Origin of the sequence: Pseudorhodobacter sp. MZDSW-24AT (assembly GCF_002794355.1) — a bacterium.
Classification (GTDB): domain Bacteria; phylum Pseudomonadota; class Alphaproteobacteria; order Rhodobacterales; family Rhodobacteraceae; genus Pseudotabrizicola.
Window position 1 is genome coordinate 1 of sequence record NZ_PGOI01000014.1, and the last position, 49,385, is coordinate 49,385.

The following is a 49,385-nucleotide window of genomic DNA, read 5'->3' on the forward strand; positions in this document are numbered from 1 at the left end:
GGGACGGGCGGCGGCGGGGCTGGCGGCAGCGCCGGGGGTGGCACGGGAGGCAGCGGCACGGGGGGCAGCGCCGGGGGTGGCACGGGGGGCACGCCCCCCGGAGGCAGCACGGGCGGAGGCAGCACAGGGGGCGGCCCCACCCCGCCGCCCGCCGTCACATTGCCCGCACAGCCTTTCGAACCCGCGCGCCTTGCAGATTGGTCCACCGATCCCGCATGGGCCGATGGCAGCACCGCCGCGCGCAGCCTTTCCGGCACCCCCGGCGATGACACGCTCATCGGCGCTTCAGGGTCGGATTTCCTGCAAGGCGGGCTGGGCGATGATCTGCTCTACACGGGCCTTGGCAATGACACCGTGTTTGCCGGACCGGGGAATGACACGCTTTTCGCTGCGGGTGGCACCAACGAACTCTGGGGCGGCCCCGGAAATGATGTGATCCGGGGCCGCGGCGGCAGCGATTACATCGGCGCCGGCACGGGCGACGATCTGGTGGATGGCGGCGGTGGGCAAGACACCATCTGGGGCGGCGCCGGGGCCGACACCCTGATGGGCGGCAGCCGCGCCGACAGGCTCGGGGGCGGCAGTGGTGCCGACAGGCTCTATGGCTTTGGCGCGGACGATCTCATCTTCGGCGGGCCCGACGCGGATACGGTGCATGGTGGCCTCGGCGCCGACACCATCTGGGGCGGCCCCGGACATGATCTGATCGCCGGCGGCGCGGGAAATGACACGCTCTCAGCCGGAGCAGGCACCGATCACCTCTGGGGCAATGCCGGGGCCGACACCTTCCTGTTCTACCGCAATTACGAACGCAGCTATCTGCGCGATTTCAACCCTGCCGAAGGCGACGAGATCGCGCTCACGCAATGGCTCTTCAACGGTGCGCCGCCCGGGGCAGATCAGATCGTGCAAAGCTATGGCCAGATCACCGCAGAAGGCGCGGTGCTCACCCTCACCGCCGCCAATGTCATCATCCACATTCCGGGATTTTATGATCTGAACCTTCTGGCCGATCACATCGCGGTCATCTGATCCGCCCGCGCAGCCACACCGCGGCCACAGGTTTCAGTTGGAAATCCCGCCGGTTTTTGCTTTCATCCGCGCCATGACCAAGATGCTGCGCCTTGCCTGCGGGTTCTGCCGGATCGGTCCCACCCTGCTCCGGCGGGGCAGCGGTCCGCAGACGGATGCGCGCCCATGCCCCTGATCCCTGCCCAGATCAGCGTCATTCTCCCCGCCTACAATGTCAGCGCCCATATCGCCGCCGCCATCCGCTCTCTGCAAGACCAAAGCTTTGCGCAGTTCGAGGCATGGGTGATCGACGATGGCTCAACCGACGACACCGCCGCGCAGGCACAGCGCGCCATGGGCACCGACGCGCGCTTTCACCTCATCCGGCAAGAAAACCGCGGCCTGTCCGGCGCGCGCAATCAGGGCCTTGATCGGGCACACGCCCCCTTTGTCGCCTTTCTCGATGGCGACGACCGCTATGATCCCGACTTCCTTCAGGCGCTGCACGACGACCTTTCTGCCAACGCGGCCGCGCCATGGGTCGCCTGCGGGGTCAGGTTCTGCACATCCGATGGCAGGCAGCACCCGCATTCCGCCATCCACGGCCAGACAGAGCTTCCTGCCGATGCTGCCGCCTGCGTCTACAGCCTTGGCGACTGGCGCGATGTCATCCGGCATTTCCCCTCGGCCTGGAACAAGCTCTATCGCCGGGCCTTCATCGGCGATCTGCGCTTTGATCCCGGCACCCTCTACGAAGACCACGGCTTTTTCCACCGCCTCGCCGCGCGGACGCCCGTCCTGCGCCACCTGCCCCGCCCGCTTTACCTTTACACGCTGGAACGCGACGGCCAGATCACCCGCAGTGACAGCGAGCGGGTGTTCGAGCAATTCACCGTGCTGGAACGCTCGGCACAGATCTTTGCCACCACAGACAAGACCGGCGCCCGCGCGGCGCTCGCGCAGCTCTCCACCCGTCTGGCCTGCGAACGCCTCGACGCCCTGCGCAGCCCCGACCGTGCCGCGCGCTTCCGCGCCGCCGCCGCCCAATTCTTCGCCCGGCATCAGATCACGCCCGATTGGCACTGGGACACCCATCTCGATCCGCTGCAAGCGCTCAGCCTGATCGCCGACCCGCCTCTGCTGATCCGGCCCTTTCCCGCCGATGCCGCCCCCCCCGGGCTGCGGCCCGATCCGCACAGCCCGCACGCGCCCCTGATCGGACTCTGCCCCCCCGATCACCCGCTTCCGCCCGAGGCGCTGTGCATCGACCTTCCCGCCAGCGCGCGGATCGACACCGCCACGCTCATACAGGCGGCCACCACGCTCCTGCGCGACAGGCTGGCGGCCGTGGTCTTGCCGCTGGCCACGGCGCAATCCCCCCAGCCGCCGCAAGCGCTCACGCCCGATCGCGCCCTTGACGCCAACCCCGCGCTTCACGCCCTCTTGTCGCGCGCGGCCTTCGCGGGCGACCCCACCTTGCGCGATCCGCAGCACCGCCTCACCGACCGCGCGTTGCGCCTCTGCGCGGCGGGCGTGCCGGTTGCATGGCTTGCGCCTCCCCTTGCCCCCGGCTTTGCCGCCAGCGCACCGCCGCCCCATGGCCCCCTGCCGCCCTCCATTGCCCGGGTCCTTCCCCCCGGCGGGGCCCGGCGGCTTGCCTTGCGCGCCGCCACCGCCCGCCCGCACCGCACCAAGGCCCATCGCCTCCTCTCTCTCCTGCATCTCGCGGCGCTCGGCCTGCGCCACGGCTGGATCGGCACCCCGGGCCGTGTCGACCCCGACACGCCCCCCCTCTTGCGCCGGATTTTTCGCCTCCCCCCGCCAGAGCCCACAGCACAGGATTGCAACAACGCGCGCCGCCCCGCATAACCGTCACAAGCGCGGCGTCGCACAAGGCTCCGAATGATCCCCTTCCGCACGGCACATGGCGCGTTGTTTCAGTGTCAGGTCGACCCGGCCTTGACCTTTTACGCAAATCTCAACTTCTGCCTCGCCCAGCCCGACCACATCGGCTTTCATCTCTCGCTGCGGCTCCCCGAAGGCGTGGTGGTCGCCAATCGCAAAGACGCAAGCGGCTGGCACCGTGAAGAGCACCTGCCGCTCCGCTTCCCCGACCGCCCCTTTGCGCTTGCCCTCGCCTTCACCGCCGCTGCCGTCACCGTCACCCTCGACGGCACCCCCTTCGGCCGCTTTCCCCGCCTCCCCCGCCCCGACCGGAAGGCCCGCTTCTTCCTGCGCCGCGGCTACCCCGATCTTGCCCGCATCGCCCATTGCAGCGTTGAAGGCGCCATCCCTTGGGAAAGCATCGAAACCCGCGACCACAGCTTCGACCGCCTCTGGCAATCCTTGCGCCCCGGCGCGCCCCCCACCCTCACCGACCGGATGGAACTGGCCGAGCGTCTGCCCGCGGGCCAGACCCAACCGCGCCACGCCGTGCTGCTGCCGGGGGCCGAGGCGCCGTTGCCCCTGCGGCCCGCCACCGATGCCCGCAACACGGCCCCCAACACCTTCGCCCTTCCCCAAGGCGTGGCCGCCGTGCTGATCCCGGGCCGCATCTGGCGCGGCACCGCACCCGACGCGCCCGCCCTCCTGCCGCTGATCGACACCGCCAGCGGGCACGCCCTCGCCCCCGTGCAGATCGACCGCACGGGCCTTGCCCAGCGCCTCACCCGCCTTGCCGCCTCCGGCAGTCTCGCGCATGACGATCTTGCCGCCCTGCAAGCGATCGAACATGTGCAGCACGCGGATCTCTGGCCCCGGTTGCCCTCTGCGGTGCAGTCCGCGCTCACCGCCGCCGCCGCGCGCCTGCACCTGCAATCCCAGCTTCCCGCGTCCCCGCTTCCGCCAGCGCCGACGCCCGCGCCACAGCCCTTTGCCGCCCTCACCGCCGATCTCGCGCGGATCTTAACCACCAACCCCGACCGCGCCGCCCTCGCACACTGGCTCTCTGTCCTGCCCCGCCCAGCAGACCCCGAAGCGCTGGCCCTCACCCTCTGCCCCAGCTTCTGCGCGGCAGATGCCTTTGATCTGCTTTACAGCGCCGCCGCTGCACGGGACCTGCCACCCCCGCGCGCCAGTGATGACGTGGGCTATCTTTCGCTGCGCCTGCCCTTTCATCTGCTCGACGGCTCCGCCGATCTGGTGGCCGATCATCTGCACCTTCTGGCCAAGCGCCACGGCGGCTGGCTCGCCAGCACCGCCATCGGCTGGATCGCCCGCAGCATCGCGCCACCCGGCGCATTGGCCCTGCCCGAGGCCAAGCGGCTTGCCATCCTGCACGGCTTTTGCGCCCTGCTGCGCGCGCAAGCCGCCGATCCTTGGGGCCGCACCCCCTGCCACGGGATGATGGAAGGCACCCTCGCCCTCATCGCCCACCTGCCACGCCTGCCCGCCGACAGCCGCAACACCCTCATCGCCAGCACGCTCATGGCCTATGGCCTGTCGCCGCGCTTCTGGTCCCGCCTGCCCAGCAGCGCAGGCGACGCCAGCCTCTCGGCCCTCGCCCCCGATCTTGCGACAGCCCGCGCGGCCTTTGCGGGGCTGAGCGATCCGCAAACCTGTGCCGCAAGCCTTGCCGAACTGGCCCGGCTGAACGTTCAAGGCACCGACTCCGCCGCGCTGTGTCTGCTCTCGCCCGACTCGCGGCGCGCGGCGGCCCCGTGGCACCCGGACATGGCCTTGCGCGATCTTTTCCACCCCGGCAACGGCACAGACCCCGATTTCGACGTGCCCGCCGCCATCGCGCGAAGCCTGCCCCGCTTTGGCCCCCGCCCTCGCGTCTCTCCCTTTCAGACGCTCGAGCGGAAGCTCGGGGCCGCTGCCTTTTCGCTGCTCACCACATGGCACAGCACCGCACCTGCGCAGCGGCACGCCGCACTGCAAGACTGTCTGACCGATGCGCTCGCGCTCTCTGGCCCGGCGGCAGGGCACCTCGGCTTGGCCGTGAGCCTTGGCCTCCTGCGCGCCCTGCACGCTGACACAGCGGCCCGCGCCCTGCTGCTCGCGCATCTGCACGCGCTGCGCGCCGGGGGAACTGCGTCCCCCGCCGACATCCTCGCCGCGCCCGCCTCGCGCCTTGCCTTGCAGGCGCTACCGCCGCAGCCCGCCGCCGCCGCCCGCGCGGCACTCGGCCTGCCTGATCTTGCCAGCCCCTCTCCGCCAGCGGATGACATCCCCAGCCCCGCCACCGCGCTTTTCAACACGGTTGTGGTGGTGATGTCCTGCCAGCCCCATCTTGCCACCCGAATTCCGGCCTTGCGCCAGACATGGCTCGCCGATCTCGACCGGATGGGCATTCCCCATCTCATCGTCGTGGGCCGCCGCTCCGCGCCCTCTGCCGCGCCTTTGCAAGACAGCGCCGGGGTGGTTTTCCTTGATGCACCCGATGATTACGAAGGCCTGCCGCAGAAAACCCTTGCCGCCATCGCCCATGTGCAGACGCACTTCCCCGGCCGCCGCCTGCTCAAGGTGGATGATGACTGTTTCCTGCACGCCGAGGAATATTTCCTCAGCCTCGCCTTCCTGCGCGCCGATTACCACGGTCGCCCCTTGGGCCGCGCTCGGGGGCAGATGGACCGCACATGGCACCGTGCCAAGTCGACCACGGCGCGCGGGCAGCATGATCTCGACAAATCGCCCGAGCCCTCCACCTATGCCGATGGGGGCTCCGGCTATCTGCTCAGCCCCGATGCGATGACCGCCCTGTCCCGCAGCGCCACCACCGCCGAAGGCCAGCGGCTGATTCAGGCCTCTTTCATGGAGGACAAGCTGGTGGGCGATCTGCTCGCGCTCTCCGGCATCCGCGTGACGGGAGATGATTACCGCGTGCATGTGCTGCGCCGCAGCCGCCCCGGCGGGCTTCTGGTGCCGAAATGGGAAGACGCCTGCCTTCCCTTCACCGGATCGGGGATCGCGCTTGCGCATCTCGACGGCCCGGATCTGCAACAGGCCGCCGCCCGCGCCGCGCGCGCCCGCCGCCCGACCGGGGCCAAGATCTGGCCCACGCTGGTTCCGGCCCGGCTCGGTGCGCAAAGCCATGCGCTGGATCTGCTTTCGCCCCCCGCCCGGCTTGATCTCGCCCGCAAGGCACCCGTGGCGGTGGTCGCCTGCCTGCGCAACGAAGCGGCGATGCTGCCGCATTTCCTCGCGCATTACCGCAGCTTGGGCGTTGAAAGCTTTCTGATCGCCGACAATGGCTCGGACGATGGCACGCTGGAACAGCTGGCCGATCAGCCCGATGTGGCGCTCTTCACCGTCGACACCGACTACAACCAGTCACATTACGGCGTGCTCTGGCAACAAGCGCTGATGGCCGCCTTCCGCCCCGACCGCTGGTCTTTGGTCGCCGATGCCGACGAGCTTCTGGTCTGGACCGCCGATGCGCGCGGGCATCTGCCCGACCTGCTGGCCGACCCTGCCTTTCACGGCTGCGATGCCGCCCGCATCTTCATGCTCGACATGTATCCCCAAGGCCCCCTCTCTGCGACCGACTTCGCCCGCGATCCGCCCTTCACCGCCGCCCCCTTCGTCGACCGCATGCCCTTTCTCACCACCGCCCTCGGGCGCGGACCCTTTTCCGACAGCCTCACCTACACCTCCGCCACCCGCCACCGGCTGCTGCCCGGCTCCCGCTCCGAACTCTTCGTGGCGCAGAAAATCGCCCTTCTGCGCTACCGCCCGTGGATGCGCCTCAGCGACGGGCTGCATTACGTGGGCGAAACCCGCCTCTCGCCCCGCAGCCTGCTCTTTGGCCATTTCAAATACACCGCCGCCTTCCGCGCCAAGGCCCAAGCCGAGGTCGCGCGCGGCCAGCACTTCAACAATTCCGAGGAATACCGCAAATACCTCGACCTTCTGGCCGAAGGCCGTGACCAGATCCACGAGCCCGCCGTCTCGGTCCACTGGACGCAAAGCCCCTTCGTGCAAAGCATCCTGACCACCGGCCAGCCGCCTCAGCCTCGGTAAAGCGCCAAAAGCCGGTCCAGATGCGGCCCCATCGTCTCGGGCACCACCGCATCGCGCCAATAGGCCTCGGCCCCCACCGCGCCCGACAGGATCGCCCCGATCCGCGCCGCGAAATCCGCCGCATCGCCTGCGCGGAACACAAACGCCGGGCTGCGCCCCAATTCCCGCGCCCCCCCCAGATCGCTGCACAACACCGGCACCCGCCGCGCGTGCAGCTCGATCGCCACCTGCGGCAGGTTGTCCTCCCACATCACCGGCACCAGCCCCAGCCCCACATCCGCCAGCAGCCCGTCCAGATCCGCATGCCCATAGCCATCCTGATGCCGAAAGCCCGCCAGCCGCGGGGCCAGCGCCGCCAGCCGCGCCATCACCGCCGCCTCGCCGCGCCGCGCCGCCACCAGAAGATGCAGCCGCCCCAGCACTGCATCGGGCAAGGCCTCCAGCGCCTCCAGCAGGAAGTAAAATCCCTTGTCCCGGCGCATATAGCCCAGATAGGCCAGCGCCAGCGTGCCATCCGCGCGCAAGATCGGCCCGCGCGCAGGGGCCGCCGCAAAACCCTCGGCAGCCACCGTGCCAATCGGCAGCGTCACCGCCCGATCCGCCCGCACCCCTTCGCGCAGCGCGATCTGCCGCACCCGCTCCGACACACACAGCACCACATCGCAATGCGCATTGATCCGCGCCACCATCGCCGCCCGCCGCGCCACAAAGCCCGCGCCTTCCGCCTGCACTCCGGGCGCGACCGCCCCCGCCTCCGTCCGCCGGCGCCGCAAACCCTTGCGCAGCCGCGCCAGCCGCCGCGCCACCCCAAAGGCCAGACGAAAGCTCTCGCGGTAGACCCGCCCCAGCGGCGACACCCCCGCCACTTTCAGCCTGTAGCCCAACCCATGCGCCGCCCGCACCTGCGCCGCAGGCCAGCGCTGCGGCAAGCAGGTCACACAGCGCCGCCCGGCCTCATCCTCGGTGCAGTTGCGCGCCTCGTCCTGCCAGAAATTCACCTGCGGGCAGAACGGGTAATAATTATGCAGGCTCAGCACAAAGCGGGTGCCGGGCAGCGCGGCCCGCAACGCCAGCACATCCACCGGCAGCCCTTCCAGATTGTTGAAATGCACCACATCATAAGGCCCGGTGCGGCGCAGGAAATCTTCGAACACCGCCTCGGTCGCCGGATGGCGCAGCTGCGCGGACTGCCCGAAAGACGCATGCCCCGGCGCCAGCACGCCCGAATTCACCAGATCAAACCGCCGCCCGCGATCGTCCATCGGGCCATGCCGCATCGGTTCCCAGCGCGGCGCGCGGCGCAGCGGATCGTAAGAGGTGCCACTGGCCAGAAACACCGCCTCCACCCCGTTGCGCCCCCGCAAAGCCTGCATCAGATTGCGCTGATACAGGGAAACCCCGCCGCCGCGCTGTTCCGGGTCCAGATAATCCACCCAGTTCACATACAGAATCTTCATGCGGGCAGCTCGTCCTGAAGCCAGTCCTCGCGCCCCAGATGCCGCATATAGGCCTCGATCGGCCCCGGATCGGCAAAACGGTCCAAAACCCGGTTCGCCCCCTGCTTCACCAAGGCCGAGGCCATGCAAGGATCAGGCTCCACCCCCAGAAAGCCGCAGATCTGCGCGGCAAAGCCGGGCTGGAACATCTCCCGATACTCCACCGTCATCTTGCGGTTCGGCAACCGCTCCAACCATTGCGCAAACAGAAAATCCATCGTCGCATAGTCATGCCAATGCTGGCTGATCTGCTGCGGCGTCGCCTCAATCTTCTTGCGCATGCCCAAAGACCGGCGGGTCTGCGCCCAATTCCGCGTCTGCATCGCCTTCAGATATGACGCCACCTGCGCAAGACGGTTGTAGCGATGCACGTAAACGATCGTCACGTCCGACAGTTCGGGCAACTGCGTCAACACCCGGATGTTGTGCCCCAGCATCAGCTTGAACCCAATCCGCTTGTGCGGCCCGCTGGCATGGCGCTGAAAGAACGCTTTCAGGAAATAGCGCGGCGCCCGGTCGCGTTCCCACAGCAGATCAGGGCTATAGTCCGCCGCGCCGGTCTCGATCACCGAATAAGGGTTGAAGACCTCGCCCGAACAGCTGATCTCGGGATGCGAATCCAGCAGGCTCATCAGATAGGTGGTTCCGCTGCGCGGCAGACCCACGATCACAAATCGCCTGTCCTCATCCTGCATCGGCCCGGTCATTCCATCCCGCCCTGCTTCCGCCCGAAACACGGGCGGATGCGAACAGTTTCACCATGATCTCCTTCAGGGCAAGGGGGTGCCGGAAATTTAACCCCCCCGTTGTCTGCCACAGCATGGCCCGCTAACGTGGGTCACGCAGGGCGGAGAACAGCAGATGGGCATTCTGATTGTCGGCGCAGGCTTCTCGGGTGCCGTCATCGCGCAAGAACTGGCGCAGGCCGGTCTGTCCAGCACCGTCATCGACAGCCGCAGCCATATCGCCGGGAATTGCCACACCGAACGCTGCCCCGAAACCGGCATCCTGCTGCACCGCTATGGCCCGCATATCTTCCACACCGATGATGCCGAGGTCTGGGCCTATCTCAACGCGCTTGGCCCCATCATGCCCTTTCGCAATCAGGTCAAGGCCACGGTGCGCGGCGCGGTCTATGCGATGCCGATCAACCTGCACACGATCAACCAGTTCTTCGGCCAGACGCTGCGCCCGGCCGAGGCGCGGGCCTTCATCGCGCGTCGCTGCCACCCCGCCCATACACCCGCCGTCAGCTTTGAAGATCAGGCGCTGCAAATGGTCGGCCCCGAGCTGTATGAGGCATTCTTCAAGGGCTACACCGAAAAGCAATGGGGCCTGTCACCCCGCGCCTTGCCCGCGTCCATCCTCAAGCGGCTGCCGATGCGCTTCAATTATGATGACAACTATTTCAGCCATCGCTTTCAGGGCATCCCGCAGGATGGCTATACCCCGCTGGTCGCGCGGCTGCTCGATCATCCACGGATCACCACCCATCTGAACACGCCCTATCGCCCCGACATGGCGGCCGCGCAGGATCACATCTTCTGGTCAGGCCCGCTGGACGGCTATTTCGGCTTCCGGCTCGGGCGGCTCGGCTACCGCACGCTTGATTTTGAACGCTTCACCGAGGATGGCGATTATCAGGGCTGCGCGGTGATGAACCACCCCGACGCCAAGGTGCCCTATACCCGCGTCACTGAACACAAGCATTTCGCACCTTGGGAAAGCCACGCGCAAACCGTGTGTTACCGCGAATATGCACGCGCGGCGGGCCCCGAGGATACGCCCTATTACCCCATCCGGCTCAGCGCGGAACAGGCGCTCTTGTCCGACTATCAAGCACTGGCCAAGGCCGAAGCCGGGGTCACCTTCGTGGGGCGGCTGGGCACCTATCGGTATCTCGATATGGATGTGACCATCCGCGAGGCCCTCGACACCGCCCGCCACTTCCTCGCCCAGCGTCGCTGACCCCACTCGGCCCAGTGCTCTGCGCCAAGTGCTCTGCGCCAAGCGCTCAGAACCTGTCGCGCAAGATCTGATGGCGCACCTGCGGCGCAAGAGCTTTGCCTCGTCGCGCGCGTGCCGCGCGTCTCCTCAGGCGCTTTTCACCCGAATGCACCGAGAGAAAGGATTAAAAAACTCTTAACGCTCACAGGTCATATCATTGATTTCAAACGATATTCCCATTCTGCCCACCGTGTTACACGGCCAAAAGCCCCCGGACCCGCTCCACAAAGTCCTCGCCCCTTTTTTCAAAGTTGGGGTATTGGTCAAAACTGGCCGCCGCCGGGGCCAGCAAGACCACTTCCCCCGGCTGCGCCTCCTCCGCCGCCCGCGCCACGGCCCGCTCCATCGTCTCGCAGATCTCATGCGGCGTCTGGCCCAACTGCAAGGCAAAGTCCCGCGCGGAATGGCCGATCAGATAGGCCTTCACGACGGGGCCCAGATGCGGCTGCAAGGCGGCGATCCCGCCATCCTTCCCCATCCCCCCCGCAATCCAGCGGATCGCAGGGAAGGCCTGCAAAGCCTTGGCCGCGCTGTCCACATTGGTGGCCTTCGAGTCGTTGATGAACCGGACCCCCTCCCGCTCACCCACCAGCTGGCTCCGGTGCGGCAGCCCGGCGAACGATTGGAACGCCCCCTCGATCAGCTTCGGCGCAATCCCCAGCGCCCGCACCGCAGCATAGGCCGCGCAGGCGTTCTGATGGTTGTGCGCCCCCGGCAATCCTGCCACGCCCCGCAGATCGATGCTGGCCACCTGCCGCCCTTTGCGCCACTCAGACAGGAACCCCTTGCGGGCAAAGACGCTCCACCCGAACTGATCCAGCTTTTGTCCCGAAGAAATCCGGATCACCCGGTCATCCTGTGGCCCCATGCTCAGTTGATTGGCCAGAAACTGCCCCTCGACCTCATCCACCCCGATCACGGCCCGGTCTGGCCCGCCTTCGGAAAAGAGCCGCCGCTTGGCCGCAAAATAGCCCCCCATCCCGTTGTGCCGATCCAGATGATCCGGCGACAGGTTCGTGAAAACCGCGACATCCGGGGTCAGCGCGCGGGCGAGGTCGGTCTGATAGCTGGAAAGTTCCAGCACCACCACCTCGCCATCCTGCGCAGGCTCGATCGACAAGACGCCCTTGCCGATATTGCCCGCCATCTGAACCGGCCGCCCCGCCACGTCGAGGATATGGCGGATCAGCGCCGTGGTCGTGGATTTTCCATTCGACCCTGTCACGCAGACCACGCGGGGCATGGTTTCGAAATTGTCCCAGTCAGCGGTCGCGAAGCTGCGGAAGAACAGGCCGATGTCATTGTCAACCGGCACCCCGGCCTGGAGGGCGCGGGCGATGAGCGGGTTGGGAACAGGATAGAGGTGAGGGATGCCGGGGCTGGTGATCAGGCAGGCCACGTCCTCGAAGGCACCGGCACGGCTGAGGTCGGTAAGGGTGAACCCTTCGGCTTCCGCCTTGGCGCGGGACTCGGGGCTGTCGTCCCACAAGAGCGGCGTGGCTCCCCCGGCGATCAGGGCGCGGGCGGTGGCGAGGCCTGACCGCCCCAAGCCCAGAACGGCGACCTTTGCGCCTGCGTAGCCCTTGACTGGAATCATCTGCCGCCCCCGTTTGCCTGACCCTTAGGGGATAGGGGATGGCGGGGGATCTTGGAAGAGGGCGGCGCGTCCGGCGGGTGAGAGGACGTAGCGCCCCTTGGCGGGGTGGTCGAACCAGCCGTAGTGATTGGCCAGAAGGATGCTGCCTGCCCGGGCGATGCCGGTGGCGCGCGCCAGTGTGGCGGGGCTTTGCGGATCGGGGGTTGCGGCCAGTGCCTCGGCCAGCCGGATCGCGTCCTGGCGGTAGGCGGTCATTCGTTTGATCCCGGTAGTGCCGCCGATATTGGGGTCGCCCTTGCGCTGGTGAAATTCCTTGAGAAGCCGCGCGGCCTTGGCGCTGTTCTTGCGGGGTTGGTAGGGGGCGGGGTCGAGGTGAGGCTCGACCTGACCGGCACGAACGGTCAGCAGGCCCAGACCGAGGCGGCGCAGGAGGGCCGTGAGGTCGCGGTAGCGATGGGTCCATTTGGGAGGCTGGGGGACGGCGAGGTAGACGTGGTCGAAGAGCCCCTGACGGGCCACGCCCTGAAGGATGAGGGAGAGGTTGAGGCTGGTTTTCAGCTCGACGATCAGAGGGGGGTCCTCGCCCCGGCAGGCCATCACATCGGCGGCCCCGACCTCGGCCTTGACGGTGTAGCCTTGGGCTTCGAGGAAGGCTTTGACGGGGGGGTAGAGGTCGGCTTCGCTCACAGGTTTCCCCCTGTGTTACACGGGATGGAATCAGATGATTTCAATGGCTTAGCCCTGCGAGATTCAGGATTTGTTAAGACTTCGCGGGCGCGTCTTCCCACAGATCGCGGCCGGGATGGGCGCGGGCGCGTTCGGTTGCCCAATGGCTGAGCCGATCCGGCACGGGCTGCGGCGGGCTGGAGGGATCGCCAAAGGCTTCGTAGCTGTAGAGCCGCAGCATTTGCAGGCGCAGGTGGCGCTGCAAGAGATCGCCGTCCAGATCGAGATCGGCCATCGCCTCGGTCAAGGCGCGCAAGACTCCGATGGGCGAAATCAGGCGCACCAAAAGCGGGATCGCCCAGACAAAGACGGGCGAGAAGGCAGGGGCATCCTCATCGGCTTCGCCGGGATAATGGTCGATGTGGCGGTAGAAGGCGGGCGAATGGCGGATGCGTTCTTCGGGCGGCGGCGCAGACAGATCGGGCGGAGGGGCGACATCCGCCTCGGGCGGGGGGTCCAGAGTTTCGAACCAAGCGCGGTTCTCTTCCTCGGTCTGCTCTGGCCGCTCTTCGGACGCGTCAGGATAGAGGTCTTCAATCTGATCCGCTGTGAGGTCATCGAAGCTGGGCGCACCTTCGAAGTGACGATCCGCCTGCGCCTGCGTGATGCTGAAAGGCGTGGCGATGCCGTGATGCGAGATGCAAGGCAAGAACCGCCCCAGAATCGCGCCGAGCGCCTCGGGCGTGGCGGGGCCGCGCAGGGGAAAGCCGCGCGAGGCCATCGCCGCGCCTTCGCTATGGGTCACATCGAGGATGCGCAGGCGGCTGTCAAAGCATGCCTTCGGCATGGCATCGGCGGCCAGCAGCGCACCCGGCATATCGGCGCTGCGCAGGAAGGCCAGCGAGTCATACTGCCCGAAGAGATCGGGCAAGCGGGTCAGGGCATGATAGCCTTCGGCCCCAAGGTCGGGCACAGGCCAGACGGTGCCGTGGCGCTGTGCGACCGTGTCATAAGGAGAGACGGGCCGCGCCAGATGCGCGCCGAGCGGGGCGAAAGGACCCGAGATCAGGCTTGCGAACCGACGTGACAGCACCGTGTGCAGAAGGCCGGAACGCGGCGAGGTGAGCTGGGTGATGAAATCTTCCAGCGCTTGGCGTGCATGGTTCTGCGCGGCGTCAAAGGCGGGGACGGCGGCGGCGACCGAAAGATGCGTTTTGGTGAAGCTGTCTTCATGGGGCCAGTAAGGCACGGCGCCGACGCCGAGCCGCTGCATGTCGGCAAAGCCCGCGAGGTCATAATCTGGCAGATTATAGATGACGGAGCCGAAAAAATCATCCGGGTCATCGGCCAAAGCGATGTGGTCTGGCAGATCCTTGGGATCGGGGTCTTTGCCATGCACCGCGCGGTGATCGTCGATCATGGCCTGTTTGCGCGCGGCCAGAACGGCGCGCAGCACGTCATTGGGCCGCTGGTCGCGGCGGTAATCTTCAAAGAGCCGCGCGTGCGTCAGATGCGCGCCCGCCAAGGCGGTGGCGTGCATGGCGCGGATCACATCGCGCAGGCGGTCTTGCAGGGCGTTGGTTTCTTCGACCAGTGCGGTGATTTCGGGCTGGTAGATATCCAGAAGCGCGATGGTGCGTTCCTTTTCGGCCGATTGCACCGAGCGCAAGGCGAGGAGGAGCGCCACTGACGAGGCGACGGCCGAAATGGCGAGGCCGACTGTGGATTGCAGCAGCGGATAGGCGGCAGAATCGCCGCTGGAGAGCGGATCGTCCGACAACAGCCGCACCCAGACAAGGATGGTGGCAAAGACGAAGGAGGCAAGGATGATGAGCAGGACCAGAAGCCCGCTGCATATCAGGAGCTTTCTGGCCTGCATCTTGCGGCTTACCTTACCTTGAGTGTCGCCAGCCCGATCAGGGCGAGGATCAGGCTGATGATCCAGAAGCGGATGACGATTTGCGGCTCTGCCCAGCCTTTCTTCTCGAAATGGTGGTGGATCGGGGCCATCAGGAAGACCCGTTTGCCGGTGCGTTTGAAGTAGAGCACCTGAATGATGACGCTGAGCGCCTCAACCACAAAGAGGCCGCCGACGATGGCGAGCACGATTTCATGCTTGGTGCAAACAGCGATGGCACCGAGCGCGCCGCCCAAGGCAAGGCTGCCGGTGTCGCCCATGAAAACGGCGGCGGGGGGGGCGTTATACCAAAGGAACCCCATGCCGCCGCCAAAGAGCGCGGCGCAGAAGATCAGAAGCTCGCCCGTGCCCGGCACGAAATGGACGCCAAGGTATTGGGTGTAATTGAAGTTGCCCACCACATAGGCAATCACGCCCAAGGTGCCGGCGGCGATCATCACCGGCATGATGGCCAGCCCATCGAGCCCGTCGGTGAGGTTCACCGCATTGGCAGCGCCCACGATCACGATCATGCCAAAGGGGATGAAGAAGAAGGACAGGTTCAGCAGCAGGTCTTTCAGGAAGGGAAAGGCCAACTGATTGGTGAGTTCCGGCGGGTGGAAGCTGCTGGCGGCGAAGGCGGCGAGCAGGGCGATGAGCAATCCGGCAGAAAAGCGCACCTTGCCCGAGACGCCCTTGGTGTTTTGCTTGGTGACCTTGGCGTAATCATCGGCAAAGCCGATGAGGCCGAAGGCGACGGTGACGAGCATCACGATCCAGACATAAGGGTTGTCGAGCCGCGCCCAGAGCAGCGTGGAAAAGATCAAGGCCGAGAGAATCAGCAGCCCGCCCATGGTGGGGGTGCCGGCCTTGGCGAAATGGGTGGCCGGGCCGTCATCGCGGATGGGCTGGCCCTTGCCCTGCTTGCGGCGCAGGATGTTGATGAGCGGCTGGCCGAAGAGGAAGCCGAAGATCAGCGCGGTCAGGAAGGCGCCGCCGGCCCGAAAGGTGATGTAGCGGAAGAGGTTGAAAAAATCCCCCCCCGCCGAGAATTCGGTCAGCAGATACAACATTTACGCGGTCCCTTCTGTTGGGGCGTTGCCTTGGCCCATTTTGCGCAGGGCGTCAACGACGAGGCTGACCTTTGAGCCTTTGGAGCCTTTGACCAGAACAATATCGCCGGCGTCGACGAGTTGGCGCGCATGGGCGGCCAGTTCGGGCGCGGTGTCCACCCAATCGCCGCGCTGTTTACGCGGGAGGGCGGCGTGCAGGGCGCGCATGCGCGGCCCGACACAATGGATGGTGTGGATCGCCTCGAGCCCCGGATGGCGGGCAATGGCGGCGTGCAGGGCGGACTCGGTGGGGCCAAGTTCCAGCATGTCGCCCAGAATGGCGATGCGGCGGCCCTGCCCCACCCGGCCCACGCCGTTTTCGGGCTGGGCGGCGATCAGCACGTCAAGGCTTGCGGCCATGGAGGCGGGGTTGGCGTTGAAGGCGTCGTCGATCAGCTGGAAGCTGGTCTCCTCGACCCGGTCGAGGTGGATGGTTTCCCGGGTGCCGCGGCCTTGCGGGGGCAGCCAGTTGCCGATGTCACAGGCCGAGAGGGCCGGATCACAGCCGAGCGCGTCGGCCACCCCAAGCGCGCCAAGCGCGTTGAGGGCGAAGTGCTTGCCGGGGGTGCGCACCTTGAACAGCACCGGACGCCCGGCGCAGGTGGCCCGCACGACCGTCGCCTCGTCGGTGAGGTCGACATGATCGAGGTGATACGCCGCCCCGGGGGTGGTGCCAAACAGCAAGGCCTTGGCGCCGACCGCTGCGGCCTTGGCGGTGAGGATCGGCGTGGTGGGCAGGTCGGCATTCAGCAAGGCGGTGCCGCCGGGCACGAGGCCTTCGATGATGGCGGCCTTTTCATGGGCGATGCCCTCGAGGCTTTCAAAGGCTTCGAGATGCGCGGCGGCGACGGTGGTGATCATCACCACATGCGGGGCGGCGAGACGGGATAGGGGGGCGATCTCGCCCGGGTGGTTCATCCCGATCTCGATCACGGCGAAATCGGCATCGGCGGGCATCCGCGCCAGCGTCAGCGGCACGCCCCAGTGGTTGTTGTAGCTGGCCTCGGCGGCATGGACATCGCCTTGGCCGCCCAGAATCGCGCGCAGCATTTCCTTGGTGCTGGTCTTGCCGACCGAGCCTGTCACGCCGACCACCTTGGCGCGGGTGCGGGCGCGGGCGAAGCGGCCCAGATCTTCGAGCCCGCGCAGCACATCGGGCACGATCAGCAGCGGCGCATCGGCGGCGACGCCTTCGGGACGGCGGCTGACGAGGGCGGCGGCGGCGCCTTTTTGCAAGGCTTGGGCCACGAAATCATGGCCATCGCGCACATCGGCCAGCGCCACGAACAGATCGCCGGGGCGCAGGGTGCGGGTGTCGATGGAGACACCCTTGGCCTGCCACGTCGCGGTGCATTGGCCGCCCGTCGCGGCCACGGCGTCGGCGGAGGTCCAGAGCGGTGTTGCGGTCATCAGATCACCCCATCCAGCGCGGCCACGGCAACGCTGGCCTGTTCGACATCGTCAAAAGGATAGACCTGACCGGCGATGGTCTGGCCGGTTTCATGGCCTTTGCCCGCGATCAGCAGCGCGTCGCCGGGTTGCAGCGCATCGACGCCGCGCAGGATGGCTTCGGCGCGGTCGCCCACTTCGGTCGCCTGAGGGCAGGCGGCCATGATGGCGGCGCGGATCGCGGCGGGGTCTTCGCCGCGCGGGTTGTCATCGGTGACGAACAGCACATCGGCATGGGCCGCCGCCGCCGCCCCCATCAAGGGGCGCTTGCCGGTGTCACGGTCGCCACCGGCGCCGAACACGATGACGATGCGGCCCATCACATGCGGGCGGAGCGCGCGCAGGGCGGTTTCGATGGCATCGGGCGTATGGGCGTAATCAACATAAACCGCCGCGCCATTGGCGCGCGTGGCGGCCAGTTGCATCCGACCGCGCACACCCGCAAGCTTGGGGAGCGTGGCGAAGACCGCTTGCGGGTCATCGCCCGAGGCGATGGCAAGGCCTGCGGCCAGCGCCACATTCTCGGCCTGAAAGCCGCCGACGAGGTTGAGGCGCGTCATGTAGGGCTGACCCTGCCACGAAAAGCGCAGATCCTGACCGGTGGCGTCATAGCGTTGCGACAGGAGGCGCAGGTCGGCCCCCTGCCCGTGACCGATGGTCATGGTGGGCAGGTTGCGATTGAGGCAAAGCTCGACAATATCTGAGCCATGCGCCCCGTTGAGGTTCACCACCGCCACCGCATCATCGGGCAAGAGCCGGGTGAAGAGCGCGGCCTTGGCGGCCAGATAGGCCTCCATCGTGCCATGGTAATCCAGATGGTCTTGCGTGAGGTTGGTGAAGCCTGCGGCACACAGACGGACACCATCCATCCGGCGCTGGTCGAGCCCGTGGGACGAGGCCTCCATCGCGCCATGGGTCACCCCGGCGGCGGCGGCCTGTGCCAAGACGCTTTGCAAGGTGATGGCGTCGGGCGTGGTATGGGCCGAGGGCGCGGTCCAAGCGCCTTCGACCCCGGTGGTGCCGATGTTGATGGCGGCATGGTCCAGCGCTTCCCAGATCTGCCGGGTGAAGGTGGCGGCGCTGGTTTTGCCATTGGTGCCGGTGACGGCGACCATGCGCGGGGGCTGCGCCCCGAACCAGAGGGCGGCGGCGCGGGCCAGCGCTTCGCGCGGGTCTTCGACCACGATCACGGCGGGCGCATCGGGGGGAAGCAGGCGCACACCTGCGGCATCGGTCAGGATGGCCACGGCGCCTTGCGCGATGGCGGTCGCGGCAAAGGTGGCGCCATGCACGCGGGTGCCCGGCAGCGCGGCAAAGAGAAAGCCGGGCTGCACCGCCCGGCTGTCCACCGTCAGGCCGGTCAGGACAGGGTTTGCCCCTGCCCTTGGGGTCAGCCCCAGATCTGCCAAAGTGGCGCGGCGGGTCGCCGGATGCGGTGCCATGTCATATCCCCTCAGTTCCGGACGGCTGTTAGCGTATCCACCGGGGGGGCTTCAACACTTGGGCGAATCCCGAGCAGCGGTGCGATGCGGCGGGTGATCTCGGCGGCGACAGGCACCGCCGTCCAGCCCGCGGTGCGGCGCGGTTCGGTGCCGCTGGTTTCCACCGGCTCGTCCAAGGTGACAAGCACGACATATTTCGGATCGGAGGCCGGGAAGACAGAGGCGAAGGTGTTGATCACCTTGTCTTTGTAATACCCGCCGGTGCGCTTGGGCTTGTCGGCGGTGCCGGTTTTGCCCGCGACTTCGTAGCCTTCCACCTCGGCCATGCTGGCGGTGCCGCGCGTCACCACCTGACGCAGCATTTCCACCGACGCATCGGCCACTTCTTCGCGCATTACCCGCACGCCCGGCTGCGGGCCCGCCTGTTTGAGCAGCGTGGGTTTGACGGTGATTCCCCCATTGGCGATGGTGGCATAGGCGGCGGCAAGGTGCAGCGGGCTGGCCGACATGCCGTGGCCGTAAGAGGTGGTGATGGTCACGATGTCGGGCCAGCGGGCGGGCAGCAGCGGCTTGGCGCCGGGGGCTTCGGTAAGTTCGATCGGGGTGGGATCGAAGAAGCCCAGCGATTTCAGGAAGGCCTGCTGGCGCAAACCGCCGATTTGCAGCGCAAGGCGGGCGGTGCCCACGTTGGAGGATTTCACGATCACATCGGTGACCGTGGCGAGGGGGCCGTAATTCTTGTTCTGGAATTCGCGGATGCGGTGGCGGCCCCATTGCATGGGGGCATTGGCATCGACCAGCGTGTCGGGGCCGACCATGCCCAGTTCCATCGCCTGCGCGGTGGCAAAGATCTTGAAGGTGGAGCCCAGTTCATAAACCCCCTGCACCGCGCGGTTGAACAGCGGGCTGTCACCGGGTTCGGCATCCTTGGGCAGCACCGGGTTGGGGCGGTTGTTGGGGTCGAAGGCGGGCAGACTTGCCATCGACACGACTTCGCCGGTTTTCACATCCATGATGATGGCGGCGCCGCCTTTGGCGTTCATCATGGTGATGCCCGCATCAAGGATTTCCTCGACGGCGGCCTGAACGGTGAGGTCGAGCGACAGTTCGAGCGGGGTGGCCGAGAGGGCGGGATCGCGCAGCCGCGCATCCATGGCCCGCTCGATCCCGGCGGTGCCGATGACTTCGGCGGAATGCACGCCTTCGGCGCCAAAGGAGGTGCCGCCCAGCACATGCGCGGCCAGCGTGCCGTTCGGATAGAGGCGCATTTCGCGCGGGCCGAACAACAGGCCCGGATCGCCGATGTCATGCACGGCTTGCATCTGCTCGGGGCTGAGCACCTTGCGCAGCCACATGAAGCTGCGGCCATCGGTGAAGCGGCGGGTCAGATCTTCGGCGTTGAGTTCGGGGAAGATGGCGGCGAGTTCGCCTGCGACGCGCGCCGGGTCCACCATGTCTTTCGGATGCGCATAGAGCGCGTGGGTCAGCATGTTGGTGGCCAGCACGCGGCCATTGCGATCGGTGATGTCGGCGCGCTGGGCGAGGATTTCGGCGCCAGAGGCAAAGGAGCGCGGTTCTGCGGCCTCGGTGGTGGCGACAAGGCCCATGCGCATGCCGATGGCAGAGAAGGCGACAAAGAACGCAAGCCCCAGCACCAGAAGCCGCACCTCGGCGCGGTTGCGCGAGGCGTCGCGGATCTGTTCATGGCGAAGGCGCAGATTCTCGCGTTCGATCACATCGGGGTTTTCGCCTTGGGCGCGGGCCTTGAGGATGCGGGCGAGCGGGCGGAGGGGGGTGCGGGTCACAGCGGTTCCTCCTCGGGGTTCAGCTGGCCATGGACCATGACGGAGTTGTTGAGGTCGCCGAAAAATTCCTCGACCGCCGGATAAGAGATCGTGGCGGTGTCGCCGAATTGCGACGGCTCGAGCGGCAGAAGGCCAAGGCGTTCAAAGTTGAGCGCGGCGAGTTCGCGCAGGCGGTCGGGGCGGTTGAGATAGGCCCATTCGGCACGCTGGAGCGCGAGAGCCTCACGCAGGCCCGCGATTTCGGAATTGAGGCGCGACACGTCGCGCAAGGCTTGGCGGGTGTCGTAATGTTCGCGGTAGGCCCAGAACCCAAGGCCCAGCACGGCGATGAAGGACAGAACATAGATGACGGGGCGCATCAGCGGCGGCCTTTCTTCTGAGCGGGCGGTTCGGGCAGGCCAAGCGCGGCGGGATCGACGCTTTGCGCAGGCGCCGCGGTGCGGCGACCGATGCGCAGCTTGGCCGAGCGCGCGCGGGGGTTGTCTTCCAGCTCGGCCTCATCGGGGCCGACGGCGCGCTTGGTGACCAGATCAAAGCGCGCGGTGTTCAGCGCGGTTTGCGGCGCGTAGCGGTTGGCGTTTGATTCGCTGCCCGAGGCCTGCTGGAAAAAGCGTTTCACGATGCGGTCTTCCAAGGAGTGGAAGCTGACGACCGCCAGAAGCCCGCCGGGTTTGAGCGCGCGTTCGGCGGCCATCAGGCCTTCGGCCAGTTCGGTGAATTCGGTGTTCACCGCGATGCGGATGGCTTGGAAGCTGCGGGTGGCGGGGTGGCTTTGCCCCGGTTTGGGGCGCGGCAGGCAGCGCGCCACGATTTCGGCGAGCTGCAGCGTGGACTCGATCGGCGCGCGGCTGCGGTGTTCGACGATCGCGCGCGCGATGCGGCGCGAGGCGCGTTCTTCACCGTAGTGATAGAGGATATCGGCCAGCCGGGTTTCGTCGGCGGTGTTCACCAGATCGGCGGCGGAGGGCCCGTCTTGCGACATCCGCATGTCGAGGGGGCCGTCTTTCATGAAGGAAAACCCGCGCTCGGCCTGATCGAGCTGCATGGAGCTGACGCCCAGATCCAGCACCACGCCATCGAGCGGCTGCGGCGCGTAGTGGTCAAGGTTGGAGAAGGTGCCGGGCACCAGCGTCAGACGGTCGCCATAGGTGCCGCGCCAGCGTTGCGCCATCTCCAGCGCCAGCGGGTCACGGTCGACCCCGATGACATCGGCCCCGGCGTCGAGCAGCGCGCGGGCATAGCCCCCTGCCCCGAAGGTGCCATCCAGCCAAAGCCCGCCGATGGGGGCGCAGAGGTCCAGAATGGGGCGCAAAAGCACCGGGATATGGGGGGCGCGACCCTGATCGTGATCGCCGGTCTCTGCCATCTCACCCTACCTTTGGGTAACGGCCAACCACCGCAAGGGCATCTTCACCGTCATCATCTTCGTCATCATCGCTGAACAGGTCTCGATACACATCGCCGCGCCACAGCGAAAAGCGGTCAGTCGCGCCGGCAAGGGCGGAGTCGACGCCGTCCTTGATCATCTCGGGCGTGATGCCCAGCTTTTCGCGCACGGGGCCGGGCAGGACGATGCGGCCATCGTCATCGATTTCCACCGTGGCCGAGCGGGTGATGAGGTCACGTTCGGCCTTGATCCGGTCCTTGCTGCCCAAGGGGATGCTTTCCACCCATTTCGCCAGCGCATCGGCCCCGGCCATGGAATAGCAATCGCAGAACTGCCGGTTCTTGCCGCCATAGACGATGATCATGCGGGTGCGGGGGCTGTCGGAGGTGCGGGTATCGCCAGCGTCGAGGACACGCCGAAACGGTGCCGGGATCAGCACCCGGGCTTTCGAATCTACCTTCTGGTAGTATTCACCGCGAAACATGTCCGACATATTTGCTGAGCTTGCGCCCGTCCCTTTCCGATCTTCCAGCCCCGGATGGGGCATCTTTCGCAGCCCCGGACGGGGCCAAAACCTTGGGCCAGAAATGGGAACGGCGGACCGAGCTGCTGCCACTGCTCGATCCGCCGCCTGTCCCATCGCTGGGCGTCCAGCTACGCGCGCCACCTGGGGGAGATGTCTGCTCGCTCACGCGCCGGATCTGTGTTGTCTAAACGGGTTTGCCTGTATGAAGCCTGACTGTTTCGCCTGTTCGCGGTCTTTGAAGCTGCCGCTGCTGTTCGTACTGCCCGTTTCGATGTTGCTAGGGATGCCACGGGATCATCTGGGAAGCAACGGGAATTTTCGGGCGCAAGTGGGCAGATTTGGTTTCAGCCCCCCGAAGAAAACATCATCTAGCCCTCTTGCCCAACAAAATGCAGCGGAAAACCCGCTATCACGACCGCGTGAACGCTATATCTAGTGAGCGTGATTTTTTCCCAGACATTCCCGGACAGATCTGGCGAGCCTCAGATGACCCGGGGACAATTGCACATTTGCAACAGGCACATGCGGGAGAAATGGAAAAATCCGGGCTGTTCACCCGGATTTCCCAGAAAATCCCAAGTCCGTGATTCGGCGTGATCGCGGTTTCCCGGGCCGTCCCGGCTGATCCCGCCGGGCCTAGGCCATGCCCCCGGCGATGAGCCGATGGGCGATGCGGGCATAGGCTTCGGCCTCGGGGGCGTCGGTGGCGGCGATGGGGGTGCCGCTGTCGCCCGCCTGCCGCACCGCAAGGGTCAGCGGCAATTCGCCCAAGAAAGGCAGATCAAGGCGATGGGCATCGGCCTGCACGCCGCCGTGACCAAAGATCTGGGTTTCATGCCCGCAATTGGGGCAGCAGAAGGTGGACATGTTCTCGATCAGGCCCAGCACCGGGGTCTTGAGCTTTTGGAACATATCAAGCGCCTTGCGGGCATCCAGAAGCGCCACATCCTGCGGGGTGGAAACGACGATGGCCCCGGTCAGTTGCGTGCGCTGGCACAGGGTAAGCTGGATGTCACCGGTGCCGGGGGGCAGGTCGATGAGCAGGATGTCCAGCGGCCCCCAAGCCACTTGTGTGAGGAGTTGTTGCAGCGCGCCCATGATCATCGGCCCGCGCCAGATCACCGCCTCGTCCTCTTTGAGCATGAGGCCGAGCGACATCATGGTGACACCATGCGCGCGCAAGGGTTCGATGATCTTGCCATCCGGGCTGCCGGGGCGGCGGTTGACGCCCATCATGCGCGGCTGGCTGGGGCCGTAGATATCGGCATCGAGCAGGCCGACGCGGCGGCCTTGGCGGGCAAGCGCGACTGCGAGGTTGGACGAGACCGTGGATTTGCCCACCCCGCCCTTGCCCGAGCCGATGGCGATGATGCGGTCGATTCCCGCCAGCTTTTGCGGCCCGCCCTGTTGCGGTGTCGGGTGCTGGCCGATCTTGAGCGCGGGGGCGACCTGCCCCGGCGGCGGCGCGGCGGGCTTGGCCGCAGGACCATGCGCGGTGGTAACCGCCTGCACAGTGGCCACGCCGGGCAGCGCGCGCACCGCCGATTCCGCCTGAGGCTGAAGGGCCGCGACCGCGCGCGCGATCTCGGGGCTGGGCGCTTCGATCACGAAACGGACGCTGGCCCCGCCCGACGATTCGTCGATGGAGAGCGCGCGGATCATGTCTTGCGAGACCAGATCCCCCCCCTGTGGCAGCTTGACGCGCGCCAGAGCCGCCATGACTTCACTGTGCGAGACACCCATTGTTGTTTTCCTTTTGCCTGTCCTTGCGGCACAGTTGCGATCTTTGCCCGAAAGCTCAAGGTTTGCTTGACCAAACGCTCAAATTTTGCGCGAAGGCGCTGTAATTAATGACGTTTCTGTGACAGCCAGCCATGCGGTTGCTGCATGGCGGCATTGCGCCGGGGAGCTATTGTGCAGTTGCAGCATTTGCCCCATGTTACCCCTAACAACGCGGCAGAACGCTGCAACCGAAATCGAAGCAAGAGGCTAGACGACCATGGCTTATGTAAACTCCTCGCGTGCTGCGTCTTACGGCATCGCTGACCGGGCGGCGGCCATCGTGAAATCCATTCGCGTCGGTCTGGAACGTCGTCGGGTGTTCAAGCAGACGGTGCGTGAACTGCAAGCGCTCTCGAACCGCGAATTGGCGGATCTGGGCATCCACCGCAGCATGATCACCCGGGTTGCCAATGAGGCAGCCTACGGCAAGTAAGGTTCTTTGCGAGGCCCCCTCCTCCTCCCTGGGGCCTGTAGCAAAAGCGTCGGCATCTTTCTCCTCCCTGATGCCGACGCCCCTTTAAACCGGAGCACGCGCTCCTATCTGATACGGGAAGCCCACTCCTCCTCCCTTGGGCTTTTCGGAACAGCGGCACTCTCTCTCCTCCTCCCTGAGGGTGCCGCGGATCATTCGAGGGAACGACTTTTTAAGGTCTGACCCTTACCACAGTTCGAACGGCTCCTCCTCCTCCCTGAGCCGGTCGGATCAGCGGCGGCCCCCTCCTCCTCCCTGGGGTCGCCGCGCCCGAAATTCGAGGGCCAGATCCTTGCGGGTCTTCTCCCTCACCTCAGTTCGAACGGCTCCTCCTCCTCCCTGAGCCGGTCGGATCAGCGGCGGCCCCCTCCTCCTCCCTGGGGTCGCCGCGCCCGAAATTCGAGGGCCAGATCCTTGCGGTTCTTTCCCTCACCTCCGTTCGAACGGCTCCTCCTCCTCCCTGAGCCGGTCGGATCAGCGGCGGCCCCCTCCTCCTCCCTGGGGTCGCCGCGCCCGAAATTCGAGGGTCGGATCCTTGCGGGTCTTCTCCCTCACGACGGTTCGATCCTGCCCCCTCCTCCTCCCTGGGGTTGGATTGAAAAGCGGAACCTGACGCCCCCTCCTCCTCCCTGGGGTTCGGGTTCCCTGATAGGCCGGCCCCCTCCTCCTCCCTGGGGTTGGTCGTGAATGATGCGGCGGCGCCCCTCCTCCTCCCTGGGCGTCGCCGTTTTCATTTTCGGGACTTGCGATTGCCGGGCCGGGCCGGGATAGTCGCGGCAAACGGGGGCGATATGCGGATTTCTTTGATTTCGGCGGCACTTGTGGCGGCACTGGTCGGTTATGGCTCGACCATTGCGCTGGTGCTCGCGGCGGCTTTGGCGGTGGGCGCGGATGCGGGCCAGACCGCAAGCTGGGTGCTGGCGATCTCGCTGGCCAAGGCGGTGGGGTCGGCGTGGCTGTCGGTGTGGAATCGGGTGCCGGTGGTGCTGGCGTGGTCCACCCCCGGGGCGGCGCTGATCGCGGCGACCACGGGGGTCACGATGGCGCAAGCGGTGGGCGCCTTTGTGCTGGCGGGGGCCTTGGTCGCGCTGACGGCGGCGGTGCGGCCTTTGGGGCGGTTGGTGGCGGCGATCCCGGACGGGATTGCGGCGGCGATGCTGGCGGGGGTGCTGCTGCCGTTTTGCTTGCGCGGCGCAGGGGCGGCCGAATCGGCGCCGGGGCTGGTGCTGCCGATGGTGGCGGTGTTTGCGCTGGTGCGGCTGTGGAATCCGGCGCTGGCGGTGCTGGCGGCTTTGGCGGCGGGGGTGGCGCTGGCGTTTGGCACCGGGGCGGCGCTGCTGCCCGCGCTTGAGCTTGCGGCCCCGGCGCTGGTCTTCGTGATGCCGGACTGGGATATGGGCGTGCTGATCGGTCTGGGGGTGCCGCTCTATCTGGTGACGATGGCAAGCCAGAACCTGCCCGGTTTCGCGGTGATGCGGGCGGCAGGCTATGAGCCGCCGGTGACGCGGGCGCTGGCCGTAACCGGGGGGATTTCCGCCGTTTCGGCGCTGTTTGGCGCGCATACGGTGAATATGGCGGCGATCACGGCGGCGATCTGCATGGGCGATGACGTGCATCCCGACCGCAGCCAGCGCTGGAAGGTGGGGCTGGCCTATGCCGGGGCTTGGGTGGCTTTGGGGCTGTGCTCGCCGCTGATTCTGCTGTTGCTGGCGGCCTTGCCGCCACAGGTGATGGGGGCCTTGGTGGCGCTGGCGCTGCTGGGGCCGCTGATGGGCGCGCTGACCGGGGCCTTTGCCAGTGCGGAAACGCGCTTTGCCGCCACCATCACGCTGGCGGTGGGCGGGTCTGGCGTGGTGGTGTTTGGCGTGGGCGCGGCCTTTTGGGGGCTGGTCGCGGGCTTGGCGATCTATGGGCTGGAGCGGGCCAAACGCGGCTGACCCGCCGCACGGTCAGAACGGCACTTCACTCGCAGGGGTGACAAAGCGGGCAACCAGCTTTTTCGGGCCCGCATGTTCGAAATCCACATCCAGCTTGTCGCCTTCGATTTCGGTCACGCGACCATAGCCGAACTTCTGGTGAAACACCCGGTCGCCGATGGAGAAGGCGGAAATCGCCTCGGCGTCGATGGTGAGGTGCCGGGTTTCGCGCGGTTGCTGCACCGGGCGCTGCGTTGCCCCTTGCAGACGGCGCCAGCCGGGGGAGTTGTAGACATCGGCCTTGGACACCCGTTCCTCGAGCGCGGAGCCAAAGCCGACAGTGGCCGCCGCACCGAAACCGCCGCCGTAAAGGCCGGGCGGGGTCAGCACCTCGACATGATCGCTGGGGAGTTCGTCGATGAAGCGGCTGGGAAGCTGGCTTTGCCACTGGCCATAGACGCGGCGGTTGGAGGCGAAAGAGATGGTGCAGAGCGATTCGGCTCGGGTGATGCCGACATAGGCAAGGCGGCGCTCTTCCTCGATCCCCTTGAGGCCCGATTCGTCCATGCTGCGCTGGCTGGGGAACAGCCCGTCTTCCCAACCGGGCAGGAAGACCACCGGAAACTCCAGCCCCTTGGCCGCGTGCAGCGTCATGATGGTGATCTTCTCGGACGCTTCCTCGGTTTCATTGTCCATGATGAGGCTGACGTGTTCGAGGAATCCTTGCAGATTGTCGAATTGCTCGAGCGCCTTCACCAGTTCCTTGAGGTTGTCGAGCCGCCCCGGCGCCTCGGGCGTTTTGTCGTTTTGCCACATGGCGGTGTAGCCCGATTCGTCCAAGATCATCTCGGCCAGAGCGATATGGTTGTAATCGGGTTTCAGAGTGATCTGGTGCCAGCGGTCGACGCCTTCGACGAACTGGCGCAGCTGACCGCCGCCCTTGCCGCCGATCACCGCTTTGGCCACCGCTTCGCGCGCGCCGTCCAGAAGCGGCACTTCGGCCGCACGGGCAAGGCGCTGGATTTCGCCCTGCGCCTTGTCACCCAGCCCGCGTTTGGGGGTGTTGATGACGCGTTCAAAGGCCAGATCATCCTCGGGTGAGACGGCGAGGCGGAAATAGGCCATCGCGTCACGGATTTCCTGACGTTCATAGAATCGCGGGCCGCCGATCACGCGGTAGGGCAGACCGATGGTGAGGAAGCGGTCTTCAAAAGCGCGCATCTGATGCGAGGCGCGCACCAGAATTGCCTGATGGTCAAGGCTGACCGGGTCCATGCCCCGGGTGCCGCGTTGCAGCGATTCGGCCTCTTCGCCGATCCAGCGCGCCTCTTCCTCGCCATCCCAATGGCCGATGAGGCGGACTTTCTCGCCCGCCTCCCCTGCTGTCCACAGGGTCTTGCCAAGGCGCCCTTTGTTCGCGGCAATGACCCCGCTTGCGGCGGCAAGGATATGGGCGGTGGAGCGGTAATTCTGTTCCAGCTTGATGACGGTCGCGCCGGGAAAATCCTTTTCAAAGCGCAGGATGTTGCCCACCTCGGCCCCGCGCCAGCCGTAGATGGACTGGTCGTCATCGCCCACGCAGCAGATGTTTTTATGCGCCTGCGCCAGAAGCCGCAGCCAGAGGTATTGGCAGATGTTGGTGTCTTGGTATTCGTCCACCAGAATATAGCGGAACCAGCGCTGATACTGGCCCAGCACATCGGGATGCGCCTGAAAGATGGTGACGCAGTGGAGGAGCAGATCGCCGAAATCGGTGGCGTTCAGGGTGCGCAGGCGGTCTTGGTAGGCGGCGTAAAGCTCGGTCCCCATATTGTTGAAGCCCGAGGCTTCGGCAGAGGGAACCTTCATCGGCGTCAGCGCGCGGTTCTTCCAGCCGTCGATCATTCCGGCCAGCATGCGGGCGGGCCAACGCTTTTCATCGATATTTGCAGCCGAGATCAGTTGTTTGAGCAGGCGAATCTGATCGTCAGTGTCGAGAATGGTGAAATTCGGCTTCAGCCCTGCCAGTTCGGCGTGGCGGCGCAAGATTTTCACCGAGAGCGAGTGGAAGGTGCCCATCCAAGGCATGCCCTCGGACCGTTCGCCCAACAGCCGGGCCACACGCTCTTTCATCTCGCGCGCGGCCTTGTTGGTGAAGGTGACGGCGAGGATTTCGTTCGGACGCGCGCGCCCCATGTGCAACAGATGGGCGATGCGGCTGGTGAGTGCTTTGGTCTTGCCGGTGCCCGCGCCCGCGAGCATCAGGACGGGGCCATCCAAGGCCTCGACCGCTGCGCGTTGGGCGGGGTTCAGGTCGTCGAGATAGGGCGCAGGCCGAGCGGCCATGGCGCGCTGTGACAGCGGCACCTGTTGCGGCGCGGCGGCGGCCTCGAAGGCGTCGTTTTCATCCCAATCGGTCATGCGTCCGTTATACGCCGGATTGAGGCGATGAAAAGCGTCTGTTCGCGACTTGTTCACATTTTCCCTGCAGAAAGGCGGGATTTCGCAGGTGCAAAGATTGCCCTGCATATTTCGCAAACTTTGCAGTTTGGTGACACAGCGCCCTTGCGCTGCAGTGCGGCGCCAATAGAGTGAGGCGGATTGCCGCGCCTGTGATGCGCCGCGCGCATGCCTTTAAGGGAGAAAACCATGCCCGAGTTCAGCAAAATTCTTGTCGCCAACCGGGGAGAAATCGCCATTCGTGTGATGCGGGCCGCGAATGAGATGGGCAAGAAAACGGTGGCGGTGTTCGCGGAAGAGGACAAGCTGAGTCTGCACCGGTTCAAGGCGGATGAAGCCTATCGGATCGGCGAGGGTCTGTCGCCGGTGGGGGCGTATCTGTCGATCCCCGAGATCATCCGTGTGGCCAAGATGTGTGGCGCGGATGCGATTCATCCGGGCTATGGGCTGCTGTCGGAAAACCCTGATTTCGTGGATGCCTGCGATCAGGCTGGCATCATCTTTATCGGGCCGCGCGCCGAGACGATGCGCGCGCTGGGGGATAAGGCGAGCGCCCGGCGGGTGGCGGTCGAGGCCGGGGTGCCGGTGATTCCGGCCACGGAAGTGCTGGGCGAGGATATGGCCGCGATCAAGGCCGAGGCGAAGGCGGTGGGCTACCCGCTGATGCTCAAAGCGTCTTGGGGCGGTGGCGGGCGCGGGATGCGGCCGATCCTGGCCGAGGAGGAGCTGGAGGCCAAGGTGCGCGAAGGGCGGCGCGAGGCCGAAGCCGCCTTTGGCAATGGCGAGGGCTATCTGGAAAAGATGATCCTGCGCGCGCGCCATGTGGAGGTGCAGATTCTGGGCGACAAGCATGGCCAGATCTATCACCTGTGGGAGCGCGATTGCACGGTGCAGCGGCGCAACCAGAAGGTGGTGGAGCGCGCCCCTGCCCCCTATCTGACCGAGGCGCAGCGGGCCGAGGTTTGCGAGATGGGCCGCAAGATTTGTGCCCATGTGAATTACGAATGCGCGGGCACTGTCGAATTCCTGATGGATATGGACTCGGGCAAGTTCTACTTCATCGAGGTGAACCCGCGCGTGCAGGTGGAGCATACCGTGACCGAAGAGGTGACGGGCATCGACATCGTGCAGGCGCAGATCCTGATTGCCGAGGGCAAGACGCTGGCCGAGGCGACGGGGGTGGCGGATCAGTCGGGCGTGCGGCTGAACGGCCATGCGCTGCAATGCCGGGTGACGACGGAAGACCCGCTGAACAATTTCATCCCCGATTATGGCCGCCTGACCGCCTATCGCAGCGCCACCGGCAACGGGATTCGTCTGGATGGCGGCACCGCCTATGCGGGGGGTGTGATCACCCGCTATTATGATTCGCTGTTGGTGAAGGTGACGGCCCATGCGCAGACGCCGGAAAAGGCGATTGCGCGGATGGACCGCGCCTTGCGCGAGTTCCGGATTCGCGGTGTGGCGACGAATATCGAATTCGTCATCAACCTGTTGAAGCACCCGACCTTTCTGGATGACAGCTACACCACCAAGTTCATCGACACGACGCCGGATCTGTTTGCCTTCCGCAAGCGGCGGGACCGGGCGACCAAGATCCTGACCTATATCGCCGATATCACGGTGAACGGGCACCCCGAGACGGCGGGCCGCGCCAAGCCCCCGGCCGAGGCCAAGGCGCCCAAAGCGCCGCCCTTGCGCTCTGAGCCCGCGATGGGCACCCGCAACCTGCTGGAACAAAAAGGTCCGCAAGCGGTGGCGGACTGGATGAAGGCGCAGAAAAAGGTGCTGATCACCGACACCACGATGCGCGACGGGCATCAGTCGCTGCTGGCGACGCGGATGCGGTCGATCGACATGATCAAGGTGGCCCCGGCCTATGCCGCCCATCTGCCGCAACTGTTCAGCGTGGAATGCTGGGGCGGGGCGACGTTCGATGTGGCCTATCGCTTCTTGCAGGAATGCCCGTGGCAGCGGTTGCGCGATCTGCGCGCACAGATGCCCAATCTGATGACGCAGATGCTTTTGCGCGCGAGCAATGGCGTGGGTTACACCAATTACCCCGACAATGTGGTGCAGGCTTTCGTGAAACAGGCTGCCGAGACGGGCGTGGATGTGTTCCGCGTGTTCGATTCGCTCAACTGGGTCGAAAACATGCGCGTCGCAATGGATGCGGTGCTGGAGGCGAACAAGGTTTGCGAAGGCACGATCTGCTATACCGGCGATCTGCTGGACCCGGCGCGGTCGAAATATGACCTGAAATATTATGTGGAGCGCGCGCTGGAGCTCAAGTCGGCGGGCGCGCATGTGCTGGGCCTGAAGGATATGGCGGGGCTGTTGAAGCCGGCGGCGGCGCGGGTTCTGATCAAGACGCTGAAACAGGAGGTGGGGCTGCCGGTGCATTTCCACACGCATGACACCAGCGGTGCGGCAGCGGCGACGATTCTGGCCGCCTGTGACGCCGGGGTGGATGCGGTGGACGCGGCGATGGATGCGTTTTCGGGCGGCACCTCGCAGCCTTGCCTTGGGTCGATTGTCGAGGCGCTGCGCCACACCGACCGCGACACCGGGCTGGATATTGCCGCGATCCGCGAAATCTCGAACTATTGGGAGCAGGTGCGTGCGCAGTATCTTGCGTTTGAATCGGGCACCCCTGCCCCGGCGTCAGAGGTTTACCTGCACGAGATGCCCGGCGGGCAGTTCACCAACCTGAAGGCGCAGGCGCGGTCTTTGGGCCTTGAGGAGCGCTGGCCCGAGGTGGCGCAGGCCTATGCCGATGCCAACCAGATGTTCGGCGACATCGTGAAGGTGACGCCATCGAGCAAGGTGGTGGGCGACATGGCCTTGATGATGGTGGCGCAAGGGCTGAGCCGGGCGCAGGTGGAGGACCCAGCCGTGGATCTGGCCTTCCCCGACTCGGTGGTGGACATGCTGCGTGGCAATCTGGGCCAACCGCATGGCGGCTGGCCAGAGGGCATTCTGAAGAAGGTGCTGAAAGGCGAGGCACCGTTGACGGCGCGTCCGGGCGAAACGCTGCCGCCCGTCGATCTGGAAGAGGTGCGCGCAAAGCTTTCGGCCGATCTGAACGGCTATACGGTCGATGACGAGGATCTGAACGGCTATCTGATGTATCCCAAGGTGTTCCTGGACTACATGGGCCGCCACCGCACCTATGGCCCGGTGCGAATCCTGCCGACGAAGACGTTCTTCTACGGCATGGAGCCGGGAGAAGAGATCACGGCGGAAATCGACCCGGGCAAGACACTGGAGATCCGGCTGCAAACCGTCGGCGAGGCCGATGATGCGGGCGATGTGAAGGTGTTCTTCGAGCTGAACGGCCAGCCTCGGGTGATCCGGGTGCCGAACCGTGCGGTCAAGGCCAAGACCGCCGCGCGCCCCAAGGCGGCCGAAGGCAACCCCGCCCATATCGGCGCGCCGATGCCGGGATCTGTGGCCAGCATCGCGGTGAGCGTGGGCCAGAAGGTGCGCGCGGGCGATCTGCTTTTGACCATTGAGGCGATGAAGATGGAAACCGGGCTGCACGCCGACCGCGAGTCGGTCGTAAAGGCCTTGCACGTGCAGGCGGGCAGCCAGATCGACGCCAAAGACCTGTTGATCGAACTGGAATAAGCGCGCCATTCCAAAAGGTTGAAAGCCCCGGCCTTGCGCCGGGGCTTTTTTTATTGGGGTTTTCGCAAGGGTCACGACGGGGCCGAAAAAAAACGCGAGGACCGTGCATTTTCCGCTTGCAGCCACCTGCGCCATTCCCTAAAACCCGCCTTACCGAAACGGTGCGGGCGTAGCTCAGGGGTAGAGCATAACCTTGCCAAGGTTAGGGTCGGGCGTTCGAATCGCCTCGCCCGCTCCATTTCGGTCTGTAAGAGGGCAGCTTCGGCTGCCCTTTTTCATTTCTCCCCCATGCGTTTCAAACAGATGATTTCGCCCCCGCTGACGCGGAGGGGAGGCCGTCTGTGCTATGCAAAGGGTGCCGGGATCTGGCCGGAGGCCGAGGGCGCCTGCCGCGGCGCAAGGCGCGGAGGGGAAAAAGAAAAAGCCGCCCGAAGGCGGCTTTTCTTTGTGTCGGTCCCCATCCGGATAGGATGGTGGGTGACCCTGGAATCGAACCAGGCATGGGTCTCCCCGGCGGAGTTACAGTCCGCTGCCGCACCTTGCAGCTCGTCACCCGACGGGGGCGGAATACCCAAGGCGCGGGGGGGCGTCAAGCGCCGAATGCAGGATTGTGCCAAGAGTTTCGGCTTGCGCATCCCCCCTGCCCCGCCGCATTCTGCGGGGCCAGAAACGCGGGCCCGAACAAGAGGCTGAATGATGAAGACCGGAACCACGAAACCGACATGGGTGATCGACAAGGAACGCGGCAAGCGGGCCGAAGCCAAGGAGACGGTGTGGCTGTTCGGCCTGCATGCGGTGCGCGACGCGCTGGTGAACCCCGCGCGGGAAAAACTGCGGCTGGTGGTGACGAAGAACGCGCTGGACAAGCTGGAGGCGGCGGTGGCGCAATCGGGGATGCAGCCCGAGATCGCCGATCCGCGCCGCTTTGACGTGCCGATCGACGAAGGCAGCGTGCATCAGGGGGCGGCGCTGGAGGTGCGGCCCTTGAACTGGGGCAAGCTGGCGGATGTGGCGATTTCGGGCGCGGGGGCGCCTTTGGTGGTGCTGCTGGACCGGGTCACCGATCCGCACAATGTGGGCGCGGTGCTGCGGTCTGCCGAGGTGTTCGGCGCGCGCGCGGTGATTGCGCCGCGCCACCATTCAGCACCCGAGACCGGGGCGCTGGCCAAGACGGCCAGCGGTGCGCTGGAGCGGCAGCCCTATCTGCGGGTGGGCAATCTGTCGGACGCGATGCAGGAGTTGCGCGAGATGGGCTATGTGCTGATCGGACTGGCCGGAGAGGCAGAGCACACGCTGGAGGGCGCGCTGGACCTTGCCAACAAGCGCCCGATCGCGCTGGTGATGGGGGCCGAAGGGCCGGGCCTGCGCGAGAAAACCCGTGAGACCTGCGATCATCTGGCGCGGATTCCCTATGCCGGGGGGTTTGGCAGCCTGAACGTGTCGAACGCGGCGGCGGTGTCGCTGTATGCCGCGAGCCAGCGGATGGATCACAAAGCCGCGACATGAGGTTTAAGGCTGTTTTAAACTTCCTATCTGAGAGTGAGGAGGCACGGGCTGGAACCCCCGTCTCTCATTCACTGTCCCTCGTTCCACACTGGGCGCCCGGGTTACCCCCCGCGGCGCCTTTTTCTTTGAGGTGAGATCATGATGTCTGACGAAGACACGCGGATTGCCGCGATTCTGACGCGCTGCCGCACCATTGCGCTGGTGGGCTGGTCGCCGAAGCCGGATCGGCCAAGCCACCGGGTGGCGGCCTTTCTGGTGCAGCAGGGCTATCGGGTGATTCCGGTGAACCCCGGACAGGCGGGGCAAAGCGCGCTTGGCGAAGTGGTGCGCGCCAGTCTGGCCGAGATCGAGGGGCCGGTGGATATGGTCGACATCTTCCGGCGGTCGGAAGAGGCAGGCGCGGTGGTGGATGCGGCGTTGGCGAAGTTCCCGGAGCTGCGCTGTGTCTGGATGCAGCTGGGCGTGGAGGACGCGGCGGCGGCTGCGCGGGCCAAAGCGCGCGGGGTGGCGGCGGTGATGAACCGTTGCCCGGCGATCGAGATTCCGCGGTTGGGACTGACGGGCGTCGCCGGGCGGGCGTGACGCCCTTCGCCCTGTGGGCTGCGTCAGGGCCGCCGCGCGGCCTTTTCCGTCAGGCCCGAGGTGCCTTCGCGGCGCTCCAGCTCGGCCAGCACATCGGCCAGCGCCACATCGCGCGCCGCCAGCATCACCAGGAGGTGGTAGAGCACATCCGCCGCCTCGGAGGTGAGCTTTGCGCGGTCGCCCTTGACCGCTTCGATGATGGCCTCCACCGCCTCTTCGCCGAACTTCTCGGCGCATTTCTCCGGGCCTTTGGCGAGGAGCTTGGCCGTCCAGCTCGAGTCGGGCTCGGCCCCCTTGCGGGCGGCGATGGTGGCGGCGAGACGGTCAAGCGTGTGCGGCATGGCAGGCGCTGTCATGACAGGCGCACCGGGATCCCGGCGGCGGCCATATGGGCCTTGGCCTCGCCGATGGTGAAAGTGCCGAAGTGGAAGATGGAGGCCGCGAGCACGGCAGAGGCTTTGCCTTCGGTCACACCTTCGACGAGGTGATCGAGCGTGCCGACGCCGCCCGAGGCGATGACGGGGATGCTGACCGCTTCGGCGATGGCGCGGGTGAGCGGCAGGTTATAGCCGCCCTTGGTGCCGTCGCGGTCCATGCTGGTGAGAAGAATCTCCCCTGCCCCCTTGGCGGCCACGGTGCGGGCAAAATCCACCGCGTCGATGCCGGTGGGTTTGCGCCCGCCATGGGTGAAGATCTCCCATTTGCCGGGGGCCACGGTTTTGGCATCGATCGCCACCACGATGCACTGGCTGCCAAAGCGGTCGGCGCTGCGGGCCACCACATCGGGGTCGGCCACGGCGGCAGAGTTGAAACTGACCTTGTCGGCGCCCGCGAGCAGCAGGGCGCGCACATCTTCGGCCGTGCGGACGCCACCGCCCACGGTGAGCGGCATGAAACATTGCTCGGCGGTGCGGGTGACCAGATCGAACATGGTGCCGCGGTTTTCATGGGTGGCGTGGATGTCGAGGAAGGTGAGTTCATCGGCCCCGGCGGCGTCATAGGCCTTGGCGGCCTCGACCGGGTCGCCTGCGTCGATCAGGTTGACGAAATTCACGCCCTTGACCACACGGCCATCGGCGACATCAAGGCAAGGGATGATCCGGGTTTTCAGCATGTGACGAGCCTAGCGCGTGTGATGGGGCGGGGAAAGGGGGGCTTTGCCCCCCTTCGCGCTGCGCGCACCCCCCAGGATATTTGGGAACAGATGAGGATCAGGTCTTAAGGAGCGCAAGGGCGGTGGCGAGGTCGATGGCGCCATCATAGAGCGCGCGGCCCGAGATGGCACCGGCGATGGCGCCGGTGGCTTTCAGCGCTGTCAGATCCGCCATGGAGGAGACGCCGCCGCTGGCGATGACGGGGATCGTGACCGCGCGGGCCAGCGCTTCGGTCGCGGCGATGTTGGGGCCCTGCATGGCGCCATCGCGGTCGATGTCGGTGTAGATGAGCGCGGCGACCCCGGCATCTTCGAAACTGCGGGCGAGATCGGTGGCCATGACATCGGTCTCTTCGGCCCAGCCTTTGGTGGCGACCCGGCCCTTACGGGCATCGATGCCGACGGCGACCTGACCGGGGAAGGCACGGGCGGCTTCACGCACCAGATCGGGGTTTTCCACCGCGACGGTGCCGAGGATCACCCGGGCGAGGCCTTTGGAGAGCCACATCTCGATGGTGGCCATGTCGCGGATGCCGCCGCCAAGCTGGGCGGGCACCGTGATGCGATTGAGGATGGCCTCGACCGCGGCGGCGTTCACCGGCTGACCGGCGAAGGCGCCGTTGAGGTCGACGAGGTGGAGCCAGTCGCAGCCTGCGGCTTCGAATTTGGCGGCCTGAGCGGCGGGGTCATCGCCGAAGACGGTGGCGGCGGACATCTCGCCGCGCAAGAGACGGACGCATTGGCCGTCTTTCAGGTCGATTGCGGGATAAAGGATCATGGGGCCCCCGGTGTCAGCGTTTCCCCCCTTTGGCATGGCAGGCAGGCGATGCCAAGAGGGCCGCGACCCGACGTCATGCTTGCAAGGCGGCAGGCCCCGTGCGGAAGATCGGGCACGCTTCAGGGAGGAGCCCCAAATGAACAGAGTCGTGAAACGGGTGGCGGCGGCCGCCGCCATAGCACTGCTTGCCGGAACCGCTGGTGCCGAGCCGATTGTCGGCCTGTGGCAGACACAGGCGGATGAAGGCGCCTATGCCCATGTGCAGATCGCGCCCTGCGGCGCCAATTTCTGCGGAACCATCGTGAAAACCTTCAAGGCCGGTGCGGAATACCAATCGGAAAACCTTGGCAAGCAATTGGTGCGCGACATGGCGCCCAAGGGCAATGGCGCCTATGAAGGCAAGGTGTGGCGGCCGTCAAACAACAAGGTCTATCTGGGCAAGATCGCGGTGAACGGATCGGCGATGAAGCTGTCGGGCTGCGTGGCGGGCGGGCTGATCTGTTCCAAGCAGGACTGGCAGAAGATCAAGTGAGGCTTGCCCTTGCGGCAGGCTTTGGCGCGGTCTGGGGCGCGGTTTGCCCCCCGGACCGCGCCGGTGTTCAGCGCGCGTCTTACAGCGGCCCATCTTTGAATCGGGCAAAGATCAGGGCGGGTTTGCGCCGCCTTAAGGCTTCCATTGCAGGAAATTGGCAATCAGGCGCAGGCCGGTGGCTTGCGATTTTTCCGGGTGGAACTGGGTGCCGACCATGGTGCCGCGCCCGATGATGGCGGTGACATCGCCCGCGTAATCCACATGGGCGAGCCGTTGCGCCGGATCGGCGACGCGGAAATGATAGGAATGCACGAAATAGGCGTGATCGCCGCTGGCGATGCCGGCAAGCACCGGGTGGGCATGATCGATCACCAGATCGTTCCAGCCCATATGCGGCACCTTGAGGCTTGGATCGGCGGGGCTGATGCGCACCACCTCGCCCGGGACCCAGTCGAAACCCTTGGTGTCAGCATATTCGCGGCCCCAGCTGGCCATCATCTGCATGCCGACGCAAATGCCGAGGAAAGGGCGGCCTTTGTGGGTGACGGCCTCTTCGATGGCCTCGAACAGGCCGCCGTGATCGCCGAGCGCGCGGCGGCAGGCCGGGAAGGCGCCGTCGCCGGGCAGCACGATGCGGTCGGCGCGGGCGATATCTTCGGGGCGGGAGGTGACGAGGACCGCGCCGCCGCCGGTTTCGGCCGCCATGCGCTGAAAAGCTTTCTCGGCGGAGTGCAGGTTGCCGCTGTCATAGTCGACGAGAACGGTGAGCATGGTTCTGGACCCTTGGCGCCCGGCGGGGCTGTGGGAGCCTCCGGCGGGGATATTTGGAAACAGATGAAAGGCTTAGAGGGCGCCTTTGGTGGAGGGCAGTTGGCCTGCCATGCGCGGATCGGGCTCTACCGCCATGCGCAGGGCGCGGGCGACGGATTTGAAGGCGGCTTCGGCGATGTGATGGCTGTTGAGGCCATGCACGCGGTCGACGTGCAGGGTGATGCCGCCGTGGGTGGAGAAGCCCTGAAAGAATTCGCGCACGAGTTCGGTGTCGAAGCTGCCGATCTTGGGGCTGGGGAAGGCGACGTTCCAGACCAGATAGGGCCGCGCCGAAAGATCGAGCGCGCAGGTGATCTGGGTGTCGTCCATGGCGAGGGCGAAATGGCCGTAGCGGCGGATGCCTTTTTTGTCACCCAGCGCCTTGGCCAGCGCCTGCCCCAGCGCGATTCCGCAATCTTCCACCGTGTGGTGATCGTCGATGTGCAGATCGCCCTTGGCGCGCAGGGTGATGTCGATCAGCGCGTGGCGGGCCAGCTGGTCCAGCATGTGATCGAAGAAGCCCACACCGGTGTCGATGTCATAGCGGCCGGTGCCGTCGAGGTTGATCGAGACGGTGATCTCGGTTTCGGCGGTCTTGCGGGTGAGTTCGGCGGTGCGCATCAGGGGCCCCCCTTGGGTTGGGTTCGCGGCCTTATAGGGTGCCGGGCGCGCGATGGGAAGCGATCAGCGCGGCGGTGGCCAGCATGAGACCCGAGACCGTGGCGATCATGCCCGCCGCCGAGAGGGTGAAGGGAAGGCCCAGCCAGAGGGGCGCGTAGCCTGCGAGGACGGTGCCGAGCACGGCGGCGCCGATGGCAAGGCCGAGCGAGACGGCGAGTTGTGCGGGCAGGCTGCGGGTGAGCAGGCGCGCGGCGGCGGCGGGGCAGATCAGCATGGCGATGGTGAGGATGGAACCCACCGCCTGAAAGGCCGCGACGGCGGCAAGGGCGGTGGCCCCCGTGAGCCCGGCGCGCAGCAAGGCGACCGGGACGCCTTGGGTCTGGGCAAAGACCGGGTCGAAGGTGGCGAGCGTCAGCGGCCGCCAGACCAGCCGCAGGGCCAGCGCCAGCCCTGCGGCGACGAGGGCGAGGCGCAGCAGTTCGGGCGGCGGGCCTCCGAGCCAGATCAGGCTTTCGAGATTGCCGTAAAGCGCATGCTCGACATCCAGATGCACGCCAGCGGTGCCGGTGGTTTCCAAAAGCACGACGCCAAGCGCGAACATGGCGGTGAACACGACCGCCATGGCGGCCCCGGGCTCCATCCCGCTGCGGCGGGTCACGGCTTCGATCAGCAGGGCCGAGGCGGCGGCGGCGGCAAGCGCCCCTGCCCCCATCACCGCGCCACTGGCGGAGCCGGTGAGCAGGAAGGCCGCGACGATGCCGGGCAGGACGACATGGCTCATGGCGTCGCCCAGCATGGCGCGGCGGGACAAGAGCAGGAAGTTGCCCGGAAGCGCGCAGGCGATGGCCGCCAGCGCGGCGATCAGGAGGGGCGGCAGCGAGAAGAGCAGGAATTCATCCATGGCGCCGCCCCCGGAGAAGCAGGGTGACGGCAAAGAGCGCCGCCGCGAGCAGCACGATGACGGGGCCGGTCGGCAGATTGGGCACCCCGGCCGAGATGGCGGCGCCGGTGTAGCCGCAGGCCGCGCCGATCAGGGCCGCAAGGCAAGCGGTGCCGGTGACGGTGGTGCTCCACATCCGAGCGGTGACGGCGGGGGTCACGAGCAGCGCCACGATCAGGATCAGCCCGGTGACATTGAGGCCGACCAGAACCACGGCCAGCACCAGCGCCATCAGCGCCGCATCCATCCGGCGCGGGTGGATGCCCATCATCCCGGCGTGCAGAGGATCGAAGGCCACCATGGCGAGAGGACGGCGCAACGCCCAGAGGGCCGCGCAGACGGCAAGGCCGCCAAAGCCGATCACCAGCGCATCGGCGCGCAGCATCCCGGCGGTGGAGCCCAGCAGCACGGTTTCCAGCCCCGCCGGGCGACCCGTGCCAAGGCCTTGGATCAGCGTGAGAATCACGATCCCCGCGCCGTAGAAGCTGGCCAGCACCGCGCCGGTTGCGGCGTCTTCGTGGATCTGGCGCGACAGGCGCTGCACCGCCCAGAGCCCGGCGGCGGCGGTGAGCGCCGCGCCCAGCATCAGACCGGGCAGGAAACGGCCATCGCCGCCCAGCGCCACCATGGCCAGAAAGGCAAGCCCAATGCCCGGCAGGGTGGCATGGGCCATGGCATCCGACATCAGCGCGCGGCGGCGCAGAGTGAGAAAGGCCCCGGCCGCGCCCGCAGAGGCGCCGAGCAAGGCGGCTCCCAGACTGACCAGCGCTGCATTGTAGCCGCCTTGCAGCAGCAGCGCCTGCCAGATCATGGGGCAGACCGAAGGAGCGGCACGCCCCCAAGGGCAGGGCCATAGGCCTGCGCGAGGGCAGCGGGGGTGAAGGTAGTGGCCACGGGACCTTCGGCGATGGTGCGGCGGTTCAGCAGCAGCACCCGGTCAAAATAGGTGGCGACGGTCGACAGATCATGGTGCACGGCGATGATCGTGGCGCCCGTGTCCCGCAAGGATTTCAGCACGTCGATGATCGCGGCCTCGGTCGCGGCATCGACACCGGCGAAGGGTTCATCGAGCAGGAAAAGATCGGCTCCTTGCGCCAGCGCGCGGGCCAGAAACACCCGCTGCTGCTGCCCGCCCGACAGCGCGCCGATCTGGCGGCGGGCAAAGGCTTGCATGCCGACACGCTCCAGCGCAGCCATCGCCCGCGCTGACGTCTGCGCGGTGATGCGGCCCAGAAGTCCGGTCTGGCGGTAGCAGCCCATGAGCACCACATCAATCACGCGCACCGGAAAGCTCCAGTCCACGGCGGCGCGCTGCGGCACATAGGCGATGCGGGCCATGGCGGCGGCGACCGGGCTGCCAAAGGCGCTGACCGTGCCTTCGCCCTGCTCCAGCCCCAGCACCGATTTGAGGAAGGTCGATTTTCCCGCGCCATTGGGGCCGATGATCGCGGTCATCGCGCCCGTTGGAAAGCAGGCGCTGGCATTGTCGAGGGCAAGCACATCTTGGTAGCGCAGCGTCAGGCCTTGCACGCGGAGGGCACAGGCCGCCCCGCTTTGCTGCGCCCATTTGCCCGCCATATCCTTAGCCATTGGCGCCGAGCCTTTGATGGGCACCGCGTTCCGGCGCGACCCCGCCCAGCGCACGGGCAATGGTGGTGGCGTTGTGATCCATCATCCCCACCCAAGTGCCTTCATAGCTGCCCTCGGGCCCCATCGCATCAGAGAACAATTCCCCGCCGATGGTGACACTGTGGCCTTTGGCGGCGGCCCCTTCGATCAGGGCGCGCAGCGCGCGGTCAGACACCGAGCTTTCCACGAACACGGCAGGCACACGCCGGGCGACCAGCAGATCGACCAGTTCGGAAATGCGGGCCAGACCCGCCTCGGATTCGGTGGAGATGCCTTGCACGCCTTCAACCTCGAGCCCGAAGGCGCGGCCGAAATAGGCAAAGGCATCATGCGCGGTGACCAGCAAGCGCGACTCGGGCGGGATCGTGGCCAGCACCTCTTGGGCATAGCTGCCGATGGCGGTAATCGAGTCGCGGTAGGCGGCGCCTTTGGCGGCAACATCGGGAACAAACGGGGCCAATGCCGGCTCCATCGCTTGCGTGGCCTGTGCCCAGAGGGCGGGATCGAACCAGATGTGCGGATCGGGGCGGTCGGGATAATCGGGGTCTGACAGCAGCCGATCGGCGGGCAAGGTTTCGGCAACCGCAAGCACCGAGGTGTTGGGCGCGAGCCCCGCCATCAGCGTGGCGAATTGCGCTTCGAGATTGAGGCCGTGCCAGAAGACCAGATCGGCGCGCGACAAGGTCAGAATGTCATTGCGGGTGGGGCGGTGGCCGTGCGGGTCCATCCCCGGCCCGATCAGCGCGGTGACGGGCAGACCGCTGAGCGCGCGCGCGGCATCGGCGATCATGCCGGTCGTGGCCACGATGGAAGGAGGGTTGGCCCCAGCGATCCGCGGCGCAAGGGCCGCAGCCATGAGGCCCAGAAAGGTCCGTCGCAACAGCATGGAAAAACAGCTCCGATCAAGACTATCGTTGCAGGGAAGATATGCGAATTATTCGCAATGTCAATTCTATTGAGAATGATTCTCAATTTATAGCGTGGCACAGCGGGCCGGGCCGCAGCGCGCTTTCGCGGCGGGGCAAAGACCGCTAGACAAGGCAGGCTGTCAGAGGCAAGGCCGCCAACGGAAACACCGATGCCCGCATCCGAACCCAAAGCACAACCGGCGTTCACGCTTATGGCCATCGGTCAGGCCGGGCGGCTGCAATATGAGGCGATCCTGCTCGCGGGGTCGCTGCGGCTGACCAATCCGGGCTTTGCGGGCCGCTTGGTGATTTGCGAGCCGCAACCGGGGCCCTTGTGGACGGGCGATCCGCGCATGAGCGCGGGGGCGCGGGCGGTGCTGGAAGATCTGGGGGCGACGATCCTGCCCTTTGAGTCTCAGGTGTTCGGGGAGGCCTATCCTTATGGCAACAAGATCGAGGCGCTGGCCGCCCTGCCCGAGGCGCCGTTTCTGTTTCTGGACACAGACACGCTGATCACCGGGGATCTGGCCACGCTTGCGCTGGATTTCACGCGGCCGTCGGCCAGTCTGCGCCGAGAGGGCACTTGGCCCCGGATCGAGCTCTACGGCCCCGGCTATACAGACATCTGGTCCGCGCTCTACCGCCGGTTCGGGCTGGATTTTGCGGCCTCGCTGGACCTTGCGCAGCCTGATGAGTATTGGCAGCGCTACCTCTATTTCAACGCGGGCTGGTTCTTTCACGAAAGCCCGCGCCGTTTCGGCGCGCGGTTCCTCAGCTATGCGCGGTCGATCCGCGATGACCCTCCGCCCGCGCTGGTGCTGCAAGAGTTGGACCCGTGGCTGGATCAGGTGGCATTGCCGCTGGTGATTGCGTCTTTTGGCGGCGGGCGACCGGGGCCGGAGCTTGCGGGGCTGGATGGCGCGGTGACCTGCCATTACCGAAGCCTGCCCCTGCTCTATGCGCGCGAAAGCGACCGGGTGGTGGCGGTGCTGGAAGCCGTTGCCAAAGACCCAGCCTTGCGCCGGGTGCTGCGAGAGCATCCGCCGGTGAAGGCGATGGTTTATCAGAATCAAGGCCGCCGTGCGCGGGCGCTGTTTGACCGCGCCGCCCTGCCCCGGCGCGAGCAGCTGATCCGCAACACGCTCAAACGCGCGGGGCTCTGGCTGCGTTAAAGGCCAAGCACCGGCCAGAGCGAGGCGACCAGCAAGACCGCCATGGTCACGTTGAAAGCCTGCAGGCGGCGGTGGGTGGTCAGGAAGCGGCGCAATTGCTGGCCCGCCAAGGTCCAGACCGACACCGAGGGCAGGTTGACCATAGCAAAGACCACCGCCACGGTAAGCATGGCCGCCCAGTCCTGCGCGCTGGCATAGACCGTAACGGCCGTGAGCGCCATTGCCCAGGCCTTGGGGTTCACCCATTGGAAGGCCGCCGCCTGCAAGAAGCTGAGAGGGCGCCCGCCGACCTGCCCTTCCCTTGGGGCGGCAGCATGGGCGATCTTCCACGCAAGCCACAGCATATACAGCACCGACAGCAGCTTGAGCCCTGTTCCCAAGGCCGGTTGCCGTTGAAAGACCTGCGCCAGCCCCAGACCGACAAGGAACACCATGAGCGCATGGCCAAGGCTGATGCCCAGCATATGCGGCAGGCTGCGCCGGAAGCCGAAATTGGCGCCCGAGGCGAGAAGCATCATGTTGTTCGGCCCCGGGGTGACCGAGGTGACAAAGGCAAAGCCCACAAGGGCGAGGAGAAGAGGCTGGTCCATGCGCTGCTTGTGGCACGCTTTGCGCGGCACAGGATTGCAAGCTGCGGCGTCTATCCTTAATTTGCGCAACAAATGACGAAGATCGACGCCACAGACCAAAAGATATTGCGTGAACTCACGCGAGACGCCAAGCAATCCAATCTGGAGCTTGCCGCGCGGATCAACCTGTCGCCCTCCGCCACGCTGCGCCGCGTGCAAGAGCTGGAGCGGCAAGGCGTGATCAAGGGCTACCGCGCGGTGCTGGACCCGGCGGCACTGGGCGTGGGCTTCATCGCCTATGTCACCGTCGGGCTGAACACCCACAGCAAGGCCGCGCAGGAAGCCTTTGAGCGCGCCGTCGCCCGCGCGCCGCAGGTCAGCGAATGCCACAACATCACGGGCACGGTGGAATATCTGCTGCGCGTCGAGGCCACCGATCTGGCCGCCTACAAGCATTGGCACACGGATGTTATGGGCGTGCTGCCGCAGGTGCGTGCGATCACCACCTATGTGGTGATGGGCAGCCCGAAAGACCTGCGCGCCTGACGGAACGCGCATTGACGCGCCTCGGATTTGCACCTTTTCCAAATACTCCCGCCGGAGGCTCCGGCCGCCGATGCCGGACGCTCCGCGGGGAGTATTTCAGAAAGGTGCAATGCAAAGACCCTCTTGCGCCGGCGGGCAGCGGTTGATGGAGGCGGCGATCCCCGATAGCGTTCGGCGCGGAACCATCAAGGGGGGACACCAGATGACCGACACACCCGGCTACGGCTTTGACACGCTGGCCATTCACGCGGGCGCCGCGCCTGATCCGGCGACCGGCGCGCGGCAGGTGCCGATTTACCAGACCACGGCTTATGTGTTCCGCGATGCGGATCACGCGGCGAAATTGTTCAATCTGCAAGAGGTGGGCTATATCTATTCGCGCCTCACCAATCCGACCGTTTCGGCGCTGGCCAATCGGGTTTGCGCGCTGGAAGGGGGCGCGGGGGCGATCTGCTGTTCATCGGGCCATGCCGCGCAGATCATGGCGCTGTTCCCGCTGATGGGACCGGGGCTGAACATCGTGGCCTCGACCCGGCTCTATGGCGGGACGATGACGCAGTTCAGCCAGACCATCAAACGCTTTGGCTGGTCGGCCAAGTTCGTCGATTTCGACGATCTGGCGGCGGTCGAGGCAGCGGTGGATGACAACACGCGGGCGATTTTCTGTGAAACCATCGCGAATCCCGGCGGATATATCACCGATCTGGACGCGATCGCGGGGATTGCCAACAAGGTTGGCCTGCCGCTCATCGTGGATAACACGACCGCGACGCCGTATCTGTGCAAGCCGATCGAGCATGGGGCGACGCTGGTCGTGCATTCGGCCACCAAATACCTGACCGGCAATGGCAGCGTCACCGGCGGGGTGGTGGTTGATTCGGGCACATTCGACTGGTCGGCGAGCGGCAAGTTTCCGTCGCTGTCGGAACCCGAGCCCGCCTATCACGGGCTGGCCTTTCACCCTGCGCTTGGCGCCATGGCCTTTACCTTCCACTCCATCGCCGTGGGCCTGCGCGATCTGGGGATGACGATGAACCCGCAAGGCGCGCATTACACGCTGATGGGCATCGAAACCCTGTCCTTGCGGATGCAGCGGCATGTGGAAAATGCGATGGCCGTGGCGAAATGGCTGGAGGCCGATCCGCGGGTCGAGATGGTCACCTATGCCGGGCTGGAGAGCAGCCCCTATGCCGCGCGCATTCCGCGCATCTGCCCCAAGGGCGCGGGCGCGCTGTTCACCTTTGGGCTGAAGGGCGGCTATGACGCCTGCGTCAAGCTGATCGACAATCTGAAACTGTTCAGCCATGTCGCCAATCTGGGCGACACGCGCAGCCTGATCATCCATCCGGCCTCGACCACCCACCGCCAACTGCCGGAAGCGCAGCAGATCAAGGCGGGCGCTGCCCCCAATGTGGTGCGCGTCTCGATCGGGATCGAGGATCTGGCCGATATCATCGCGGATCTGGATCAGGCGATGGACAAGGCGATGGCCTAGGGCAATGGTCTGAGGCGATGGTCTGAGGCCCGCGCATTCGCGGGCGCGCCCGGTGGCACGCCCGCGGAAGCATCACGAAAGGATCGCGAAAGAATCGCTCCGCTTACTGGTTGATTTCAAATACGATTGTCACGCTGGCACTGGTGGCCACCTCGCCTGCGGCCACGGGCACGGCGCCGGCGGCATCGGCGGATTGGCGGAACATCGGCTGCGGGGCGGCGTAGCCACCGCCTTCGGTGATCGACACGATCTTGCCCAAAGTCGCCCCTGCCGCCTCGACCAGCAGGGTGGCGCGGGCGCGGGCGTCCTCGACCGCGGCCTTGCGGGCGGCATCCAAGGCCGGGCGCGGCTCGGACAGGCCGAAGCTGAGGCCGTTCAACGTGTTGGCCCCGTCCTGAATGGCCGCATCGAGCACGCCGCCCAAGCCGTCAAGGTCGCGGATGCGCACGGTGAGCTGATTGGAGGCGGTGTAGCCGTCGATGCGCTGGCGGGCCCCGTTGTCATAGCCCGTCCAGTTGGGGTTGATCGACAGATTGGTGGTCTGCATGTCGCGGTCGGCGATTCCGGCGGCCTTGAGCCGGGCCATCACGGCATTCAGCGCCTCGGTGTTGGCGGCCATGGCCGCGGCGGCGCTGTCGCCCAGAGTGGTGACGCCCAAGGACAGGCTGGCAATGTCAGGGACGCCATCGACGGTGCCTTCGCCGGTGACGGTGATCTGCGGCACGCTGGGGCCGGACTGGGCGAAGGCCGCGGTGAGCGCGGTGGATGACACGAGCGCGGCGATCAGGGCGGCTTGCAGGATACGCATGGTGAAATCTCCATCTGATGCGATCAGTTTCCGGTGATGAAACGCGCGCCGCAACCCGATCCTTGGGGGATCACGGGGCTTTTTCTTCCCTTCGGCAAAAAGCTGCTGTAGGAACATGAGGCCCGCAAGGAACGGTTCCCGCACCTTGTTCCCTCATGCTAGATGCCGGACATGAAACCAAGTTTTGCCCTGAACCTGACCGAAGACGGCATCACCCTGCTGCACCGCGCGTCGCGGGGCTGGGTGGATGTCGGCACTGTGGCTTTTTCCGACCCGGAGCTGACGGCGCGGATGGCCGACCTGCGCGCGACCGCGTCGACGCTGGCGCCAGAGGGGGGCGGCACCAAGCTGATCATCCCCGAGTCGCAGATCCTGTATTTGCAGATAGATGCCAGCGGCCCCGATGAGGCGCGCCGCCGTGCGCAAATCGAGGCGGCGCTGGATGGGCGCACGCCCTATGCGCTGGATGAGCTGGTCTATGACTGGTCGGGGACCGGGCCGACGGTGACGGTGGCCGTGGTGGCGCGCGAAACGCTGGCCGAGGCCGAGGCGTTTGCGACCGAGCATGGTTTTGACCCGGTGGCCTTTGTGGCCGCCCCCGGACGGGGTTTCGATGCCGAGCCTGTCTTCGTCCCGTCGACGGCGGCGCCTCTGCCCGATGCGGGCGCACAGGACGCGGCCGAGGCCGCGCCCTCCTCTGCCACGGCGGAAGACACGGCAGAAGACACGGCGGAAGACGTGGGGCCAGAAGACACGGGGCCAGACGCCGCTGCGGCCTTGGTCGAAGACGTGACGGAAAACCCGCAGGTGGAAGAGCCCGCTGTGTCGGTGTTCTCCGAGCCAGAGGTTTTTGAGCCAGAAGTTTCCGAGGCTGAGGTTTCTGAGCCAGAGATTTCTGAGCCGGTGGTGGAGCGGCCTGCCGACCCTGAGCCGGAGCACGTGCCCAGCGTCGCCGCGCCGCAGGCCCCACGCCCGGACGTTGCGGAGGCAGCGCGGGCGCCGGAGCCCGCCGCGCAAGCAGAGCCAGAACCACGTGCGGTCGCACAGCCGCAGGCAGACCGCCCCGCGGCGGTGACGCGGGACACAGAGACTGAACCTGCGGCCTTTGTTGAGACGCTTTTCCCGACGCTGGGAACGCCGACCCCGGCCGCGCGGGCCGCTGAGTCGCCTGCGCCTGTCAGGGAGCGGGCCGAGTCGGCGCCGCCGCCGCTCAACCGCGCCGCGCCGCGCCCGGATGCGCCTGCGGTGACGCCTCCGGTCGAGGACAGCGAAGCGCCGATGGCGGTGGATGTGGCGCCGGAGGATGGCGATGCGCCGGAGGCAGCAGAGCCGACCCGTGCCGCCCGTCCGGGCTTTCGCCCGGCGATGGGCGGGGCGCCTTTTGACGACGAAGACGATTTGCCCCCCGCCCCTTCGGCGGCGGCGCTGATGGCCTTTTCGGCGCGGCGTCAGGCGGAAGGCGCCACACGCCCCTTGGGCGGCGCAGACCCGGCTGCGCTTCGCGCCGACACCGGCACCGCACGCCCTGCCGCGCCGCCGGTGAGCCGCTCTGGCACCGCCAAGCCTGCGGTCGAGCGGCCTGCGGCCGCGCGGCCGGTGCCGAAATTCAGCTATGACGATCCGGTGCCGCCGCCGCCGCGCCTGCCCGGAGATCCTCCGACCGCGCCCGCCCCTGCGGCGGCGAAGGCGGGCAAGGGATTGGGCAAGCTGAGCACTTTGGTGACGGCGCCCAGCATTCCCGGCACCCGCAAGAAAAAACCCGCCGTGAGCGCGCCGAGCGCGGCGGCGCCAACGCTGGTGAAGCCCGCGGCAGCCGCCTCGACGCTGGCGCCGATGGGGGCGATGGACGCGGCCTCTGGCAAGAGCGGGATGGCGGCGGCGGTGCAATCCTTGACGCGGCCAAAGCAGGCCTCTCCGGATGCGATTGCGCGGGGGCTGAGCGCGCGGGCGGTCTCGCAGCGGGGCAAGCCAAAGTATCTGGGGCTGATCCTGACCGGCATTTTGCTGGTTTTGCTGGCCTTGGTGGCGGCATGGTCGTCTTTCTATCTGACACGCGGCCCGGATGTGCCCTCGGACGTGGAGGTTGCGGCCTTTGACCCCGATGCAGAGGCCTTGGCGGATGGGCAACTGCCCGAGGCCGAGCCGGATGGTCTGGCGGCTTTGGCCGAGCCGGACGATTTGCCGGTGGATGTGGACCTGAGCGATCTGGCGCCGGTGGCGGCGGAAGAGACCGTGGCCGCGCCGGAACCGGTGGTCGCCGAGGCGGCCACCGCGGCGACGGAACCTGCGCCGCAGACAGCGGTTCAGGCCGAGGCCGCTGCCGCTGGCCAGCCGGAAGCGGTGGAGCAGGACGAGATTTTCCTTGCCGGGATGGACACCCCGCCCGCGCTGAGCGACCCTTTGACCTTGCCACAACCTGCGGCGCGCGGCGATGCCCCGCCCGCGGCGCAGATGCCGCCCCCGCCCTTTGGGACGGTGTATCAGTTTGATGCGCAAGGGCGGATCGTTCCGACTGCCGAAGGCATCATGACGCCCGATGGCGTGCTGCTGGTGGCGGGCAAGCCCGCGCGTCTGCCGCCCCAGCGCCCGGCCTCGGTCGCGGCGGCGGCAGCGGCGGCGGTTGCGGTGCCCGCAGAGGCGGATGCGACGGCGGCGGCAGAGGCGGCCCCCGTCGCGCCGGGTGCGCTGACGCCGGCCGAGACCTTTGCGGCAGATCCCGCCTTGTCAGATGCGCGGCC

The 49,385-nt window shown here is 66.5% G+C and carries 39 protein-coding genes and 2 tRNA genes; 15 read left to right on the forward strand and 26 right to left on the reverse strand.

Annotated features, from left to right (window positions below):
* The 3 genes from CUR21_RS17915 to CUR21_RS17925 all read left to right on the forward strand — a co-directional run.
* Window positions 1-1,032, forward strand: a 1,032-nt coding sequence (locus CUR21_RS17915) for a calcium-binding protein (protein WP_304528574.1), incomplete at its 5' end; no start/stop codon positions are given.
* A gap of 165 nt (window positions 1,033-1,197) precedes the next feature.
* Window positions 1,198-2,880 carry a glycosyltransferase family 2 protein gene (locus CUR21_RS17920; protein WP_100198448.1) on the forward strand — a complete coding sequence of 561 codons (1,683 nt, stop codon included), beginning with the start codon at window positions 1,198-1,200 and terminating at the stop codon, window positions 2,878-2,880.
* A 33-nt stretch (window positions 2,881-2,913) separates the two neighbouring features.
* Entirely contained in the window at window positions 2,914-6,975 is a 4,062-nt protein-coding gene (locus CUR21_RS17925) for a glycosyltransferase family 2 protein (protein ID WP_100198449.1), read from the forward strand.
* Here CUR21_RS17925 and CUR21_RS17930 read toward each other — a convergent pair.
* Both CUR21_RS17930 and CUR21_RS17935 read right to left on the reverse strand, forming a co-directional pair.
* Window positions 6,963-8,432, reverse strand: coding sequence for a glycosyltransferase (locus CUR21_RS17930; RefSeq protein ID WP_100198450.1), 1,470 nt, complete (start codon window positions 8,430-8,432; stop codon window positions 6,963-6,965). The genes CUR21_RS17925 and CUR21_RS17930 overlap by 13 nt on opposite strands.
* A complete protein-coding gene (locus tag CUR21_RS17935) occupies window positions 8,429-9,178 on the reverse strand; it encodes a sulfotransferase (RefSeq protein ID WP_100198451.1) in 750 nt (249 codons plus the stop codon). Before CUR21_RS17935 ends, CUR21_RS17930 begins: the two co-directional genes overlap by 4 nt.
* 154 nt (window positions 9,179-9,332) lie before the next feature.
* On the opposite strand from CUR21_RS17935, the gene glf reads away from it, so the two are divergent.
* Window positions 9,333-10,439: a UDP-galactopyranose mutase gene (gene glf / locus CUR21_RS17940; RefSeq protein ID WP_100198452.1), complete on the forward strand. Its 1,107-nt coding sequence runs from the start codon at window positions 9,333-9,335 to the stop codon at window positions 10,437-10,439.
* 232 nt (window positions 10,440-10,671) lie between these two features.
* Here the strand turns inward: glf and murD are convergent, their stop codons facing one another.
* From murD to CUR21_RS17995, 11 genes are all read right to left on the reverse strand, one after another.
* Window positions 10,672-12,075: a UDP-N-acetylmuramoyl-L-alanine--D-glutamate ligase gene (gene murD, locus CUR21_RS17945; protein WP_100198453.1), complete on the reverse strand. Its 1,404-nt coding sequence runs from the start codon at window positions 12,073-12,075 to the stop codon at window positions 10,672-10,674.
* Between the two features lie 24 nt (window positions 12,076-12,099).
* On the reverse strand, window positions 12,100-12,762 hold the full coding sequence (locus CUR21_RS17950; RefSeq protein WP_232622859.1) for a DUF2161 domain-containing phosphodiesterase: 663 nt from the start codon (window positions 12,760-12,762) through the stop codon (window positions 12,100-12,102).
* A gap of 73 nt (window positions 12,763-12,835) precedes the next feature.
* Complete coding sequence (locus CUR21_RS17955) at window positions 12,836-14,620, reverse strand: hypothetical protein (protein WP_100198454.1); 1,785 nt, start codon at window positions 14,618-14,620, stop codon at window positions 12,836-12,838.
* An 8-nt stretch (window positions 14,621-14,628) separates the two neighbouring features.
* Window positions 14,629-15,711: a phospho-N-acetylmuramoyl-pentapeptide-transferase gene (mraY, locus tag CUR21_RS17960; protein WP_100198455.1), complete on the reverse strand. Its 1,083-nt coding sequence runs from the start codon at window positions 15,709-15,711 to the stop codon at window positions 14,629-14,631.
* Window positions 15,712-17,160, reverse strand: coding sequence for a UDP-N-acetylmuramoyl-tripeptide--D-alanyl-D-alanine ligase (murF, locus tag CUR21_RS17965; protein ID WP_100198456.1), 1,449 nt, complete (start codon window positions 17,158-17,160; stop codon window positions 15,712-15,714).
* Entirely contained in the window at window positions 17,160-18,641 is a 1,482-nt protein-coding gene (locus CUR21_RS17970; protein ID WP_100198457.1) for a UDP-N-acetylmuramoyl-L-alanyl-D-glutamate--2,6-diaminopimelate ligase, read from the reverse strand. Before CUR21_RS17970 ends, murF begins: the two co-directional genes overlap by 1 nt.
* A gap of 11 nt (window positions 18,642-18,652) precedes the next feature.
* Window positions 18,653-20,446 carry a penicillin-binding protein 2 gene (locus tag CUR21_RS17975; protein WP_100198458.1) on the reverse strand — a complete coding sequence of 598 codons (1,794 nt, stop codon included), beginning with the start codon at window positions 20,444-20,446 and terminating at the stop codon, window positions 18,653-18,655.
* Complete coding sequence (locus CUR21_RS17980) at window positions 20,443-20,805, reverse strand: cell division protein FtsL (RefSeq protein ID WP_100198459.1); 363 nt, start codon at window positions 20,803-20,805, stop codon at window positions 20,443-20,445. Before CUR21_RS17980 ends, CUR21_RS17975 begins: the two co-directional genes overlap by 4 nt.
* Window positions 20,805-21,812 (reverse strand): 16S rRNA (cytosine(1402)-N(4))-methyltransferase RsmH, encoded by a 1,008-nt coding sequence (gene rsmH / locus CUR21_RS17985; protein ID WP_100198460.1) that lies wholly within the window; start codon window positions 21,810-21,812, stop codon window positions 20,805-20,807. The genes CUR21_RS17980 and rsmH overlap by 1 nt, the downstream gene beginning before the upstream one ends.
* A 1-nt stretch (window position 21,813) precedes the next feature.
* The gene (locus tag CUR21_RS17990) at window positions 21,814-22,326 is read right to left on the reverse strand and encodes a division/cell wall cluster transcriptional repressor MraZ (protein WP_100198461.1); all 513 of its coding nucleotides are present in this window, start codon (window positions 22,324-22,326) and stop codon (window positions 21,814-21,816) included.
* A 669-nt stretch (window positions 22,327-22,995) separates the two neighbouring features.
* On the reverse strand, window positions 22,996-24,102 hold the full coding sequence (locus tag CUR21_RS17995) for an Mrp/NBP35 family ATP-binding protein (protein ID WP_100198462.1): 1,107 nt from the start codon (window positions 24,100-24,102) through the stop codon (window positions 22,996-22,998).
* Window positions 24,103-24,358: 256 nt separating this feature from the next.
* On the opposite strand from CUR21_RS17995, the gene CUR21_RS18000 reads away from it, so the two are divergent.
* Together CUR21_RS18000 and CUR21_RS18005 are read left to right on the forward strand one after the other, a co-directional pair.
* Window positions 24,359-24,574, forward strand: a complete 216-nt coding sequence (locus tag CUR21_RS18000; protein ID WP_198431750.1) for a DUF1127 domain-containing protein — start codon at window positions 24,359-24,361, stop codon at window positions 24,572-24,574.
* Between the two features lie 830 nt (window positions 24,575-25,404).
* Window positions 25,405-26,550: a benzoate/H(+) symporter BenE family transporter gene (locus CUR21_RS18005; RefSeq protein WP_100198463.1), complete on the forward strand. Its 1,146-nt coding sequence runs from the start codon at window positions 25,405-25,407 to the stop codon at window positions 26,548-26,550.
* Window positions 26,551-26,562: 12 nt separating this feature from the next.
* Here the strand turns inward: CUR21_RS18005 and CUR21_RS18010 are convergent, their stop codons facing one another.
* Window positions 26,563-28,929, reverse strand: a complete 2,367-nt coding sequence (locus tag CUR21_RS18010; RefSeq protein WP_100198481.1) for an ATP-dependent helicase — start codon at window positions 28,927-28,929, stop codon at window positions 26,563-26,565.
* A gap of 228 nt (window positions 28,930-29,157) precedes the next feature.
* Here CUR21_RS18010 and CUR21_RS18015 point away from each other — a divergent pair, with 228 nt between their 5' ends.
* A complete protein-coding gene (locus tag CUR21_RS18015; RefSeq protein ID WP_100198464.1) occupies window positions 29,158-32,598 on the forward strand; it encodes a pyruvate carboxylase in 3,441 nt (1,146 codons plus the stop codon).
* A 163-nt stretch (window positions 32,599-32,761) separates the two neighbouring features.
* A tRNA-Gly gene (locus CUR21_RS18020) sits at window positions 32,762-32,836 on the forward strand.
* 233 nt (window positions 32,837-33,069) lie between these two features.
* On the opposite strand, the gene CUR21_RS18690 is transcribed toward CUR21_RS18020, so the two are convergent.
* Window positions 33,070-33,153, reverse strand: a tRNA-Tyr gene (locus CUR21_RS18690).
* 141 nt (window positions 33,154-33,294) lie between these two features.
* Between CUR21_RS18690 and rlmB the strand changes: the two genes are divergently transcribed.
* On the forward strand, window positions 33,295-34,104 hold the full coding sequence (gene rlmB / locus CUR21_RS18025) for a 23S rRNA (guanosine(2251)-2'-O)-methyltransferase RlmB (RefSeq protein ID WP_100198482.1): 810 nt from the start codon (window positions 33,295-33,297) through the stop codon (window positions 34,102-34,104).
* A 141-nt stretch (window positions 34,105-34,245) separates the two neighbouring features.
* Complete coding sequence (locus CUR21_RS18030; protein WP_100198465.1) at window positions 34,246-34,686, forward strand: CoA-binding protein; 441 nt, start codon at window positions 34,246-34,248, stop codon at window positions 34,684-34,686.
* A gap of 23 nt (window positions 34,687-34,709) precedes the next feature.
* On the opposite strand, the gene CUR21_RS18035 is transcribed toward CUR21_RS18030, so the two are convergent.
* From CUR21_RS18035 to hisA, 3 genes are all read right to left on the reverse strand, one after another.
* Window positions 34,710-35,027 carry a phosphoribosyl-ATP diphosphatase gene (locus CUR21_RS18035; protein WP_100198466.1) on the reverse strand — a complete coding sequence of 106 codons (318 nt, stop codon included), beginning with the start codon at window positions 35,025-35,027 and terminating at the stop codon, window positions 34,710-34,712.
* Between the two features lie 11 nt (window positions 35,028-35,038).
* The gene (gene hisF, locus CUR21_RS18040; RefSeq protein WP_100198467.1) at window positions 35,039-35,800 is read right to left on the reverse strand and encodes an imidazole glycerol phosphate synthase subunit HisF; all 762 of its coding nucleotides are present in this window, start codon (window positions 35,798-35,800) and stop codon (window positions 35,039-35,041) included.
* Window positions 35,801-35,897: 97 nt separating this feature from the next.
* On the reverse strand, window positions 35,898-36,617 hold the full coding sequence (gene hisA / locus CUR21_RS18045; protein WP_100198468.1) for a 1-(5-phosphoribosyl)-5-[(5-phosphoribosylamino)methylideneamino]imidazole-4-carboxamide isomerase: 720 nt from the start codon (window positions 36,615-36,617) through the stop codon (window positions 35,898-35,900).
* A 136-nt stretch (window positions 36,618-36,753) separates the two neighbouring features.
* Here hisA and CUR21_RS18050 point away from each other — a divergent pair, with 136 nt between their 5' ends.
* Window positions 36,754-37,149, forward strand: a complete 396-nt coding sequence (locus CUR21_RS18050) for a DUF2147 domain-containing protein (RefSeq protein ID WP_232622860.1) — start codon at window positions 36,754-36,756, stop codon at window positions 37,147-37,149.
* 132 nt (window positions 37,150-37,281) lie between these two features.
* Here the strand turns inward: CUR21_RS18050 and hisH are convergent, their stop codons facing one another.
* The 6 genes from hisH to CUR21_RS18080 form a co-directional block, all read right to left on the reverse strand.
* The gene (gene hisH, locus CUR21_RS18055; RefSeq protein ID WP_100198470.1) at window positions 37,282-37,920 is read right to left on the reverse strand and encodes an imidazole glycerol phosphate synthase subunit HisH; all 639 of its coding nucleotides are present in this window, start codon (window positions 37,918-37,920) and stop codon (window positions 37,282-37,284) included.
* Between the two features lie 72 nt (window positions 37,921-37,992).
* Window positions 37,993-38,580 carry an imidazoleglycerol-phosphate dehydratase HisB gene (gene hisB, locus CUR21_RS18060; protein WP_100198471.1) on the reverse strand — a complete coding sequence of 196 codons (588 nt, stop codon included), beginning with the start codon at window positions 38,578-38,580 and terminating at the stop codon, window positions 37,993-37,995.
* Window positions 38,581-38,611: 31 nt separating this feature from the next.
* Window positions 38,612-39,481, reverse strand: a complete 870-nt coding sequence (locus CUR21_RS18065; protein WP_100198472.1) for a metal ABC transporter permease — start codon at window positions 39,479-39,481, stop codon at window positions 38,612-38,614.
* Window positions 39,474-40,331: a metal ABC transporter permease gene (locus CUR21_RS18070; protein WP_100198473.1), complete on the reverse strand. Its 858-nt coding sequence runs from the start codon at window positions 40,329-40,331 to the stop codon at window positions 39,474-39,476. Before CUR21_RS18070 ends, CUR21_RS18065 begins: the two co-directional genes overlap by 8 nt.
* On the reverse strand, window positions 40,328-41,110 hold the full coding sequence (locus CUR21_RS18075; protein ID WP_232622861.1) for a metal ABC transporter ATP-binding protein: 783 nt from the start codon (window positions 41,108-41,110) through the stop codon (window positions 40,328-40,330). Before CUR21_RS18075 ends, CUR21_RS18070 begins: the two co-directional genes overlap by 4 nt.
* Complete coding sequence (locus CUR21_RS18080) at window positions 41,103-42,035, reverse strand: metal ABC transporter solute-binding protein, Zn/Mn family (RefSeq protein ID WP_100198475.1); 933 nt, start codon at window positions 42,033-42,035, stop codon at window positions 41,103-41,105. The genes CUR21_RS18075 and CUR21_RS18080 overlap by 8 nt, the downstream gene beginning before the upstream one ends.
* 192 nt (window positions 42,036-42,227) lie before the next feature.
* Between CUR21_RS18080 and CUR21_RS18085 the strand changes: the two genes are divergently transcribed.
* Window positions 42,228-43,229: a hypothetical protein gene (locus CUR21_RS18085; protein WP_100198476.1), complete on the forward strand. Its 1,002-nt coding sequence runs from the start codon at window positions 42,228-42,230 to the stop codon at window positions 43,227-43,229.
* Here CUR21_RS18085 and CUR21_RS18090 read toward each other — a convergent pair.
* Complete coding sequence (locus CUR21_RS18090) at window positions 43,226-43,819, reverse strand: LysE family translocator (protein ID WP_100198477.1); 594 nt, start codon at window positions 43,817-43,819, stop codon at window positions 43,226-43,228. The genes CUR21_RS18085 and CUR21_RS18090 overlap by 4 nt on opposite strands.
* Window positions 43,820-43,891: 72 nt before the next feature.
* Here CUR21_RS18090 and CUR21_RS18095 point away from each other — a divergent pair, with 72 nt between their 5' ends.
* A complete protein-coding gene (locus CUR21_RS18095; protein WP_100198478.1) occupies window positions 43,892-44,344 on the forward strand; it encodes an Lrp/AsnC family transcriptional regulator in 453 nt (150 codons plus the stop codon).
* A gap of 202 nt (window positions 44,345-44,546) precedes the next feature.
* Window positions 44,547-45,839: an O-acetylhomoserine aminocarboxypropyltransferase/cysteine synthase family protein gene (locus tag CUR21_RS18100; protein WP_100198483.1), complete on the forward strand. Its 1,293-nt coding sequence runs from the start codon at window positions 44,547-44,549 to the stop codon at window positions 45,837-45,839.
* A gap of 103 nt (window positions 45,840-45,942) precedes the next feature.
* On the opposite strand, the gene CUR21_RS18105 is transcribed toward CUR21_RS18100, so the two are convergent.
* Window positions 45,943-46,647 carry an SIMPL domain-containing protein gene (locus tag CUR21_RS18105; protein ID WP_100198484.1) on the reverse strand — a complete coding sequence of 235 codons (705 nt, stop codon included), beginning with the start codon at window positions 46,645-46,647 and terminating at the stop codon, window positions 45,943-45,945.
* Between the two features lie 171 nt (window positions 46,648-46,818).
* Between CUR21_RS18105 and CUR21_RS19060 the strand changes: the two genes are divergently transcribed.
* Window positions 46,819-49,385: hypothetical protein (locus tag CUR21_RS19060; RefSeq protein WP_157792059.1), on the forward strand; the 2,567-nt coding region annotated here is incomplete at its 3' end.

What these genes read in the sequence shown, in the direction of transcription:
- CUR21_RS17920 (WP_100198448.1), top strand. Translation starts at nt 1,198, where the DNA reads ATGCCCCTGATCCCTGCCCAGATCAGCGTCATTCTCCCCGCCTACAAT.
- CUR21_RS17925 (WP_100198449.1), top strand. Translation starts at nt 2,914, where the DNA reads ATGATCCCCTTCCGCACGGCACATGGCGCGTTGTTTCAGTGTCAGGTC.
- CUR21_RS17930 (WP_100198450.1), bottom strand. Translation starts at nt 8,432, where the DNA reads ATGAAGATTCTGTATGTGAACTGGGTGGATTATCTGGACCCGGAACAG.
- CUR21_RS17935 (WP_100198451.1), bottom strand. Translation starts at nt 9,178, where the DNA reads ATGACCGGGCCGATGCAGGATGAGGACAGGCGATTTGTGATCGTGGGT.
- glf (WP_100198452.1), top strand. Translation starts at nt 9,333, where the DNA reads ATGGGCATTCTGATTGTCGGCGCAGGCTTCTCGGGTGCCGTCATCGCG.
- murD (WP_100198453.1), bottom strand. Translation starts at nt 12,075, where the DNA reads ATGATTCCAGTCAAGGGCTACGCAGGCGCAAAGGTCGCCGTTCTGGGC.
- CUR21_RS17955 (WP_100198454.1), bottom strand. Translation starts at nt 14,620, where the DNA reads ATGCAGGCCAGAAAGCTCCTGATATGCAGCGGGCTTCTGGTCCTGCTC.
- mraY (WP_100198455.1), bottom strand. Translation starts at nt 15,711, where the DNA reads ATGTTGTATCTGCTGACCGAATTCTCGGCGGGGGGGGATTTTTTCAAC.
- murF (WP_100198456.1), bottom strand. Translation starts at nt 17,160, where the DNA reads ATGACCGCAACACCGCTCTGGACCTCCGCCGACGCCGTGGCCGCGACG.
- CUR21_RS17970 (WP_100198457.1), bottom strand. Translation starts at nt 18,641, where the DNA reads ATGGCACCGCATCCGGCGACCCGCCGCGCCACTTTGGCAGATCTGGGG.
- CUR21_RS17980 (WP_100198459.1), bottom strand. Translation starts at nt 20,805, where the DNA reads ATGCGCCCCGTCATCTATGTTCTGTCCTTCATCGCCGTGCTGGGCCTT.
- rsmH (WP_100198460.1), bottom strand. Translation starts at nt 21,812, where the DNA reads ATGGCAGAGACCGGCGATCACGATCAGGGTCGCGCCCCCCATATCCCG.
- CUR21_RS17990 (WP_100198461.1), bottom strand. Translation starts at nt 22,326, where the DNA reads ATGTCGGACATGTTTCGCGGTGAATACTACCAGAAGGTAGATTCGAAA.
- CUR21_RS17995 (WP_100198462.1), bottom strand. Translation starts at nt 24,102, where the DNA reads ATGGGTGTCTCGCACAGTGAAGTCATGGCGGCTCTGGCGCGCGTCAAG.
- CUR21_RS18000 (WP_198431750.1), top strand. Translation starts at nt 24,359, where the DNA reads ATGGCTTATGTAAACTCCTCGCGTGCTGCGTCTTACGGCATCGCTGAC.
- CUR21_RS18005 (WP_100198463.1), top strand. Translation starts at nt 25,405, where the DNA reads ATGCGGATTTCTTTGATTTCGGCGGCACTTGTGGCGGCACTGGTCGGT.
- CUR21_RS18010 (WP_100198481.1), bottom strand. Translation starts at nt 28,929, where the DNA reads ATGACCGATTGGGATGAAAACGACGCCTTCGAGGCCGCCGCCGCGCCG.
- CUR21_RS18015 (WP_100198464.1), top strand. Translation starts at nt 29,158, where the DNA reads ATGCCCGAGTTCAGCAAAATTCTTGTCGCCAACCGGGGAGAAATCGCC.
- rlmB (WP_100198482.1), top strand. Translation starts at nt 33,295, where the DNA reads ATGAAGACCGGAACCACGAAACCGACATGGGTGATCGACAAGGAACGC.
- CUR21_RS18030 (WP_100198465.1), top strand. Translation starts at nt 34,246, where the DNA reads ATGTCTGACGAAGACACGCGGATTGCCGCGATTCTGACGCGCTGCCGC.
- CUR21_RS18035 (WP_100198466.1), bottom strand. Translation starts at nt 35,027, where the DNA reads ATGCCGCACACGCTTGACCGTCTCGCCGCCACCATCGCCGCCCGCAAG.
- hisF (WP_100198467.1), bottom strand. Translation starts at nt 35,800, where the DNA reads ATGCTGAAAACCCGGATCATCCCTTGCCTTGATGTCGCCGATGGCCGT.
- hisA (WP_100198468.1), bottom strand. Translation starts at nt 36,617, where the DNA reads ATGATCCTTTATCCCGCAATCGACCTGAAAGACGGCCAATGCGTCCGT.
- CUR21_RS18050 (WP_232622860.1), top strand. Translation starts at nt 36,754, where the DNA reads ATGAACAGAGTCGTGAAACGGGTGGCGGCGGCCGCCGCCATAGCACTG.
- hisH (WP_100198470.1), bottom strand. Translation starts at nt 37,920, where the DNA reads ATGCTCACCGTTCTCGTCGACTATGACAGCGGCAACCTGCACTCCGCC.
- hisB (WP_100198471.1), bottom strand. Translation starts at nt 38,580, where the DNA reads ATGCGCACCGCCGAACTCACCCGCAAGACCGCCGAAACCGAGATCACC.
- CUR21_RS18065 (WP_100198472.1), bottom strand. Translation starts at nt 39,481, where the DNA reads ATGGATGAATTCCTGCTCTTCTCGCTGCCGCCCCTCCTGATCGCCGCG.
- CUR21_RS18070 (WP_100198473.1), bottom strand. Translation starts at nt 40,331, where the DNA reads ATGATCTGGCAGGCGCTGCTGCTGCAAGGCGGCTACAATGCAGCGCTG.
- CUR21_RS18075 (WP_232622861.1), bottom strand. Translation starts at nt 41,110, where the DNA reads ATGGCTAAGGATATGGCGGGCAAATGGGCGCAGCAAAGCGGGGCGGCC.
- CUR21_RS18080 (WP_100198475.1), bottom strand. Translation starts at nt 42,035, where the DNA reads ATGCTGTTGCGACGGACCTTTCTGGGCCTCATGGCTGCGGCCCTTGCG.
- CUR21_RS18085 (WP_100198476.1), top strand. Translation starts at nt 42,228, where the DNA reads ATGCCCGCATCCGAACCCAAAGCACAACCGGCGTTCACGCTTATGGCC.
- CUR21_RS18090 (WP_100198477.1), bottom strand. Translation starts at nt 43,819, where the DNA reads ATGGACCAGCCTCTTCTCCTCGCCCTTGTGGGCTTTGCCTTTGTCACC.
- CUR21_RS18095 (WP_100198478.1), top strand. Translation starts at nt 43,892, where the DNA reads ATGACGAAGATCGACGCCACAGACCAAAAGATATTGCGTGAACTCACG.
- CUR21_RS18100 (WP_100198483.1), top strand. Translation starts at nt 44,547, where the DNA reads ATGACCGACACACCCGGCTACGGCTTTGACACGCTGGCCATTCACGCG.
- CUR21_RS18105 (WP_100198484.1), bottom strand. Translation starts at nt 46,647, where the DNA reads ATGCGTATCCTGCAAGCCGCCCTGATCGCCGCGCTCGTGTCATCCACC.